This window comes from Pseudomonas sp. MDT1-17 (assembly GCF_054898105.1).
The window spans coordinates 5,718,186-5,775,856 of sequence record NZ_JBUBVM010000001.1 but is presented as its reverse complement, the minus strand read 5'-3'; the positions used below and the strand labels follow the sequence as shown (position 1 = coordinate 5,775,856).

Genomic DNA, 57,671 nt, shown 5'->3' with positions numbered 1-57,671 from the left:
GCCAATCCTCTGAACGTAATACAGGAGCTCGTTCATGAGGATCATTCGCTTAAAAGAAGTTATCGACTCGACCGGACTGGCCCGGTCGACCATCTACAAGTACATCGGGGAAGGCACCTTTCCAAAAACAGTCTCGCTCGGCGAGCGCTGCATTGGATTTGTCGAAAGTGAGGTCCAAGATTGGATCCTGGCCAGGATCGAGGAGCGTGATCTGGCCGCGAGCGCGTGACCCAGCAAACCATGGCGAGTAAGTCTTTCCATCAAGCATAAACACCATGACCAGCTTGTTGTTGGTCATGGTGTTTATGCCGACTGGTGGTCATCAGCTCTCAGCTAACTCCCGCAGACGACGGATTGGCAAATTCCCCGGCTGGCTTGGTCATGTTGATCTTCATTGCCCTGCCTGGTCGGGAGCGTTCACTTGAGTCAGAGCTGCATCTATTTATATAGCTCCTAGGTAGACATTAACCCAGTGAAATAGCCATGAAACTCACATCAACGACCTATGACTAATCTTCCTATGGTCCAGTCATCGCTGGTTATCAAGGGGGTAGGTCACCGGTTATAAATTGCACAGTCGGTATCTGGTATGTGAACAACCAACCAGGTACTCAACCATGCGCTATTGCAATCCCTACACCAGTCTCCCCCAATCCGATATCGCCATCCAGATCGAGCGACTCGTTAAGGGCATCGAGCGATACGATACTCCAGCATTCCGGCTGCCAGGCACACGCTCAAGGAGCCAGCAGATTGAATCGACCTGGTTGTCCAGGTACTTCAAGCACATCCGACAAATGATGGACCTGTTCGATGATCGCTGCGCATACCAATACAGTGAGCACCTGCAAGCGTTCTGGGACGCCTGTCAGGACATTGGGCTGGAGCGGGGTCCTACCGGGCCTGTGTGCTTGAACGAGAGCGCTACAGCCTACCTGGACCATCACCGCAGCATGAACGTACTCGTCGAGCGCATCCGTCAGCTAACAGGTGAGCTATGGTATCGCCGAGAGAAGGGGTATCGTCGCGGTCTGGCCAGCCAGCAGGCGGGCCGTGTCTGTGATTACTCAGACGCGATGCTTGCTCGCTACTCCCGTACGTTGATCATCAGGGTCGATCTGTATTACTACCAGACGGTTCAGGCTAGGCAGCGAGTCGAGCATGTGTTCGATGATCTAGATCGGCTGATTGCTCAGCATGAGCGCAATCAGATCTTTGATCAGCTCACTGGTTACATCTGTGCGGTTGAGCAGGGGGAGGATCGGGGTTACCACATCCATGCTGCCTATTTCTTCAATGGCAACCAGGTACGTGGGGACGTCTACAAGGCCCAGCAGATCGGTGAGTTGTGGGAACGCATTACTCGGGGGCATGGCTACTTCCACAGCTGCAACCACGACAAGGAAAAGTACAAGGACGAAGACAACGGAAAGGACAAATACAAGGACAAGAAAAAGCGCGGGCTGGGTATTGGCATGATCTTTAAGAACGACCAGGCGATTCGTGCCCATGTCCACTATGCGATGGTTTACTTGGTCAAGGATGCTCAGCACCTGCGGGTGAAGCCGCTCCGGAGTAAATGCCTGCGAATGGGGCTGGTAGGCAGCTAGCCAGTCACTGATAGAGCCAGGGCTGCAGTTCATCAAGGTTCGCTACCGAGATCTGCTGCGCTGTAGCTTTTGCATACACCCTGCTCGGATCGATTTGGTAGCGTTTATGAAAACATGCTCCCACTTGCTAGTTTGCCTCCTTTCCGTTGCGCCACTGAGCTGTCATTTCCTTACCGGGCCTCACCGTGCTTGCTAAACTGCCGAAATTTGGCGTGCAAAATGCGCCTGCCGTATTCACAAGGAATTTCCATGTCCGCCCTGGTCAGCCTGCTCGATAGCTACCGCAATGCTTCTGTGACTGAACGTGAGAAAGGTACCTACTTTGAGGAGCTGATCTGCACGTACCTGCGCAACGAAGCCAAATATCGTGATTTGTACGAGCAGATCTGGACATTCTCAGATTGGGCAAAGGAGCATGGTGAGGACGGCCGCGACACTGGTATCGACCTGGTTGCGAGAACTCAGGGAACCAAAGAGTTTCATGCTATCCAGTGCAAGATGTACGCACAGAGCTATCGAGTGCAGAAGGGCGATATAGATAGCTTCCTCGCGGCATCAGGTCAAAAGCCTTTCACACACAGCATTATCGTTACAACCACGAATAACTGGTCTGAGCATGCCGACAATGCTTTGTTAAATCGGCACCAGACGATCAACAAGATTGACCTGCAAGCCTTGGAGGACAGTCAGATCGACTGGGCCAAATACAAGCCCAATCAGGTAGCTGTTCTTAAGGCCAAGAAATCTCTGCGCGACCATCAGAAGCGCGCTCTGCTGTCCGTTACCAACGGCTTACAAGGTGCTGATCGTGGCAAGCTGATCATGGCGTGCGGCACCGGTAAAACCTTTACCAGCCTCAAGATCGCAGAGCAGTTAGCTGGCGCTGGCAAGCGTGTACTGTTTCTGGTGCCTAGTCTGTCATTACTGTCGCAAACCCTGACCGAGTGGACGCAAGAGAGCGAAACCCTACTCCACAGCTTTGCCGTGTGTTCTGACAGCGATGTAGGTAAGAAGCGCAAGAAAGACGATGACATCGTGCAAACCTTTGCCCACGAATTGCGCTACCCAGCCACCACTGACCCGGCGCGGCTGGCGGCAGAAATGCTTAAGCGCCACGACGACCATCACATGAGTGTGGTGTTTAGCACTTACCACTCCATTGGCGTCATCAGTGATGCCCAGCTCCTGCATGACCTGGCCGAATTCGACCTGATCGTCTGCGACGAAGCCCACCGCACCACTGGGGCCACCTTTGGCGATGATGACGAAAGCGCCTTCGTTAAAGTCCACAATGCCGATTACATCCGCAGCGCCAAGCGCCTCTACATGACCGCCACGCCCCGCATCTATGGTGAGCTGGCCAAGGCCAGCGCGGAAAAAGATGACGTCGCCTTGTGCTCCATGGACGACATCAGCCTGTACGGCAAAGAGTTGTTCGTTATCACCTTCAGCGAAGCGGTAAAGGCTGAGCTGCTGGTCGATTACAAAGTGCTGGTGCTGGCCATGGATGAAAAGCACATCAGCAGCCGTCTGCAACAACTGCTGGCCGATGATGACAACCAGATCAAGCTGGAAGACGCAGCCAAAATCATTGGCTGCTGGAAGGCTCTCAGCAAGCAAGACACCCGCGAAGACCTCGTAGATGATGGCGCCCCCATGCGCCGCGCTGTGGCCTTCTGCCAGGTGATCGAGTACCAAAAGTTCGCCAAAACGCACAAGGTTAGTTCTAAAAATATCGCCAACATGTTCGATCAAGTGGTTGAAGCGTACAAAGCCAGCAACCCGGAAAACACCGACACCGCAGCCACGCTGATCTGCGAGGCCTCTCATGTCGACGGCGGCATGACCGCCAGCCAGAAGGAGGCCGAACTCGACTGGCTGAAAGCCGAGGTGCCCGACAACACCTGTCGCATCCTCAGCAATGTGCGCTGCCTGTCTGAAGGCGTGGACGTACCCGCCTTGGATGCCGTGTTGTTCCTGACCCCGCGCAATTCACAAGTGGACGTTGTGCAATCGGTTGGCCGTGTCATGCGCAAAGCCGAAGGCAAGAAGCGTGGCTATGTAATTTTGCCGGTCGTTATTCCAGCCGGTATGGCGCCCGAGGAAGCGTTAAACGACAACAAGACCTACAAGGTCGTCTGGCAAGTGCTGCAAGCCCTGCGCTCCCACGATGACCGCTTCGACGCCATGGTCAACAAGCTCGACCTGATCGGCAGCGACCCGGCCAAGATGGAAATTATCGCCGTCACCGAAAAGATCAACAAGAAATCCGACCGCAGCAACACCGGTAAAGACAACGGCAAGAACACCTATGGTATCGGCGAAGCAGTCGGTAAATACGATCACGGCCCCGCGCCTGAGCAGTTTGGTCTGGAGTTCGAGATCGGCGAAATCGAGCGAGCCATCTATGCCAAGGTGGTGCAGAAGTGTGGCAATCGCAGCCACTGGGAAGACTGGGCCAACGACATCGCCAAGATCGCCCGCACCCATATCACCCGCATCACCAGCATCATTGAAGACGAAGCCAACACCCGTGAGCGCGAAGCGTTCTTTAGCTTTGCCGGTGAGCTACGCGACGACTTGAACGACAGCATCGGCGACGGCGAAGTGATCGAGATGCTCGCCCAGCACCTGATCACCAAGCCGGTATTCGACGCGCTGTTCGAGGGTTACAGCTTCGCCAGCAACAACCCCATGTCTTGCGCCATGCAAAACGTCCTGGACATACTGCAAGAGCACCGTTTGGACAAAGAAGCCGACACCCTCCAGCGCTTCTACGACAGCGTGAAAATGCGCGCCGATGGTATCGACAACGCCGAAGGCAAACAGAAAATCATCGTCGAGCTGTACGACAAGTTTTTCCGTAATGCCTTTCCGCGCATGACCGAGCGCCTCGGGATCGTCTACACCCCGGTGGAAGTGGTCGACTTCATCATCCACAGCGTCAACGACATCCTGCAAAGCGAGTTCGGCCAAACCCTGGGCAGCGATGGCGTGCATATCATCGACCCTTTCACCGGCACCGGAACCTTCATCACCCGCCTGCTGCAAAGCGGGCTGATCAGCAAAGAGCAGTTGCAGAGCAAATACCAAGGCCAAATCCACGCCAACGAAATTGTGCTGCTGGCCTATTACATTGCCGCCATCAATATCGAGGCCGTCTACCACAGCATTGTCGGTGGCGAGTACCAGCCCTTTGAAGGCATCTGCTTGACCGATACTTTCCAGCTCTATGAAAAAGACGACTTGGTCAGCGAGTTGCTGGTGGACAACAGCGCCCGCCGCACTCGACAGAAAGCGCTGGATATTCGCGTGATTATTGGCAATCCGCCTTATTCGGCAGGGCAAACTAGCGCTAATGATCACAATGCTAACGTCGTCTATCCGCTTCTCGATGGCCGTATTCGTGACACCTATGCCGAGCGCACCACCGCTATCAACAAAAACGCCTTATACGATTCTTACATTCGCGCCATTCGCTGGGCGTCTGATCGCGTTGGCGACAGTGGCGTAATTGGTTTTGTAACCAATGCCGGTTTTTTGGAAGCCAACACCGCCAACGGTTTGCGTAAGTGTTTGTTAGAAGAGTTCAGCAGCGTGTATGTCTTTCATTTACGAGGAAACCAACGCACATCAGGCGAGTTATCTCGCAAGGAAGGCGGCAAGATATTTGGTAGTGGCAGCCGTGCCCCGATTGCCATTTCGCTGCTGGTGAAGAACCCCGCTTCCCAGCATCACGGCCAAATTTATTGGCATGATATTGGCGACTACCTAAGCCAAGCCGAAAAGCTAGAAAAAATCAGCACATTTGCCAGCATTGCCGGCATCACTGCCGCCAACGCTTGGCAGTCCATCGCCCCCGACGAGCATGGAGACTGGATTAATCAGCGTGATGGCAGCTTTGGCGAGTTTATTGTATTGGGAGATAAAGACGGGAACCCTGCACCAAAATTGTTTGCTAACTACTCAAGCGGGGTAAAAACGCAACGAGATGCTTGGTGCTACAACTCCAGCAAGTCAGGCGTATTGTCCAACATGAGCTTGATGATTGATTTCTATAATGCGGAGGTAGCGCGGTTTGACACCGCTCATGTTGGACTTGAAAAAACGGCTCGCGAAGCCAGAGTCGAAGGTTTTATCAACACCGATCCAACGCAAATCAGCTGGACGAGGGCTCTCAAGCAAGACCTGACGAAAGGTCGGCACTTTACGCTTGATCAAAACTGCCTAACCCCGAGTCTCTACCGTCCCTTCACCAAGCAGTGGCTCTATTTTAATCGTCGCTTTAACGAAATGGTCTACCAGATGCCTCGAATCTTCCCTGATGCGGGGGCGGAGAATAGGGTGATTTGTGTGCCTGGGAAAGGTGGTAACAAAGGCTTTTCTGCCTTCATGAGCAATGCGATCCCTGACTTGAATCTGGCCCCAGGAATGGGTGGCTATCAATGCTTCCCGCTGTACCTTTACGACAGCCCCGAAGACCAAGCCAAGAACAGCACAGCAGCGCCAGGCCTGTTTGACGCACCGGCACAGTCCAGCGCCAGCACTCGCCGCGATGCTATCACCGACGAAGGTCTGGCACACTTCAGCGCCGCCTACCCTGGCGAAGCCATCGGCAAAGAAGACCTGTTCTATTACGTCTACGGCCTGCTGCATTCGCCGGAGTACCGCGTCAAGTACGCCGATAACCTCAGTAAAGAATTGCCGCGCATACCGGCGGTAAAGGCTGCTGCTGACTTCTGGGCCTACTCTAGCGCGGGCCGTGCGTTAGCTGATTTACACCTGGGTTATGAAACCGTGCCCATGTACCCCGCCAACGTGCAAAGCAGCGCCAGCAGCGAAAGCGACTACCGTGTCGAGAAGATGAAGTACGGCAAGAAGGGCCAAGACAAAGACCTCAGCACCCTGCATTACAACGCCAAGATCACCGTCACCGGCATCCCGCTGCAAGCTTACGACTACATCGTCAACGGCAAGCCCGCGCTGGATTGGGTGGTCGAGCGCCAATGCGTAAGCATCCACAAAGACAGCGGCATCACCAACGACGCCAACGACTGGGCAATTGAGACCATGGAGAATCCTAAATACCCATTGGAACTGTTCCTGCGTGTGGTGACGGTTAGTCTGGAAACTATGAAAATTGTTAAGGATTTGCCACCGCTGGATATCTAAGTTCCATTTGTGTAATTAAAGGCTCGCTTCTCTCTTCGGTGGCGAGTCGATTAAAATCGGCGTTATTTAGCGGAACACTCGCGGTGTAGGATTTTAAGGATGCTAACTAGTAATCATGGAGAGTAAATGCCCCCTTCAATCGATAAAACGATCCAGGTACTGGAAGAGCTAAGTCGCTGTGAGCCGCGCAAAGTGCGGCGCACCGGCTTGGAAGCGAAGGCGCAAGTTATCGCCAACTGGTGTTTAGGATTTTCTCTGCTTTTTCTTCTTGTTAATGGATGCTTCGTTCTTTTCTATGACACGAGACCGCCGTCTACTTATGCCAGAGTATTTGTACTACTGATGAGCGCGGTCACCATGCTGCTGGCCATATCCACATTAATTGCGCCGATGGTGGCTTCGTTTCTGCTGGCCTTTCGCTGGAAAAAACTGGCGTTTGAGGGGCTATGTGCAGATATTTGTCATGAGCAATCCTTGGCTGATCGTCTGGCTAATTACGAGCCTGCTGCTTTGAAAGACGCTCGTTTTTGGCTAGAGCGCAAAGTCAGACGTGTCAGTGCACGTACAGGGCGTTTTTTTGGAGAGAAGACCGCAGCCATAGGGCTTTTGGCAACCGCGTATTCATTTGCTGATGAGTTTGGCGGCTTTGAGTGGATTTCCCGAACGCTAGCAGCAGGCTTTCGAGTAGATAACTTAGGTAATACCGTACTGTTGGGTGCTGGTGCGTTCTTGCTTGGTATGTCTATAGGTTCAATCTTGCTGGAGCATCTTGCTGCACGTTACCGGTATCAGATTGAGCTGCTAGAGCTAGTTGATAGGTAGTAGATATTTAGATGCGTATTATATTCGCTAATTAAAGAGAAAAAATAAAGGCACGGATGTGAACCGTGCCTTTATTTTCAGTGAATTCCAACTGGTTTGTCGTTTTTGTCATAGCAAATCGGATGCTCGCAATATCCGCCTGCGTTTAATACTTCCAGCTCGTAGATCGCTGGAAGGTATTGGTTAAGCTCTTCTTTGGCCACTTTCTTTCCATTGATTGTGCACTCATCGTCTGCGCGAGGGTTGCACCAAGCTTCCTTTACCTCGACATTTTTTGTGGGTCTTGTCATGGGCGTATTTTCGGTCTGTATGGAATCATCGACTGATTGGCTGCGCCCGGTATTCGCATCTAAATTGTATGAGGCGATAGCGTCTTTTACGTTCGTATTACTGATGCCGTGGTCAAGCAAGAATTCTTGAAGTGTTGTACGGGCTTGAGCGTAGGTAACCCCTTTGGCCTTTTTGTTTGGCCCCCCATCCATGCGATAAGCGATTGGGTAACCATCTTCACTTTCATAGATGTAGTAGTAAATTGACAGACTAAAGCTGAGGTCTTGACCATACATACCATAGACGCCTGAACCATTGGATGCACGGCAGGTGCCTCGGACGCACTTGCCGCTTACTTGATTGCTGAAAGTAACGTTACGCTGCTGTTGAGCATTCCACTGGGTGATATTTCTTGGAAGAACAAACCAAGTGCAGCGGTAGAATTTCGCGCCGTGCTGATTTTTGGCTTCTGCACAGGGAATGGCATAAGGCAGATCATTCATGGTTTGTTCGTTGGGAAGCATGGGCGGATACATATACCCATAGTCAACCTCTGCTTGAGCATTGAGTGAGAGTAAAAATGCCAGGCATCCTGATGCCTTAAAGATAACGGATTTTATTGTCAATTTCTTGGGCTCTATGTTGATCTTAAGAAAGAAGCTGGCTATTGCTGCGTTAATGTTTTTTGTAGGTTATTTTTAGTTTCTTGTTGACGTAATCTTTCGTGATTTCGTAGTCGGGATTGTAAGTAGCTAGAGTATGGCCTGCACTTGCCACCGTGGCTGCTGCGGCTAAAACTGCAGCAGCAGGTAGTGAAACGGCTCCGATAAGAGTGCCCAGTAAGCCTCCTTGTGCGACAGCACCTTTGATATCAACTTTTACTCGGCACTTTAGTCCGAGTGTTTCAATGCGCGTTTCAATATATTTTATACTTGCATTGAAGTTCCCTCTTAGTCCCACAATTTCGAACGAAGACCTGCTCTTCAGCAAGTTATTGATTTGTGCTTCGTTGATGCCGATTACAATTGATTGCGTCACTGCCTGACTCTCCTGCCAGTTGTTGAGTAGTAAATATCCGTAAATCAACCTTTTAAGTAGAGTGTCGACTTTTAAGGTCCTTCATGTCAATGAGGTGATGCCCAACCATCTAGGTCGACTAGGAGGTTGTATGTCAAAAACTGATGTGAAGGATCTGGCTGGACTGGTTGGACAAGCGATAGCACGCCAGCGGAGTCGATGTGGGCTTACTCAGGAAGAGGTTGCCGAGCGGCTGGGCGTAGGCAATGAAGCGGTGTCACGCATCGAGCGGGGTATTGTGATTCCCAACATTGAGCGGCTGTTTGTGTTGGCATCGATTTTTGGCTGTGAGACGGCTGAGTTGCTGTCCGAGGCTAGCGCGCGCCCTGAGGACCAGTCACGACGTGTCTACGATTTATTGTCTCCCTTAGGTAGTGAAGATAGACGGCTCATTGTTGGGTTGGTGGAAAGTCTGGCGGAACGACTTGGTCGAACCTGACGGCATCTGAAGCGAAACTTTGGTCTGGCCGCTCTTTCACAAGCATTTCAAATAAAGTACTGCTGAGGAGGTCTTGGTAGCCTATCGATACGGATTTTCTTAACTCCTTGCCTTGCGTTGCGAACAACTGTGAATCGGTTTGTTGATTTTCTTGAGCGCCCGGCTTAGCACCCAACAGGCCAGTAGTACAGCGACCAGCAAAGGTGGACAGCGCAGCATCATAACTACTGCCAGAACTAATGCCGAAGCACTTGCCAGCACGCCGATGAACGTGAGAAGTGCAATTAGGAAGCGTATCAGCGCCACGGGGGATCTCCTTGAGTTGGGGCTATGTGGGTTCGGTTAGCGAAGCGCCTGCCATTTACAAGCAACGCCAAGGACAAAGTACGTCTACAAATACCCTCGCTCTGCCAGCGATACGCAGCCTTCATAGCCCACGATCACGTGATCCAATATCCGAGTACCAACCAGGTCAAGGTCGTTTTTGAGAGCAGTAGTTATAGTGCGATCGGCTTGGCTGGGCTCTGGGTCGCCAGATGGGTGGTTATGCACCAGGATCACTGCTGCAGCGTTGTGCTCCAAAGCTATCTTGACTACTTCTCGTGGGTACACTTGGGCACCATCCAGCGTGCCTCTGAATAGCTCTCTGAAACCAATCACTCGATGCTTGGAGTCGAGCAGCAGCAAAGCAAAGACTTCGTACTCATGGTATTGCAGGAGTGTTTGCAGGTGGCTGAAGACGTGCTTGGGCTCAGTCAATGCCCGGCCTTTAGACAGACGACTCATCGCCAGTTGTTGCGCCATCTGCAGAATGTCAGCTTCGGTGACCGGTGATTCCATGACATAGGTACCGGTCGTTTCACCGGCTATGAGCTTGTGATATTTCATGCGGGTATTCCTGTACGAATGCGTGAGAACGGAGGGGTTGAGAAACGCGGTTACTGGACGGTGGGCTTGCTGTTGAGCCGCGTGACTTGCGACTCCAACTTTTGCGCGAGAGAGGATTTGGCAGGCGCTGCCCGTTGGCCTTGGGGCTCTACAGGGCAGAGCTGATCTTGAATGGCGGGGAAGAATTCTTCTGCGATGGCCCCGCTGTCCTCCTCGCTGTCTTCAAAGGCCCCATTGTTAAAACCCTGTCGGGCCGCGTGATCCAAGGTGCTCTGGTCAAATCCCGCGGTTTGCCGGGTTTCCTCCAGTTGCTTGGCTTCCAGTAAGGCGTCTTCTAGGCTCAGTCCGCTGCGTACCGTGATGTCCACGTAGAAGATCGGCGTGCCGTGGCTCTGGCGGGTGGATTTACCGCGCAGACGCAACTCCAGCGGCAGACAGGCCAGTCGATTGCCAGAGATGGCTTGCAGGTAATGCAGACGTGCTGCCAGGGTGCGGATGCTGTTGTAACTCGTGGTACGAAAGACAAAGCTGCCCAGCGGATCGTCATCGCCAATCACCACGTTCAGCCGGCCGTAAGGCTTACAAGCATTGCCTTGGGCCAGTGAACAGCCATCCGGTGAAGGGCAGGGCAACGACTGGATGCCGTCCTTGGTCAAACGCTTGCAGGTCTCACCATTGCCGACGCACAGCGGCCGGCCGGTGTTACGGTCGAACAGGCTGTAGTCAGCCCGAAAGTTGAGGTCTGGCTCGTTGAACAGCAAACGTATCGGAACGCTGCGCAGCTTGCCGTCCTGGCCATTGCGCAGTTCCACATTGAGGGGATGCAGCAGCCAGCCGTCGCGGGTCTGAACCTGCGAAGTAATGGTGAACTGATCATCTTTCTCCGGCAGACGTTTGCCGTTCTTTTCGACGACCTTGCCGATGGAAATTCGGCCCAAAATCGGGGGAGTGATGGCTAAACCTTTCAGCATGGGAGTTCTCCTGTATCTGAAATAAAAACGCCACCGAGACTGCGCAAACGGCCAGGGTGGCGTTGGAGAGAAAGGGCATGGGAATAAGGGAAGAGCGAACGAGCGTTCAGGCCAGCAGAAAGCGCCGACTGCCGGTTTTGGTGGTCGAGTAGCGCACTTGCAGATAGGGCTTTTCTTTCAGCAGGCGGGGGATATCCAGGGCCACTCTGTCTTTGGCTTTCTTCCACGTGATGCTGCCGGTTGCGAAGGCCGCCCGACTGGCATCGCCCATGGCCTGTTGCAACGTTTGCTTGAGCTGAGCTTCCTGCTTCTCCTGCAGAGCAATCGACTCGCGTACGCTCTGCAATTCGGTAAAGGTTTTACAGATCAGGAGGTCCTGGCTGAGGTCCAGGTTTTGCCCGCTATCCTCTGGATACAAACAGCGCAAGGCTTGCTCAGCTGAGGCCGAACCGTCGGCCGGTGGCGGGGTATCGCTGACAACGTAATCCCAGAAGAGTCGCTCTAGATCGATCAGCCGAGCAATCAGCGACTCGTCCCGTTCGATGCGGTGGATCTCCAGGTGCTGGCCGCCCAGTAGAACCGCAACATCTGCAGCCTGCTTGCCGGTGACCGCCAGCTGGTGCATGACCTGTAATTGCACATACTCGGGCACGCCTTCTCTCCAGAGGCGTGCCCCATTTATGCCGGCTGTCTTGCATTCGAGGATTTGTACATCGTCTGCACCCATCACTTCGCGGTCGATGTTGGCAAGCATCCAGGGCAACTCTGGATCCGGATGCTGCAGGACGGCGTTAATCCGTCGCACTTTCTTGCCGGTGCGTTTGCTGTAATGCCAGGCCACGATGGGCTCCAGCACATTGCCCCAGTAGGCTGGGCTTTCCTCATCCTGAGGATCGATTTTCGATAACGTGGCATCCCGGCCAGTTTTTTCCAGCCACAACTCCAGCTGCGATTTGTACGGGTTGAGGCCAACCGCTGCGCCTGCGTCAGAGCTACCAATGCCTTGTTTACGCACGGCGAGCCAATCTTCTCGGGGGAGTTCCTTGGTGCCGATCAGGCGCAGGGCCGGACGGCTCTTGTAAGTGTTTTCATCTAGCGCAATCGCTTTCATATGGGGTTCCTTGCAGACACAAAAACGCCCGTTGAGCGCAGTGCTGAACGGGCGTTAGGGTTAAGGGACGGGGGCATGTCAGGCGACGAGTTGCAGGGCAGCATCCAACGCGCGCTGCTTGATTTGCGCCCCCTGACCGAACCAGGCGGAGTCCATGCGGTATTCGTTGCTGCGCGCTCTGCGCTCGTGGTCGACATATTCGGTCACGGCGTTGAGCAGCCCCCAGGCCGTGCCTTGCGCCGATTCAAGCGTTGCGCCACGACCGCGCCCCTCGTACAGGCTTTGTACTTTGCGCAGGGCGCGTTCGTTGGGAAGGACTTCAGGTAATTTGCTATTGGGTGTTACGTCACACAACACGTTCATGAAGAACCCCATAGCTTCATGCCACTGAACTTTGCGCTCGGCCAGCACGCGCATGCGATACATGAATTCGTCCCATTGCGAGACGGCCACACCCAATTGCTTTTTGACGACCTGTGGGTCGAACCGGGTGCTGTGTGGCACCTTGATGGCGCGAGTGGTGCCATCCAGTGCGATGGTTAGGGTGTTGTTGCAGACCACGCGAACGGTGGTCGGCGTGGCAGTGGTGGCGAGCGTTCCGTCGCAAGAGGTCGCCAGCAACAAATAGCCGTTGACCTGATCGTTGCCCTTCAACGCGGTGTTTTGACCAGTACGCGCCAGCGCCCAGAACTTACGACCGCCCTTGAGCACACCAGCGGTTTCCAGCTCGTAGCCGGAGACCTCGGTAAGATCTCGGTAAAACTCCATCACCTCACGCGGCTGAACAATTTGATAACGGTTGGACACCACGGACAGCGGTGCTTTGGTGTCGGAGCGGTACAGCACCTTTTGCTCCGGGAATGAGTGAATACTGCCCATGTGGCCGATAGCATCGGCTTTGAAGTGAACCGGGCTTTCCTGGATCTTCCAGTCCATGCCGGCCTCACGCTGCCAGATTTCAATAGGCTGTTTTTGCGTCAGTTGGCTGCCGAGGCCATGCCACGGGGTCGCACCAACGTAAGCCATTTGTTCGATTTGATGAGCCATGATTATGATTCCTTAGGGTGCAAGCCGGCATAAGTGCCACGCATCGCGTGGCACTGTCCGGGCGTACTAAAAGAGTGGGATAGAGGACGGTTTAAGCAGGGAGGTTGAAGCGATGCCCGCAGATCAGGCAGAGATTGTGGGCGAGTACATGGCGGTCAAGTTTGTCGCCGAGTTGAGCGCCCAATGCACAGCCGCCAGCGCCGCCGACCAGTCCGCCGAGGATGGCGCCAGAAACGGCGCCGAGGGTGACGCCGAGCGGACCGGCAATAGCTCCGACGGTGGCGCCTGCCTGACCGCCTGCCAGTACGGCACTGACGCCGCGTGCTGCACCGCCTACCGTACCGATGGCAGCCGCAATTTTCATGGCCTGGTGGAGAGAGGCAATTTTGGGTGAGTTACAGCGAGGGCACTGCAATGACATGGTTTGAAGCTCCATGGTGGGGATGTCATAGCAGTGATGTAGGCCTGTAATTTTTTTGAATCGAAAGGCTTTATGGTTAGCACATCCCGCGTGCAGCACTCTGCATTCAAGCCGAAGTAGAAATTCGGTAGCGCTTTGTGTAGCGCCATTCATCAAACCCACTTCTAGAACCTACATTCGACAGCCATTTGCAATCCACCGCCACTCTGGGCGTGGCGAATCTCGTTTATGCGAAATTGCACTCCATTTGACCACCTGATTGCATTGGTACTGACCACTCGTTTGCATTGCACTTGACCAAGCGTTTGCATTCGATCTGACCACCGATTCCATTGGTTTTTACCTGCACGTTTCGTAAACATGATCGGTGGAGAGCTGCCCATTGCTGCCGGTGGCGAAAGGCAGTCATCGGCCAAGAGCGGACATTCGTCGCGTCGCTCAGCCTCCAGCGCATCAAGCCGAAAAACCACCGTCGATGGTCAAACTTGCTCCGGTAATATACCCAGCTTCCGGCCCCGCGAGGTAAGCCACAAAGGCCGCGATCTCATCATCTTTACCATACCGATCAAGCGCCATCAGTGCTTTCAACTGATCGGCAAATTCGCCATCAGCGGGGTTCATTTCGGTGTCGATAGGACCTGGTTGAACATTGTTGACCGTAATACGGCGAGGGCCGAGATCGCGGGCCATACCTTTGACTAACCCAACCAATGCCGACTTACTCATGGCATACACCGCTCCGCCTGCAACAGGAACACGCTCTGCGTTGGTGCTACCAATGTTGATAATGCGACCTCCATCATTCATATGGCGAGCCGCTTCCTGGGAAGCGACAAAGACGCCACGAATATTGATTGCAAAGGTTCGGTCCAACTCATCCAGAGGAAATTCCTCGGTGGGAGCCCAACTCAGCACGCCAGCATTGTTTACCAAGATATCTAGCTTGCCGAAATGCTCTGCTGCCTGGCGAATCGCATGCTGCAGCGCAGCGACATCGGCGCTATCAGCGCAAATGGCAAGGCACTTACCACCGTTTGCCGTAACTTCCGCAACCAGTGCGTCAGCTCGAGCTGCAGATGAAGCGTATGTAAAGGCTACCGCTGCACCTTCACGGGCCAAACGCCTGACAATGGCTGCGCCGATGCCACGGGAGCCGCCTTGTACAATTGCAACTTTTCCTTCAAGGCTCTTTACGAACGACATAGTGTAATCCTTGCTTTCCATCGTGGGATCGCCGCAGCGAAGATGAATGTTTAATGACAAACCAAGCTACATGGCCACAAGTCTTATAGACGCAGCACACTTAAGTATCAATGAGCAGATTGTCTATTTACTGGCTGTTTTTTTGAGCTAGCCTGCTCGAAATCTACTGCCAGGTGTCTGCGCCAAAAGGAGTAACTCTTCAATGATCACGCGCATCTTCGGCTGAATGTAGGGGGTCTTGATCCAAATAGCGTGAATGGGCATATCGTCTACTGCTTGATCATCGAGCACAGAAATCAGCGCGCCTGATCGGAGGTGCTCCTCCACCAGCCATGTAGGTACCTGGGCCAAACCGCAACCCGCCAATGTTGTGGCCAAAATTGCTTCGCAATCCCCTATCTCATGACGTACGGGGATTTCATAAGCTGCAGTCATTCCCTCCTCGTTTTTGAGTAACCAGCTAGGCCGTTGGCCTAAAGGCCATCCTATGACACAGTCGTGTTGTGAGAGGTCCTTAGCTACCTGTGGCGCACCGCGGCGCGCGAGATAAGACGGGGAGCCACAGATAACTCGGCGCTGCTCGCCCAATCGACGAGCGACCAGATCTACATTGTTATCGAGCGGCCCCACACGCACCGCCAAGTCAATCCCATTGCCCATCAAATCAACGGTCTGATCGCTGAAGGTGACTGATAGCTCTAGCTGTTCGTACCGTGTCGACAGTTCTATCAGGGTGGGCAGGATATACCTGCGTCCAAATGCTGTGGGCAGTTCAATGCGTACACGACCGGCAGGTAACTGCTGCTCACTGCCCAATCGATTTTCAGCCTCGTCTAGGATGGCCATGGCGTTCTGGCAATCGGTGAGGTAGGAATCACCATCATTGGTCAAGCTCACTCGCCTGGTAGTCCTGTGCAACAGCTTGGTTCCCAAGCGTGTCTCCAGTCGCATGATGCTTTTGCTCAAAGCCGAGCCGGTCATTCCCAAAGCCTGGGCGGCCGAGGTGAAGCTGCCTGTCTGGGCAACGGTGACGAAATTCCGAATCTCAACAAATTGGTTCTTAATCATGCCAATTGATTCCGCGCAGGACCTAGAGAATTGAATTTTAGGGACTTAATCGTATCGTGTGAATAGCATAGACTAATTCAACTGTATGGAAATGTGCTTTAAACATCGTCGATGTTGTGCTGAACTTTTTCATGCTTAATTGTTAAAAGCTAATAAGCGCAAGCTTATCTTGTATAACCTCTACTGAGAATTAGCATAAATGAATGTCACGAAAAATTTTCAAGGTAAAGTTGCATTTGTACAAGGTGGTTCCCGAGGTATTGGGGCTGCCATTGTTAAACGTCTGGCTCGCGAAGGCGCAGCCGTTGCATTCACTTATCGTTCCTCGCCAGACGAAGCTAAAAAACTAGTAGACGAGATTACCCTCGCAGGAGGCAATGTTTTCGCTATTCGTGCTGACAGTGCTGATCCTGAAGCATTACAGCAAGCTGTGCGCCAAGCGGTAGAGAATTTTGGCAGACTAGATATCTTGGTAAACAATGCGGGCATTCTCCCATGGGGACCACTGGAAGAACTGACATTGGCGGAAATTGACCTTGCATTGGCTGTCAACGTAAGAGGTGTGATTATTGCCAGTCAAGAAGCCGTACGTCACATGAGTACAGGTGGCCGCATTATTAATATTGGCAGCATTAATGCCGACCGAATTCCTGTTGCCGGCGGTGCCGTGTATGCAATGACTAAAGCCTCGCTTGTTGGTTTTACCAAAGGCCTGGCGCGAGACTTGGGACCACGTTGCATTACTGTCAACAACGTTCAGCCAGGACCGGTCGATACCGATATGAATCCAGCCGACGGTGAGGCAGCCAGCCAACTGAAACAGTTAATGGCACTAGGCCGATACGGAAAAGATGAAGAAATTGCCAGCTTCGTTGCATACCTTGCTGGGCCGGAAGCCGGATTTATTACTGGCGCTAGCCTGAGCATTGATGGTGGGTTTGCAGCTTGACCGCCGAAAAGACTGAAGCAGCTGGATTTTTATAAACAGAGATGTGGAGAGAAAACAGTCCGTATCTTTTGTATTTCGTAAAGTGGGACTTATGAATAAATTTATAAAGAATATTGTGATTGCAGCCTGCGGTGTGATGAGTTCTTTCACCGTGCTGGCGACTGAGGAATTTCCTGTTCCGGCAGGATTCGAAAGAGGCTTTGAAGAAGTCAATGGCCTGAAAATGCACTATGTTGCGGGTGGAAGCGGGCCTTTAATGCTGATGGTGCATGGCTTCGGTCAATCATGGTATGAGTGGCATCAGCTCATGCCTGAACTGGCGAAAAAACACAGAGTCATCGCTGTGGATCTTCCTGGTCTAGGATTGTCTGAACCACTGAAGACCTCGTATACCGGGCAAGAGGTGTCTCCGTATATATACGCTTTTGCCAAACGCTTTAGTCCAGATGCGCCGTTTAATTTAGTGGCTCATGATATTGGTATTTGGGCAACTTATCCGATGCTGGTGCAGCATCAAAAAGATATTGCCAAGGTCGCCTATCTTGAGTCGGTCATTCCGGACGAACTGATATACACCTTTCCGGCGTTTACCCCGCAAGGTGAGTCAACAGCTTGGCACTTTAGCTTCTTTTCAGCGGATGGAGCATTACCCGAAACTTTAATTTCGGGAAAGGAAAAGGTCTTTCTCTCTCATTTCATCAAGAAACATGCTGAGAAGCAGGAGGTGTTTACTGATGAATTGCTTGGACTTTACGCTAAATCGTATTCGAAGCCTCACACCCTGCATGCTGCATTCGAATACTATCGCGCGCTTCCGCAATCTGTGCTGCAGAACAAAGAACTGTTGGCTCAAAGCAAACTGACTATGCCGCTACTGGCAGTGGCGGGTGACGGGCGAGGCAGTCTTGGTCAGACTCAAATTGATCAGATGAATAAGTACGCCACGAACGTACAAGGTCATGTGCTGCCTGGCTGTGGTCATTGGTTGATGGAGGAGTGCCCTACATTGGTCAAACCACTACTCGTCGATTTCTTCGACGGTAAATGATCAGGAAGTAGACTGCGTAGTCAAACCTCTACTTGTTAGTCACGCTTGGCATGGATTTCATCGTTCTGTACTAATAGACTTTGGAGTGATGCCGCAGTGTGCGGGCTAATGCCGTTTTTATTGCTAGCTTTTTTTTAATAAGCGTGTGCTATCTTCTCGTGGTTTTCAGGAATTAGAGTCTTCTTATGCGCCGTTTTTTTACCTTACTATTGATGTTGTTTTCAGGGTTTACCCATGCGGGAGGCAGTCTATTTGATGTTAAACCTGAGTTTCTTCCTGCAGAAAAAGCATTTGCCTTCAGTTCTCAGCGTCTTCCTTCAGGGGAAACTCAACTCTACTGGCAAGTCGCCGATGGGTATTACCTGTATCAGCAACGTTTAAAATTCGATGGTTTGGCCCAAAAAAATACTCCGCCGTTTCCTGAAGGTGAAGTTCACAGCGATGAGTTTTTCGGTACCCAGCAAGTCTATCGGCAGGGGCTGGAGTTGAAGCTTCCAGCCGAGGCCAGCGGTAAAATCAAGGTGGGCTGGCAGGGCTGCGCCGATGCCGGTTTGTGCTATCCACCGCAGTCAGTGATCGTTGACCTGGGCGGTAGCCCGTCGGCCACCACTCCTGCCGAAGCACCCGATCAAGCACTTGCCAGTGGTCTTCAGCAACGAGCACTTGGCTGGAGCCTGCTGATCTTCTTCGGTCTGGGCTTGCTGCTGGCGTTTGCCCCTTGCTCTCTTCCCATGCTGCCGATTCTTGCAGGACTGGTAGTCGGCAGTGGCGCGAGCCCGCGGCGCGGTTTTGCCCTGGCTGGTAGCTATGTGTTCTGCATGGCGTTGGTATACGCCTCCATGGGTGTGCTTGCTGCCATGCTGGGCGCCAACCTCCAGGCGTTGCTGCAACAACCGTGGGTGCTGGGTAGTTTTGCTGCGGTATTCATCCTGCTGTCGTTGCCGATGTTTGGTTTTTTCGAATTGCAGTTGCCCGCCTTCCTGCGCGATCGCCTGGAAAATGCCAGTCGCCAACGAAATGGTGGCAGCCTGGTGGGCGCCGGAGTCCTGGGCGCGTTGTCAGGACTATTGGTAGGTCCGTGCATGACAGCCCCTCTCGCTGGCGCGCTGCTATACATCGCGCAAAGCGGTAACGCACTGCACGGTGGTCTTATTCTGTTCGCCATGGGCCTGGGCATTGGTCTTCCCTTGTTGTTGCTCGTCACTGTTGGCAATCGCTTCCTGCCCAAACCAGGGGCGTGGATGAACTTGCTCAAAGGCGCCTTCGGCTTCCTGTTTCTGGGAACGGCGATCTACATGCTGAGACCAGTATTGGATGAGTCGATTTGGATCGGACTGTGGGGCACGTTGTCGCTGGCCCTGGCTTATGCTGTCTGGCATCAACGCCAACCAGCGGCCCGGACGACTCACATGTTCGGCATTGCTTCTGTTGTGTTTGGTGTCTGGGGTAGTCTGCTTGTCGTCGGCGCTGCTGGTGGCTCAGATGATCTCTGGCAACCATTGAAGGTATATAGAGCAACCACCACCAGCGCTGCATCGCAACCGTCGGGACATGATGCGTTCTCCACCATTAAGTCTGCGACTGAGTTGCAAAACGAGCTGGATTCGGCGAGGGCAAGTGGTCAGTGGGTGCTGCTGGATTACTACGCCGACTGGTGTGTGTCTTGCCGAGTGATGGAAAAGGAAGTGTTTGGCCAACCACAGGTAATGGACGCATTGAAGGGTGTGCGCCTGCTGCGCCTGGACGTCACCGCTGACAACGCTGATAGCCGTGAGTTGTTGAGCCGCTATAAGGTACCGGGGCCTCCAAGCTTTTTATGGATCGGGCCGGACGCAGAGGAGCGTCGTAGTCAGCGTATTACTGGGCAGGTTGACGCCGAGGCGTTTCTTCAGAGTTGGAACCAAGCTAAGGAAGGTAGTTGATGCTTACATTCAATATTGGCAGCTTTGTAATTTCACTGAGCCATCTGTTGCTGATCAGCGCGTTATTGGTCGCTACCCTGATTGGACGTCGAGTGGCCAAACAGGGTGGGGAACGCCTGGATTCGGTGCTGTTCTGGCTGTTGATGCTGGGACTTCTGATAGCCCGAGCGAGCTTCGTTCTCGTCTATCGAGAGCACTATGGCAGTGACCTCTGGCGCATCATCGATGTACGTGACGGCGGTTTCCTTGCCTTGCCGGGTGCAATCGCGGTGGTGATTGGGGCTCTGATCTGGGGCTGGCGAAGTGCAGCGCTGCGTCGACCACTGGCTGCGTCGGTGGTTGCCGGCATGCTCCTGTGGGGCTTGGGGACACTATCGCTGAGCGTTTACGAGCAAGGTACGCGTTTGCCGGAAATACCTGTGCGCACGACCACTGGAGAGACCGTACAACTCACGCACTATCAAGGGCGTCCACTGGTGATCAACTTGTGGGCCACCTGGTGCCCTCCCTGCCGTCGTGAAATGCCTGTGCTGCAGAAAGCTCAGGAACAGCGTCCCGATGTGAACTTTCTCTTCGTGAACCAAGGTGAAGGATCGGATATCGTCAATAAGTTTCTCTCCAGCCAAAAACTAAGCCTGAACAACATTTTATTTGACGGAGGCGGACGACTTGGCCAGATCGTTGGTTCGATGGCGTTACCAACGACCCTGTTCTACAGTGCAGACGGCAAATTAGTGAGCAGCCATCTAGGGGAGCTATCAGATGCAAGCCTGGCTCGAGCACTCGAACAATTCGAAGAGCGCTGACGGAGCTTAGCTAACGAAGGAGCTACACGCTCGTTTAGCGGCTATTTTCTCTTCGTGCTACATCGTTAACGACTCACAAAAAATCTACCCCACCCCCCTTGAGAGCAAGTAACTAACTATGGAATGGATTGCGGACCCCACCGCGTGGCTTGGTTTGCTGACACTGATCGTGTTGGAGCTAGTCCTCGGAATAGACAATCTTGTTTTTATTGCAATTCTTGCCGACAAATTGCCACCCGAGCAACGCGACCGGGCACGACTCATCGGGCTTTCGCTTGCACTTCTTATGCGGCTGGGCCTGCTTGCGGGTATTTCGTGGATGGTAACGCTGACCAAGCCATTGGTGACGGTATTTGATCATGTGTTCTCCGGCCGAGATCTGATCATGCTGTTCGGCGGTGTGTTCCTGCTGTTCAAAGCGACGATGGAGCTTCATGAGCGACTCGAAGGGCATGTAGCGCAACGTACGGGCAACGTCAGCTATGCGCTGTTCTGGCCGATCGTCTTGCAGATTGTGGTGCTTGACGCCGTCTTCTCGCTGGATGCCGTAATCACCGCCGTGGGGATGGTTGATGAACTCTCGATCATGATGATCGCTGTTATCTTCTCCATCGGTATCATGATTGTCGCCAGTAAGCCGTTGACCAACTTCGTCAACTCACACCCCACTGTGATCATGCTATGTCTGGGGTTCTTGATGATGATTGGCTTCAGTCTTACGGCTGAGGGTCTTGGCTTCCATATTCCAAAGGGCTATCTCTACGCTGCCATTGGCTTCTCCATCCTCATCGAATTGTTCAACCAGATTGCCCGCGCACGTCGCAAGAAATCCTTGCAGGGCCAGCACTCAATGCGAGTCAGAACGGCGCATGCTGTTTTGCGTTTGCTGGGAGGCAAACAACTGGAACAGGACGAGGTGGGTGAAGAAGTCGTTGATATGGTCGGGAGCGATGGCCTGGAACCTGTTTTTGATCGACGCGAGCGGGTCATGATCAGCGGAGTACTCAGGCTTGCAGAACGGAGCGTTCGGACAATCATGACCCCAGGCACTGAGATTGATCAGATCAAACTCACCAGTCCATGGACCGAACTTGAGGGCGTACTGATCAACTCCCCTCATTCCAGGCTTCCCGTCACCCGTAACGGCCGTGTAAGCGAAGCACTGGGCTTCGTCCAGAAGAAGGATGTGCTCAACGTATTGCTTGAAGGCAATCAGGCACAGATTGAAGAACTGGTACGTCCTGCGCTCAGATTGTCGGAGAGGTTGACGATTCTCAATGCACTGGAGCAATTGCGCAAAGAGTCCACGCACATCGCCTTCGTGGTCAACGAACGTGACGGGGTGATCGGGCTGTTAACCGTGACCGACATTCTTGAGTCCATCGCCGGCGAGCTGCCTGATACCAGCGACCTTGAGCGCTTATCCGTAGCGCACCAATGAAGGTTGCTTCTCCATTCTAGTCATTGATGCCACAAAGGCTGCGGTCTAAGGACGGTATCGGCGAGCGTTACTAGGGGAGGTTCCCTTCCGCCTCAAACGAAGAGGGGGAAGGCGTAGCCTCAGCTCTTCACCTCAATCAGTTTGTGATTTCTTAGACCCTCTCAAAGGCTGCTTTTGGCCGCTCTCTGCCGGTCATGGTTACGAAGCGTGCTGGTCAAGTCCGATGCAAATGGCTGGTCAAGTCAGTGCAATTACCCAGTTTAAGCTACCTCATCCTTTTTGAAGCGACTTCCTCCTTGAAATCCGTCTGCGCGATGGCACGGTGCGAATGTCGAACAAGTGTTGATCTTGTCGCTGACTCGACCATCGTGTTTACTGTGCTATCAATAGCGCCATCATGGGCTAACGCCGCTTTGACCAACATAAAGAGCCCAAGGAATCATGGCCGAGACGATAAACATCGCGAAGATGGCGGAGAGGCTGTCGAAGGGGATCTTCAACGAATTTCTCTGGGGCCGTATGGAGCACACCAACATTAATTGGCCGTGCGAGAACCAGGAGGCACATGAGGTCAAGACCCATCCCTCTGATGTCGTATTTTGGTATGACGAGCCCTACTCTCAGTCCCGCACCTATGTGAATTGCGACCTCAAGAGCTACGCGAAGGGCACCATAAAAACACAGGCTATCCGGGAGGCGATCGAGAGTCTGGCCAAGAGCCTGCGGTGCGCTGAGATCAGCCAGGAGTTTAGCGGCACCTATATTCATCCGGATGTGTCGGCGAATATCCAGGGACTGCTTTTCGTCTACAACCACGATAATGAATATGACAAGGATTTCGCCAAGATCCTTGAGAAGGTGAAGGCCGAGGACTTGGACATCCCGAAGGGTTCTAAGATCGTGGTGATGGGACCTGAAGATATTTACTGGCTGAACAATGTTCACCACGAGATCATCCACCTGCGCGGAGGTGCAGGTCTAGTGCCGGAGCGGGATTACTGCAAGTTCTACTACCCCCATTTGGTTCGCAGGAAAAATGTCCAATTGGAACACGCCAAGGCTGCGACGCTGGATATGCTGACCGCGCCTTGGATCATCCTGTCCTATGTGAACCCTAAAAATGGGAGCAAGCAGGGCTTCGTGATCTTCATGCGTAAGCGGGGATTCACGACCGATGAATTTCTGTACCTCATCGAGTACCTGATGCACTACCAGGTAATAAAGGCCGAAACTGAAGTTACCATCCGCATGGTCGACCCTCATCAGAATGCTTCGGCCAATTTCGCCAAAGCAAAAGACCAGTACATCGCCGACTATCAGGGCGGAGGTGATCTCAGGCAGATCCTAGACTCCATTGACTTCGGCAAGCTTGAACACGTACGCACCACCTTCTGTGAACTGGAGCTGTCTCGACAATGAGCAAAAATGCGCTTCAGTACTGTGCTACAGATAAAGAAATCTATGATGCCTTAATGTCAGCTAAGCAGAAAATTAACGACAAGGTTCTGCTTGAACTCGCGAAGGACAGGGGGATTTTCTACTCTGCCAAGGACAGCCGGGATGACCTGGTCAGTGCCATCTCGCTCCTCCCTCACGACTATCATGATCTGAACACACTGCTGGAGCAGCGAGAGCATTCCGGCCGACAGGAAAAACTCACCTCGGTAACGCTGCCAACTGCACTGACCGTGGAAGGAATCCGGGAGGTGCTCCGTGAATACATCGAGGAATCTCCTGAGGACGAGAAGGTCACTCAGCAGGTCAAGGACGGCAACCAAGTGGTCGCTAACATCAAGTACTCCGACGTCGACTACGGCAAGACGCGACTCGTTCAGCGTACGCCCAAAGAAGCTTTGATCGAGTTCCACGTCTCGGCGGACAAGACGGTCATTCGGATGCCTGCCAACGACCGTGTGAAGATTATTTTCTCGAAGCTTAAGGACAAGCTGGATACTAAGGCCAAAGCTGAAATTCCCACAATCCGCATCGAGCTTGGCGAGTTTCAGTCATCTGCCCTGCGCACAGAATTCTTTACCTCCCTGATCAGAGGCCTCACAGGTTTTTCTCTGAAGAACGTCACTAGCGTGAAGGTTGAGCGCTTGCCCCAGGAGCCTGAGGAAGACGAGCTCGACCTAGACGACGACCAGGAAGCTGAGGTGGCCAAAGAGGAGGCTTTGGCTCTGGTCAAGAACGTCGCACTCAAAGGCGAGACACTGCTGGCCTCTGAGGAGTACCAGAGTCTGGCCCGAAAGGGTTTCTTCATCACGTCGATAATCTGGCGCTCGGTGCTGAACAAGGCACCACAACCGATGGTGGAGTTTGAGGCCGCCTTTGAGGATCCGGTAAAAGGGAAAGGTTTCAAGTACTTCGTTCGAGGTGCCTATCGGATCGTTGAGCTTCAGTACACCAAGACAATCCGACCAGTCAGCGCTGAAGACAAAGAAACTTATCTGGGCATCATCGAAGAAACCGCGGCGAAGGTAATCAAGGAGCTGAGAGTGCAAGCTCAAGGGAGCTCCGAGCCTCAAGGAGAACCGACATGAACAGGGTGAGGTGGCTAAATTCCCAGTGGCCCTTGCCGATTCGAGCTGTTGGGAAGAGGCTCATCGAGATGCCATTCACGGATGAAAGAATGGATGGCTTCTCCATAGAGCGAATCCGGGACGATTTCATTGAGGGTCGTTACATCGAAAAGTACAATTACCAAGAGGTGATCTCGACTCCTTTTGGTAGTGAAGAGGTATTCGATCGGATCGGGTACCGGACGACAGAGTTCACCCTTTTCGATTCTCCGCCCCACATCGAACTGAGAAACTACCAGCGCAGTCTCAAGGAGCTGATCAGTCGCCTGCTTGAAGCTTGCAATTTCAACCTAGTGGTAACGCCTCCTACGGTTAACCTGATTGAGTGGATCTCGGCTCTGCAGGTTGCCGTGGATCAAGAAATCACTGTCGACTCGCTCCAGGTCTCGGGCGTAGAAATAGATGAAGGGGTGACGGGAAAAATCTTGCTCAAGGGGGTAAAAGATGTGCGCGAGGCCACTAATATCCTGCTGGCCGGCCGCAAGCACGTGCTGGAAAAAGTCCAAGTGAAATTCGCCGACCTTAACAAGACTGTCACCATTCAGCTGTCCAATAACGGCACCGCGAAGCTTCCTGCAGTACTACCAAACGATCTTCTTCGTCATTTACGAGTGTCCTTTCCACGCGGCGTCAGCTGAACACAGTTTCTCTAGGTCGCTCGTACGCTTTAGTCTGTGCTGGCATCCACACTGATAGTGTGGATGCCAGCCTGATATTCAGTTCATGCGGCCGATGGCCATGGTCAAGTGAATGCTCATCATTGGTCGAATCTTCAGCGTATGGAGACGACTTTCCGGGCCCGGTTTTCGGTCATGGCTGACACCGAGAGGTTGCCGGTGGCGGCCTCTTGGATGTGCTCGCTCCACCAAGCCATCATCGGGCGTCTGCGCTCGATATAGTCTGCACGGTTGTAAGCACTGCGAACCTCGTCCTTGTCCACGTGGGCAAGCGCTACCTCGATCAACTCAGGTTCCCATCCGTGCTCGTTGAGGGTCGTACTGGCCATAGATCGCATGCCATGGCTGACCAGGCGACCCTCAAAGCCCATGCGCTTTAGCGCCATGTTGGCGGTCTGGCTGTTGCAGTGGGTGCGAGGGTTGCGGTCGGCAGGAAACACGTATTCCCGATGCCCGCTATAGGGTTTGATCGCCTCCAAAAGCGCCAGTGCTTGATCTGTGAGCGGCACGATATGTATGCGTCGTTTCTTCATGCGCTCAGCGGGGATCGTCCAGATACGCTTTTCGAAATCGATGTCGGCCCAGCGCGTGGTAGCAGCCTCTGCTGGGCGAGTCATAGTGTTGAGCTGCCATTCGATCAGACAGCGCGTAGTTCTTTTTATGCTGGCATTGGCAATTGCCACCATGAGCTCTTTCAGCTCATCGGGAGCAAGCGCCGCCATATTCTTCTTTTTCGGTTTCTTGAAGACGGAACGAATCCCGCTAAGCGGGTTTGCGTGAATCAATCCCGAGTTGACCCCGTGAATCATGATCTCGTTGAGTCGCTGACTCAGCCGCTTGACTGTTTCCAGGCTGCCTTTGGTTTCAAGTGGTCGGAGTAAGTTGATGACCTGAGGGGCGCTGATGGCTGCAATCGGTGTGCTGGCCAAGTCCGGGAAAACGTGCAGCGTAAGGGAGCGCCAGATGTCCTCGGCGTAGGCTGGCGTCACTTCATCTTTTTTCAGTTCATGCCAAGCCGTCGCCACGTTTTGAAACGTGTGCTCTGTCGCGGCTTTTTTTACTTGGCGATCAGCATTTCGCTGCTCTTTCGGATCTAGTCCCTGGGCGACAAGTTCCCTAGCTTCAACAGTCCGTTTACGTGCTTGGGCCAGGCTGACTTCGGGAAAGGTACCTAATCCCATGTTGATCCGTTTTTTGGTCACGGGATGGATATAGTTGAAATTCCACAGTCTAGAGCCATTGATTCTCACTCGCATTTGTAGGCCGTTGCCATCCGTGAGTGTGTAGTCCTTTTCCTTAGGCTTGGCGGCTTTGACTTTCATGTCTGAAAGACGAGTGGCTTGGGCGCACATGGTGTATTCCAATACTGTTTGTGTATTCCAAAAATTACCATCTGGGGGCTTGGAATACCACTTGGAATACACGTTTGCATGGGTGTCTATGAACGCTGATGGATCTCGGTGGCGCTGAAAGCCCCGTATTTACTGGATTTAAGGCACAAAAAAAGACGTCCGTGGACGTCTTTAGATGTATGAGTGGTGGAGCCGGGGGGATTTGAACCCCCGTCCGCCAGTACTCCGCTGTCGGTACTACATGCGTAGCCGTGTCTATTAAGTTAACCCTCAGCGACCCGACGGGCAGGGTGCTTTGGGCGAGTTGTGTGAGTTTTAGCCGCTTCGTCCACAACGTACTGCACGGCGATTCTGTTCTATATGACAATCACTTTGGGTTTACAGACATCCCCTGATGATTGCTGGACCCGAAGGTACCAGGAGGGAAGGGCTAAGGCTGCTTACGCAGCGAGAGCGTATTCCCCGTAGGTTTCGTCATTGGCAACTATAGAAAGTTGCAACAGTGGATTTACGAGTTCTGTTACCAACTCGGCATGCACCTAAAGTTTCGCAACCGGCGTCGAATCCTAAACGGCCCCGAGCCCATTGCTCTGTGAATCAAAGTGAGCAACAAGCCTGCGCAGTGTACGCCAACACGCGTGAGAAGGCCAACCCGAAGGTTAGCCACCACAAATTATGGGGTGGGTTGGTTGCGCTGTTGGTCAGCGAGTGACGAGGCCTGGGTGACCTCGGTGACACATTTTTTGTCGTCCCCGGAGGCTTGGGAAGCTTCGGCGCTGGACATCAGTCTTTTGATCTCCATTGTGGTGTTGTTGGAGCTCGCCGGCAGCGAATTCACTTTACTTTTGAGCTCTTGCAGCTTGCTCGTACAAAGGTTGTTGTCCGCCGCAAATACGGGTGAGGCCAACATGGCCGCAGAGATGAACAGACCAGCGAGTGCGGTACGTTTCATGGGTATCTCCTTGAACTGATGGTCTCGGTGCTGCCGTAAAAACGGACGGCTCGGCCGAGGTCGGAACATAAGCCACTATTGATGGGGCCTACTTAAAAGACTACGGCGCTGAGCAGGAATTCGGTTTTTGCAAAAAAGGCTATGAAAAAACTGTTTGATAGAATCAATCGCAGTAAAAAGGGAGCGATTGCCTCTTTTCGCTGGTGGCCTCGCTCCTTCTGCGGAGTTAGTACGAACCCCAGATGCAACAAAACCCGCAATTGGCGGGTTTTGCTTTGCTCGTATTGGGTGGTACCAGAGGGGGCAGAAGGCCAACCCGAAGGTTGGCGTGGTTGCAGGGGCTATGGTTTGCCACCGTCACTTGTCTTCTGAATAGACTGAATAGTTTGGGTGGTCTCGGCGATGCAATCTTCAGTCCCTTTCTTAGTGCCCATTGCGTGATCGGCTTTGGCTTTTTTGACAGATGCCTCCACCTGTTCAGTCATATCTGGAGCAATCTGTGCCTTGGCATTTTCGATGGTTTGCAGGTTGGTCGCGCAGAGATCTTTTTCGGCGGCAAACGAGGTGGACGCCATCAGCGAGGCAGTAACGAACAGACCTAACAGTACAGAACGTTTCATGTGTATCTCCTTGAACTGAGGGTCCAGGCATCGCTGGCCATCAGGACGGGCTGCCGAGTTTGGGTTAAGCCCGGTAATGTCCGGGCTCATTCTGTGGACTACGGCAGCGCATCAGGGTTCTATTTTTCTTGCATGACTCTCGCCTGCGTTACCCGATCCACCAGATAGACTAGTCCGTGGTAATCAATTCCGCCGTGTTGCGTCAGGCCAATTTCACAGGTGCGACTGGTCGAAATCCCTTCGCTGCATTGCTGCACCGCATCCTTGAGCGTGCGTAACGAATGTGCGTTCAGTTCCGGTGTGGTGAAACCCTTATCCCCGGCAAAACCACAACAGTGGATGCCCTCGGGAATGACCACATTGTTGCTGCATTTTCGCGCCAGATCGATCAGTGCCTGGCTCTCGCCAAGGTGCTGGGTGCTGCAGGTAACGTGCACCGCAATTGGCGCTTCCTGCGGTGTGAAATCCAGACGATTCATCAAATGCGTACGGATGAATCGCACCGGATCGTACAGGTCCAGTCGAACATCGCCCAAATCCTGAACCAGCCGTAACGTACAAGGACTGGTGTCGCAATAGACAGGGTCGAGCCCACCACGACTGGCGTGCAACAGTGCGCCGATCAGTTCCTGGCGTTTGTGTTCGGCCTGTTCGGCATAGCCCTTGGAGGCGAACGGCTGACCACAGCAGAGGTTGTCCAGATTGTCCGGGAAGACCACTTGGTAACCGGCTTTTTCCAGCAGACCAAGGGTTTTGTCGTACAGCGACATTTGCTCTTTATCACCTGCCGCCGGGCCCATTGCCCGCGACACGCAGGCCGCCAGGTACACCACTCGAGGGCGCTCGTCCGACACGGTCGGGCTGAAACGAATGGCTTTTTCCGGTTGCGGCATGGCGTTGGTCCATTGCGGGACCTGACCTTTGGATAAACGCGTCAACGTTGCCGAAAGCTTTGCCAATCGTGGCGCCCCCAACAGCATTCGCGCGCCATTGGCCACGTGCAGGGTGAAACGCGCACCTTGCAGCGCAGTGGCGAAATTACCTTCCAGCCAATGGGCGGTTTTCGTATGAGTCGCCTTACGACTGCGGAGCTTTTTCACCAGCTCACCGGTGTTGATTCCTACAGGGCAACGTTGCGCGCAGAGGCCGGTGGCGGCGCAGGTTTCGATGCCTTGGTATTCGAAAGCGGCTTCGAGCTCGGTGGTGTCCACGCCTGCGCGTTTCTTCGCCTGAATGTCACGCCAGATCACGATGCGCTGGCGCGGGCTCAGGGTCAGGCCTTTTGACGGGCAGACCGGTTCGCAGAAACCGCACTCGATACACTTATCCACAATCTCGTCAGCGGCCGGCAACGGCTTCAGGTGCTTGAGGTGGATCTGAGGATCCTCGCTGAGCACCACGTCCGGGTTGAGAATGCCATTGGGGTCGAGCAGCCGTTTGAGCTGCCACATCAGCTGATAGGCGTCGCTGCCCCATTCCAGTTCGACAAAGGGCGCCATGTTGCGACCGGTGCCGTGTTCAGCCTTCAGCGATCCTCCGAACTCCACCGCCACCAACTGCGCCACGTCGTCCATGAACGCTTGGTAGCGTGCGACTTCTTCCGGGTTGTTGAAGCCTTGGGTGAAGACGAAATGCAGATTGCCTTCCAGGGCGTGTCCGAAAAGGATCGCTTCGTCGTAGTGATGTTTGTCGAACAACTCGATCAGCCGATTCACGCCGACGGCCAGTAGCTCCACCGGGAAGGTCACGTCTTCGATGATCACCGTGGTGCCGGTTTTGCGCACGGCGCCGACGGCGGGGAATGTGTCTTTACGGATTGCCCAGAGCCGGGCGTTTTCCACTGGGTCTTCGGTGAAGTCGACTTGCTTTTCCACCGGAAACGAAGTCAACGAGGCCATGATTTGCGCCAGTTGTTCGCGCAGTAGAGCGGTCGTTGCGGCGCGGGATTCGATCAGCAGGGCGCAGGCATTGTTCGACAGATGCTGTACGAAAGCCGGCATGCCGGGTTTGTCCTGCACCGAGCGCAGACTGCGGCGGTCCAGCAATTCTACGGCCGACACCGGTTGACTTTTCAGCACGGAAACAGCGTTGCAGCAGGTTTCCACGTCCGGGAACACGATCAACGCCGAGGCTTTGTTCGGGTGATCGATCACGGTGTCGTAAGTCACCGCGCTGATGAACCCGAGGGTACCTTCGGAGCCCACCAGCAGGTGGCTCAAGATATCCACAGGCTCGTCGAAATCCACCAGGGCGTTAAGTGACAGGCCGGTGGTATTTTTCAGGCGGTATTTGTGGCGGATTCTCCCAGCGAGTTCGGCATTGGCCCGGGTCTCGCGACCCAAGGTCGCCAGCCGTTCAAGCAGCGAAGCGTGGCTCTCACGAAACGCTGCAACACTCGCCGCATCTTCAGTGTCGAGACGGCTACCGTCGGCCAGCACCAGACGAATCCCCGCCAACGTGTGATAGGTATTTTGCGCCGTGCCGCAGCACATGCCACTGGCATTGTTAGCGACGATGCCACCGATCTTGCAGGCGTTGATCGAGGCCGGATCAGGGCCGATCTTGCGTCCGAACGGTGCCAGCCATGCGTTGGCCTGTGCGCCGATCACGCCCGGTTGAAGACGAATTTGTGTGCCTTGTCCGCGAATCTCGCGACCGTTCCAGTTATCCCCAAGGACGATCAATACCGAATCGCTGATGGCCTGACCGGACAGGCTGGTGCCGGCGGCGCGGAACGTTACCGGGACTTTATCCCGTTGCGCCAGGTTGAGCAGCGCAACCACTTCATCTTCGGACTCGACACGAATCACCAGTTTCGGAATCAGCCGGTAGAAACTGGCGTCGGTGCCGAAGGCCAGGGTCGACAGCGGATCATCGAAACGGCGCTCTGGGGGAATCAGTTGATGTGCATCTCTCAGAAAAGCCGCCGGTAGAGTCATTGGTCCTCCAGAATCAGAACCACCAGGTCTTTCGGACCGTGCGCGCCGTAAGCCAGGACTTGCTCAATGTCAGCGGTTTTCGACGGGCCGGACACCAGCAGGGCGTTGGTCGGCAGGCCTTGGGCCCACTCGAATTCCTGCTGCACCTGATAGAAGTTGTCGCGGATTTCGCTGGCCTTGAGCAGGGCGAAATGCACCGGCGGTACCAGACTCATCAGGCGCGGTTCTTCGCGCGTCGGCCAGAGAATCAGACTACCTGTCGCGGCGATTGCACCGAGGGTGGTGGTCAGGCTCGCCGGGGTGTCGTTGAACAGCTCGGCTTTCCATTCTTCAACCGGACGGTCGTAAGCTTTGAGCGTGGGCAGGTCAGGATTTTTCGCCCAATGCTGAGTGACACGTTGTCCGTGAGGTGTAGTCGGTGCGATCAACAGGCTCGGTATCTGGCGATCCCGCAGTAACTGGGCCAGCAACTCGGGCCAACCTTCGCCAGACGTCAGATGTATTTCGGTGTGCACCGCTTCCATCAGTTTGCGCAGTTGCGGGATGCGTTGCTCAGCGGTGTAGGTGTACGGCGCTGTCACCAGTTCGACGTCGAATTCGTCAGGCACCGGTGTGGTGCCGGTCAGACTGTTCCGCAACTTGGCGAGGATATTTTGCTTGGCGCTCATCAGCGATCTCCCTGTTTGGCCAGATGCTCGCGGGCCATGTCATGCAGTGAGCGGGCAGCGGGTTTCGGTGCGCTGTGGTTTTGCGTCCAGGGGCCGACGTTGCTTGGCGCGAGTGCGCGCAAGCGTGTGGCGAAAAAGCCGAACAGACGATAGAGCGTCGGCGAACTGTTGAGCCTAGCCCAGGCGTTCCAGATAAAGCGCTCCTTGCGCGAAAACTTGCTGCCCTGACCGCGCATGACTTGATGCGGGCTGTCCGGCGCTTTGACGTTTTCTTCCCGTAGGCGACGCAGCAGTGCAGGGATAGGAATTTTTACCGGGCAGACTTCGCCGCAAGCACCACACAACGACGACGCGCTCGGATGGTCCGGGACGTTCGCCAGGCCGACCATGTGCGGGGTGATGATTTTTCCGATAGGCCCAGGGTAAACCTCCCCATAGGCGTGGCCGCCGATTCGGGTGTAGACCGGGCAATGATTCATACAAGCGCCGCAGCGAATGCAGTTCAGGGTCTGGCGCAATTCGCTGTCGGCAAAGGCCTGGCTGCGACCGTTGTCGAGCAGGACCAGATGCACTTCCTGCGGGCCGTCGAGTTCGTGCTCTTTGCGTGGGCCGGAGATCATGTTGACGTAGGTGGTGATCGGTTGACCAAGGGCCGAGCGCGTCAGCAGTGACAAGAGCGGCACCACGTCGCGCAGGTTTTCCACGACTTTCTCGATGCCGGTGACGGCGATGTGCACTGGCGGCACCGTGGTGGTCATGCGGCCATTGCCTTCGTTTTCCACCAGCAGCAGGGTTCCGGTTTCGGCCACGGCAAAGTTGACGCCGGAGACGCCGATGTCCGCTTCGAAGAATTTCTGCCGCAAGACTTTGCGACCGATCTGAATGAGTTGGTCAACGTCCTTGGTGTACTCCACGCCAAGTTTGTCGTGGAACAAGGACGCGACCTGACCGGCATTCTTGTGGATCGCCGGCATAATAATGTGTGAAGGCTTTTCGTGGTCGAGCTGGACGATGTACTCGCCCATGTCCGATTCCAGGCATTCAATGCCCTGTTCAGCGAGGAAGTGGTTCATCTCCATCTCTTCGCTGACCATCGATTTGCCCTTGATCACTTGCCGCCCCTCGTGAGCGCGGATGATCGAGAGGACGATGCCATTGGCTTCGTCCACCGTTTCCGCCCAGTGCACTGTCACACCGTTGCGGGTCAGGTTCTGTTCAAGCTGCTCGAGCAGGTCAGGCAACTTGGATAACGCACGGGCGCGGACGGCATTGCCCAGCGCTCGCAAATGTTCTCTTTCGTGGGCATCGCTGAAGGACGCTGCCCGTTTTGTCATCAGTGAATCCATCGCAGTGCGAAAGTTGTTTCGCAGCTGCTTGTCACCCAATGCCTTATGAGCCCGGGTGCGAAAATCTTCTTCTACGGCAACCGTAGGAATAATCGCGGATGCGTTCATAGAACACCTCCGGTTCGCTGCCAAAGGAAACTGGCCAAGTGTTGGCCACGTAACGCTTCCTTCTGTTTCTCCAGCGAGCCGTTGATGTTCATCAGGCAACCACAGTCGGCACTCAGTACCTTGTGCGCGCCGGATTCCTTCAACGACCGGGTCTTGTCAGCCACCATCGCGCCGGAAATGTCTGGCATACGGACGCTGAAAGTCCCACCGAAGCCACAGCATTCACTTTCATGGCTGTGGTCGACTCGCTCCACGTTGCTCAGCTGCGCCAATAACTCACGGCCGTGCAAGTGCGTGTTCATCTCACGACGTGCGGAACACGAGGTGTGCAGCGCCACTTTCACAGGTGTGCCGCTGTCCTTGAGCTGCACTTTGCACACAAATAACAGGAACTCGGCCAACTCGTAGGTCCGGGCGGCCAGAGCCTGAACCTGTTTCAGCGTTTGCGGCTCATCTTTGAACAAGTCGGCATAGTGTTCGCGCAACATGCCGGCACACGATCCTGACGGCACCACCACTGGATAATCCCCGGCAAACAGCGCCAGTTGCGAGCGCGCCACAGTCCTTGCCTGCTCGGTGTAACCCGAAGTGTAGGCCGGTTGCCCGCAGCAGCTTTGCCCTTGCGGGTACTCGACACGAATGCCTTCGCGCTCCAGCAGATGAATCGCATCCATCCCGGCTTCCGGGTAGAACAAATCCACCACGCAGGTTCCGAACAGGTAGACCCGTGACGGTTTTTTGCTGGGGTATTGCCGAGGCTCGGGCAGCGGCGGGGCGACGCGGGTCGCGTTCGGCACAGCGTTATAAAATTGCTCGCTCATCAGGCGGGTCTCTCGGCCGGTTATCCGTCCGTTGAGGCTGCTGAATATAGAGAGGGAAGCTTTCAGCAGCCTTACAGACCGGGTTGTGAATAGCTGACGCCGGAATCGTGGTCCGGCGTCGGTTTTTTCGGCGTTGTCTGTAGTCCTTAGTGCACCAGCATCCCGGTGAGCCAATAGGCCTGGATGTAGGTGATCAGGCCAACGATCGTTGCAAAGAACAGGCTGTGCTTGAGGGTGAAGCGGAACAGATCCGATTCCTTGCCCACCAGCCCGGTCGCGGCACAGGCCACGGCGATCGATTGAGGCGAGATCATTTTGCCGGTGACGCCGCCGCTGGTGTTTGCCGCGACCAGCAAGGTGTCGCTGACACCGATCTGATGCGCAGTGGTCGCTTGCAACGAGCCGAACAGCGCGTTGGACGATGTATCGGAACCGGTCAGGAATACGCCCAGCCAGCCGAGGAACGGCGAGAAGAACGGGAACGCTGCGCCGGTGCCTGCCAGAACCAGGGCCATGGTCGACGACATGCCCGAGAAGTTGGTGACGAAGGCAAACGCCAACACCATGCCGATGGACAGAATCGGCCATCGCAGCTCGTAGAAGGTCTCTTTCAAAGTGGTCAGACCAATTCTGAGATTGATCTTCAGGACCAGCATCGAGATCAGCGCGGAGAAGAAAATCGCCGTGCCGGTTGCGGAAATCGGGTCGAGTTTGAACACCGCCGGAATGGCAGTCGGGGTGGCCACGATTGGTGCGACCTTGATCACCAATTGGTCCAGGTGCGGGATCGCGAAGTTAAACACCCAGCTGTACATCGACCCGCCTGCGGCAAACATTGCCTTGAAGGGTTTCAGGGTCCAGATAGTGACCAGCACGGTGAGGATCAGGAACGGCGACCAGGCCTTGAGGATTTCACCCAGGCTGTAGGGCGACGCCACGGTACTGCGCGGCTGACCGAAACCGCCAGCGCTGGCGCTCACCACGGAAGCCGAGACGGCACCGACGATGTATTGGCCTGCAGCGCGCTTTGGCTGCCAGACTTTCAGGAACAGCGTCAGGGAAACCAGGCTGGCCAAGGCCGAGGTGATGTCCGGCAATTCCGGGCCGATGAAGTTCGAGGTGAAGTACTGGGTGACGGCAAAGCTCAAACCGGCGACCAGTGCGGCCGGCCAGGTTTCCCGCACGCCGCGCAGGCCGTCCATCATGAACACCAGCCAGAACGGCACGAACAGCGACAGCAGCGGCAGTTGTCGGCCGGTCATGGCGCCGATCTTGAAAGCGTCGATGCCGGTCACTTGCCCGGCGACGATGATCGGAATCCCCAAGGCGCCGAAGGCCACCGGTGCGGTGTTGGCGATCAAGCACAGGCCGGCGGCGTATAGCGGGTTAAAGCCCAGTCCTACAAGCAGTGCGGCGGTAATTGCTACCGGCGCACCGAAACCGGCTGCACCTTCCAGGAAGGCACCGAAGCAGAAGCCGATCAGCAGCACTTGCAGGCGCTGGTCATCGGTGATTGACAGCACCGAGCTGCGGATCACTTCGAACTGACCACTCTTGACCGTCAGTTTGTAGAGGAATACGGCTGCCACGATGATCCAGGCAATCGGCCACAGACCGTAGGCGAAACCGTAGCCGGCGGCGGCGAAGGCCATGTCGACCGGCATCTGGAAGGCGAAGATTGCCACTGCAATGGACAAGGCCAGCGTGATGCTGCCGGCCACGTGTCCCTTGAGCCGGAACACAGCCAATGCCAGGAAGAAAAACACGATGGGGATAACGGCCGCGAGCGCGGACACGCCGAGACTGCCGAGCGGGGAATAGAGCTGTTGCCAGGTTTGCATATGGGGTGGCCCCTAATTGTTGTTGGTCAGGCACTGTTCAGCGTTCTTGGATAATTGGTAATACCAATTTACAATCGCTGTTGGCTAGGGTAAAAGCCTTGTAGGCGGCGTGTCAATTTGCCGTTCTAAAACTTTTGTCGAATAAGCGGTGCAGAGGTCAACTGGTCCGCTCGAAAAAATGCCGTCTGGCAGGTGCTGGTGCAGCCCTGATAGGCCAGAATAGAGAGCCCGGCGAGCCGTCGGGACCGTGGAGAATTGAGTTATGGGGTTTGATCAGATTCGTCAGCGCCGTTTGTCTGACGATATTGTCGAGCAGCTCGAGGGGATGATCCTCGAGGGCACGCTGAAGGCGGGTGAGCGCTTGCCGGCCGAACGGGCGTTGGCCGAGCAGTTCGGCGTGTCACGCCCTTCGTTGCGCGAGGCGATCCAGAAACTGGCGGCCAAGGGCTTGCTGGTCAGTCGCCAGGGTGGCGGCAATTACGTGGTGGAGTCGCTGGGGTCAACCTTCAGTGATCCGCTGCTGCATCTGCTGGAAAGCAACCCTGAAGCGCAGCGCGATCTGCTGGAATTTCGCCACACCCTGGAAGCCTCCTGCGCCTATTACGCAGCGTTGCGTGCGACGGATGTTGACCGCGAACGGCTGACCGCAGCCTTCAACGAATTGCAGGACTGTTATACGCGTCATGATGAAGTGAGCCGTGCGGAAGAGGGCGCGGCGGATGCGAAATTCCATCTGGCGATTGCTGAAGCCAGTCACAACGCGGTGTTGCTGCACACCATTCGTGGGTTGTTCGACCTGCTCAAGCGCAACGTGGTGACCAATATTGGCGGGATGTACAAGCAGCGCACCGAGACCCGCGACATGCTGATTACCCAGCATCGTGAGTTGTACCTGGCGATTATCGAAGGAAGGGCAGAACAGGCGCGAGAAGTCTCCAGCCGACACATTTTGTACGTGCAGGAAGTGCTGGAAGAAGTGCGTCAGGAAGTGCAGCGCATGGCCCGGGCGGAACGGCGCAAGGGGATGTAGGTTTGGATAACGATCATTCCCACGCTCCCGCGAGGGAATGATCGGGGCGGGGAATTATTCTTCCTTGCCCTTGTTGCGCACCGCACGCTGCAACTCGCGACCGGCGTCGCGTTCGCGTTCGGTATCACGCTTGTCGTATTCCTTCTTGCCCTTGCCCAGAGCGATCTCGCACTTGACCATGTGCTTGCTCCAGTACCAGGACAGGCATACGCAGGCATAACCTTTTTGCTGCACGGCAGTGGCCAGCTTTTCCAGTTCGCGCCGGTTGAGCAGCAATTTCCGGGTGCGGGTCGGATCAGCGATGACGTGGGTGCTGGCGGTCATCAGGGGCGTAATGTGGCTGCCGAGCAGCCAGGCTTCGCCATCCTTGAGCAGTACGTAACTGTCAACCAGTTGTAGCTTGCTTGCCCGCAGACTTTTTACTTCCCAGCCGGCCAGGACCAGACCAGCCTCGAACTTATGCTCGATGAAGTAATCGTGTCGCGCCTTTTTATTTTGCGCGATGGTCCCTGTTGGGTGTTTCTTCTGTTTAGCCATAGGGGCGGCATTATAGGGAGTTGCAAGCAAGTCGGCTACGGTGTCGCTACGTGCTTGAGCAGGTTGATTGAATCCCGGACAATGCGGCCTCTTTTTTTGAACGCTTGGGCGTGATAACGATGTCGACAGACAAGGTTTCTGTCCACGGCAGTTGGGCTAGCCGCTGGGTCTTCATACTCGCCGCGACCGGTTCGGCCGTGGGCCTGGGTAGTATCTGGAAATTCCCGTACATGGTCGGCGTCTATGGCGGCGGCGCCTTTGTGCTGATGTTCCTGGCCTGTATCGCGCTGATCGGTGTGCCGGTGATGTTGGCCGAAACCCTGATCGGCCGGCGCGCGCGACAGAGTCCGGCCAACGCCTTGAAGGTATTGGCGCTGGAAGCCGGGCATTCGGGTAAATGGTCCTGGGGCGCATTTGCCGGGATGATCACGGCATTGCTGATCCTGTCTTTCTACAGTGTGGTCGGCGGCTGGTCGCTGGATTACATCATCGACATGGGCCGTGGTGACTTTCAGGGCGTAACGCCGGATCAGGTCGGCGCGTATTTTGGCAATGTCATTGCCGATCCATGGCGCCTGACACTTTGGCACACGATTTTCATGCTGCTGTCTGCCGTTGTCATCGCCAAAGGCGTCGTTGCCGGGCTTGAACGCAGTCTGCGGATCATGATGCCGCTTCTCTTTGTGATGATTCTGGTGCTGCTGGGCTACAGCATGACCACCGGCCATTTCATGGAAGGTGTGCATTTCATGTTCGACTTCCACCCGGAAAAAGTACTCGACGGCTTGCTGCCCGCCATGGGGCACGCGTTCTTCTCCCTGAGCGTGGGTGTCGGTTCGATCATGATCTACGGCGCCTACATGCCAAAGAACTCGTCGATTTCAGGCACCATCGTCGGCGTGGCACTGCTCGATACCTTCGTTTCCCTGGTGGCCGGCCTGGCATTGTTTCCGATCGTGTTTGCCGCGGGCCTGAACCCGAGCGAAGGCCCTGGCCTGATGTTCGTCAGCCTGCCATTTGCTTTTGGTAACGTAGCGTTCGGCCAGTTGATGGGCGTAGTGTTCTTCGTGCTGGTAGCGATTGCCGCCTGGAGTTCGGCGATTTCTTTGCTCGAACCGATGGTGGCTTACCTTGTTGAGCGGACAAAAGTCAGCCGCGCCTGGGTAACGTTCTGGTTGGCGTTCACTTGCTGGTTTGTCGGGTTGGGCACGGTGTTTTCCTTCAATATCTGGAAGGAAGCCAAGTTTTTCGTGAACGAAGGTGGTTTGTTCTACCTCTATCAATGGGGGGCGGCGGGCGGTCTGGATTTCTTTGGTGTGATCGATTTCTTCACCTCGCGGATCATGTTGCCACTCGGTGGTTTGTGTTTCGTGGTGTTTGCAGGCTGGGTGATGGGCCGTGAAGCGGTACGCGACGAATTGTCGATCCGCAACCCTGCGTTGTTCGCCTTGTCCCTGTTCTTGATGCGCTATGTGGCGCCCATCGGCATTCTTGTAGTGTTTGCCGCCCAGCTGTGGAAGTGACGCTGACATGACGACACACATTCAACGTTCGGCCTTGCTGCCGTACCCGGCGCAAGCGCTGTATGACCTGGTCAACGACGTGGCGCGTTATCCGGAATTCCTGCCGTGGTGCTCGACGGCCGAAGTGCTCGAAAGCTCTTCTGAGCATATGCGCGCCAGCGTAGGCGTGGCCAAGGGGGGCCTCAGTCAGCATTTCGTGACTCGAAATACCTTGGTGCCCGGGCATTCGATCGAGATGAACCTCGAGGAAGGTCCGTTCAGCCAATTGCATGGCGTCTGGATGTTCAAGCCGTTGGGGGAAAAGGCCTGCAAGATCAGCCTGGACCTGTCGTTTGATTACGCCGGGCCGATTATTCGTGCGACTTTGGGGCCGCTGTTCAATCAGGCCGCGAATACGCTGGTGGATGCATTCTGCCAGCGCGCCAAACAGAAGCATGGTTGAGACTGTGATCGACGTTGAGGTGGTCTATGCCGCCATTGATCGTCAGGTGCTCCTGTCGGTGACTGTGCCGGCAGGAACAACCGTGCGGGCGGCTTTGCTGATGTCAGGTGTCGGCGAGGCGTTTGCGGAGCTGGATCTGGCCGATTGCCCGGTAGGGATTTTCGGCAAAGTGATCGCTGAGCCGGACAGTCGTCCTGTCCAGGCGGGTGATCGCATCGAAATATACCGGCCATTGTTGGCTGATCCGAAAGAGGTTCGCCGGTTGCGTGCTGCCAAAGCTGCCGAGGCCAAAACCCGGAATCAGTGATTCGCTCAAACGCTGGACGATAAAAAACCCGGACACGCCGGGTTTTTTATTGCGTCGCAAATTATTGCGGCGAGGTTTCCAGAGGTTCTGGAGTCGGGACTGGAACGGTTTCTACACCGTCGACGTCCTTCTGGATCTGATCCAGCAAGGAGCCTGGCTTGACCGGTTTCTCCGGTTTCGGCTGCTCGACGTTTTCTGCTGGCGCAGCAACTTCAGTGCCGCTGTCCTTGCCGAGAATGGCTTCGTCCCGGCTTACGCCTGGCATGAAATCACCAGAGAGGCTGACAAGTTGGTCATTAGGGTTGAAGATAACGCTAATGCGTTCCTGTTGGCGTTCACCACCACCGGGTTGCAGGCTATACAAGTAATCCCAGCGATCGGCATGGAACGTGTCAGTCAGCAGAGGGTTGCCCATGATAAACCGTACTTGCCGACGGGTCATTCCCGGGCGTAACTGGTCTATCATGTCCTGCGTGACGACATTGCCCTGCTGGATGTCGATTTTGTAAACCCCGGGGAATGAACAACCGGCGAGTGCGAGCAGTCCCACAAAGGTGAAACTGGTTAGCAAGAGCTTGGTGTTTTGCATCGGTGGGCGACTTCCACTATCTTGGCTGGGACAACGTAAACGCCGATCATACCCGCATTAAGAGAAGCTGCGAAGCAGCATCGCGAGAAAGCTGACCATGGTTGAAAATAGCGAACTACGCAAAGCCGGCCTCAAAGTGACCCTTCCACGGGTCAAAATTCTGCAAATGCTCGATTCCGCCGAGCAACGCCACATGAGTGCCGAGGATGTCTACAAGGCGCTGATGGAGGCTGGTGAGGACGTCGGTCTGGCCACGGTTTACCGTGTTCTGACTCAGTTCGAGGCAGCTGGCCTTGTGGTGCGGCACAACTTCGACGGGGGCCATGCGGTCTTCGAGCTGGACGACGGCAAGCATCACGACCATATGGTCAACGTCGAGACCAGTGAAGTGATCGAGTTCTTCGACGAAGAAATCGAGCGTCTGCAGAAGGCAATCGTCGACAAGTATGGCTTCGAGATGGTTGATCACAACCTTGTACTGTACGTGCGCAAGAAAAAGTAAGCATGTCGCGCGAACTTAAGGTTCGCGAAACGAGCGAAGGCGACCCCAGGGTCGCCTTCGTGCTTTCTGTCGGTCTTAAATTTTCGCAGTGATGACCATTTTTTTTGCGTGAGCCAGGGATTCCTTGGTGAGGTCGATGCCTCCCAGCATCCGCGCCACTTCTTCGACGCGATCATTCTTGCTCAGTTTGGAGACGGCTGTGTGAGTGGCATCCTCCCCGCGCACTTTGTGTACGAATAGATGCTGATGACCTTGGGCCGCAACTTGCGGCAAGTGAGTCACGGTCAGAACCTGCCCGCGCTCCCCAAGTCGACGCAGCAACTGGCCGACGATCTCGGCGGTCGGGCCACCGATGCCCACGTCCACTTCGTCGAACACCAGTGTCGGTACACGCGAAGTTTGCGCGGTGATCACTTGAATCGCCAGGCTGATCCTCGACAGCTCGCCGCCGGATGCCACTTTTGCCAGCGCTTTCAAAGGCTGTCCTGGGTTAGCACTCACCAGCAGCTCTACTTGCTCAAGTCCATTGGGCAGGAGTTCATCGCCGCTATTGGGGCGCAATTCGATGGTGAAACGACCGCCGGGCATGCCCAGTCGCTGGATTTCCTGCTCCACGGCGCTAGCCAGGCTGTTCGACGCCTGATGGCGCAAATCGCTCAGCTCGCGAGCCTTCTCCTGATAATGACGGGCATAGGAGGCCAGTTCATCGCTCAGTCGCTCGATGGATTCGTCGTTGGCGTTCAGGGTTTCAATTTCATCCAGCAAGCGCTGCTGCATCTCGGCCACTTCGGTCGGCTGGATACGGTGTTTGCGCGCCATGGTGTAGATCGCATCAAGGCGTTCCTCCAGATACTGAAGACGCGCTGGATCGGCGTCGAAGTTATCAAGGAAGCGGTTCAGTTCCCCCACGGCTTCTTCGACCTGGATCTGCGCACTGGTCAGCAGGCTACTGGCTTCTCCCAGGGCCCCAATCGAGTTGTTGACGCTCGAAAGGCGATTGAGGCTGGCGGTGAGGGCGTTCAGCACATTGCCCGAATCACTTTCGCTGCATTGCTCGACCACTTGCCGGCAAATGCCCAGCAAGGTTTCGGCGTTGGTCAGGTTCTTGTGTTCCTGTTCCAGTTGCTCCAGCTCGTTTTCGCCAAGGCCGAGGTTTTCCAGCTCTTCGAGTTGATAGCTGAGCAATTGATGGCGGGCGCGCTGTTCGTCGCCGGAATTGGAGAGGCGTTCGAGTTCCTGGCGGGTCTGGCGCCAGCGTTGGGCGGCCAGGTGTACCTGGCGGGCAAGGTCCGTTGCCCCGGCGTACTCGTCGAGCAGACGGCGGTGCGTGTCGGTCTTGAGCAGGGATTGGTGTTCATGCTGGCTGTGGATGTCGATCAGCAACTCGCCCAGGGCCTTGAGATCGCCGAGGGGGCAAGGTGTGCCGTTGATGTAGCCACGCGAGCGTCCTTCGGCGGTGATCACCCGACGCAGGATGCAAGGGCCGTCACTCTCCAGATCGCGCTCGGCCAGCCAGGCGCTGGCTTCCGGAATATCGACCAGGTCGAAGGTTGCCAGGATATCGGCCTTGTCTGCGCCGGGACGGACCACGCCGCTGTCGGCGCGATCGCCCAGGGTCAGGCCCAGGGCGTCGAGCATGATCGACTTGCCGGCGCCGGTCTCCCCTGTGATCACACTCATCCCGCGATCGAGTTCGAGATCGAGATGTTCAACGATGGCGTAGTTATGTACGGACAGGTGCACCAGCATAAAGGCCGCTCCCAGGCTTTAGGTCTGGTTATTTATACAGTGTTTTGTTTCTGGCTGACAATGCCCTGCCTTAGCTAGATTTACTTGATCCGACGAAATCCTTAGTGCGCCCGGGAATGACAATGCAGCTGTTTTTTGTAGGGTTAATCAATAAGCGCCCCTTGAAGCTGAATTTTGCGGCCCCATATAGCTGGGCAGAAGCGCGAGTTGAGCTCGCGGACGATATTGAAAGGAGAAATCTATGGCTGACGAACAGACAGTGGATACGCAAAATCTAGACGCCGATCAGGCTGCCCAGGATTCGGGTAATGAACTGGCGGCTCGTGTTCAAGTGCTCGAAGAGCAATTGGCTGGCGCTCATGATCAGGCTTTGCGTGTAGCAGCTGATCTGCAGAACGTCCGCCGCCGCGCCGAACAGGATGTCGAAAAGGCTCACAAGTTTGCGCTGGAAAAATTCGCCGGTGACTTGTTGCCGATCATCGACAGCCTGGAGCGTGGTCTGGAGTTGTCCAATCCGGATGACGAAAGCATCCGTCCAATGCGCGAAGGCATCGAGCTGACCCTGAAAATGTTCCAGGACACCCTGAAGCGTTACCAGCTGGAAGCGATCGATCCGCATGGCGAACCGTTCAACGCCGTTCAGCATCAGGCAATGGCCATGCAGGAAAGCGCCGACGTCGAGCCGAACAGCGTGCTCAAGGTGTTCCAGAAGGGCTATCAGCTCAACGGTCGCCTGCTGCGCCCGGCCATGGTCGTGGTCAGCAAGGCCCCTGCGCCGGTTTCGCCTTCGATTGACGAGCAGGCTTGAAATTAGCCGCAAGGCCCCCATTTAGAAGTCAAGCGTTTAAGTGCTACCGCAGTTAGCCACCACTGCTGCGGCATCCAAATCCAAAGTTTCGGGAGAGTGAATATGGGCAAGATTATCGGTATCGACCTGGGGACTACCAACTCCTGCGTCTCCGTGATGGAAAACGGCGTAGCCAAAGTTATTGAAAACGCCGAAGGCACGCGTACCACGCCGTCGATCATCGCTTACGCCAACGATGGTGAGATCCTCGTTGGTCAATCGGCCAAGCGTCAGGCAGTGACCAATCCGCACAACACCCTGTATGCGGTGAAGCGTTTGATCGGTCGCAAGTTCGACGAAGAAGTCGTACAGAAAGACATCAAGATGGTCCCGTACAAAATCGCCAAGGCTGATAACGGCGACGCTTGGGTTGAAGTGAACGGCCAGAAAATGTCGCCGCCACAAATCTCGGCTGAAATTCTGAAGAAAATGAAGAAGACCGCCGAAGACTACCTCGGCGAGCCAGTGACTGAGGCGGTGATCACCGTTCCGGCCTACTTCAACGACAGCCAGCGTCAGGCGACCAAAGACGCCGGCCGCATCGCGGGCCTGGACGTAAAACGCATCATCAACGAACCAACCGCAGCCGCTCTGGCTTACGGTATGGACAAGGCCAAGGGCGATCACACCGTGATCGTTTATGACTTGGGTGGCGGTACTTTCGACGTTTCCGTGATCGAAATCGCTGAAGTCGATGGTGAGCACCAGTTCGAAGTGTTGGCCACTAACGGCGACACGTTCCTGGGCGGTGAAGACTTTGACATTCGTCTGATCGACTACCTCGTCGACGAATTCAAGAAAGAAAGCGGCATGAACCTTAAAGGTGACCCGCTGGCCATGCAGCGCCTGAAAGAAGCCGCTGAAAAAGCCAAGATCGAACTGTCTTCGAGCAATTCGACCGACGTGAACCTGCCGTACATCACTGCAGACGCCACCGGTCCTAAGCACTTGAACGTGAAAATCTCCCGCGCCAAGCTCGAAGCGCTGGTAGAGGACCTGGTTCAACGCACCATCGAACCTTGCCGCATCGCTCTGAAAGACTCCGGCATCGACATTGGCGCAATCAATGACGTGATCCTGGTCGGCGGTCAGACCCGTATGCCACTGGTTCAGAAGCTGGTGACCGAATTCTTCGGTAAAGAAGCACGTAAAGACGTGAACCCGGACGAAGCCGTTGCCATGGGTGCTGCTATCCAGGGCGCCGTATTGGCTGGTGACGTGAAAGACGTTCTGCTGCTCGACGTCAGCCCGCTGACCCTGGGTATCGAAACCATGGGTGGCGTGATGACCGCGCTGATCGAGAAAAACACCACGATTCCTACCAAGAAATCGCAAGTGTTCTCGACTGCCGACGACAACCAGGGCGCTGTGACCATTCACGTGCTGCAAGGTGAACGTAAGCAAGCCGCTCAGAACAAGTCCTTGGGCAAGTTCGACCTGGCCGAGATTCCACCAGCACCACGTGGCGTGCCACAAATTGAAGTGACCTTCGACATCGACGCCAACGGCATTCTGCACGTAGGCGCCAAAGACAAGGCTACCGGCAAGACTCAGTCGATCGTGATCAAGGCTAACTCCGGTCTGTCCGAGGAAGAGATTCAGCAGATGATTCGCGATGCTGAAGCCAACGTCGACGCAGATCGCCAGTTCGAAGAGCTGGCCGCTGCCCGTAACCAGGGCGATGCGCTGGTTCACTCGACGCGCAAAATGGTCGCTGACGCTGGCGACAAAGTGACCGCTGAAGAGAAGACTGCAATCGAAGCCGCAGTAGTTGCCCTGGAAGCCGCCGTCAAAGGCGACGACAAGGCTGCAATCGACGCCAAGGTTGAAGAGCTGTCGAAAGTCTCCGCTCCTGTGGCGCAGAAGATGTACGCCGAACAGGCTCAGCCTGCTGAAGGCGCTGCACCGCAAGGCGAATCGGCTGAGAAGGCTGACGACGTTGTCGACGCTGAGTTCGAAGAAGTCAAAGACCACAAGTAAGTTGTTGGTCGCCCGGTTGACTGCCTTCAGGCGGTGACTGGTAGGATGTCGCCGCGCGGGAGCTTGCTCCCGCGTTGGCGTGTCTGGAGTTAGCGAATTTTTACAGCATGCGACAAGGCTCGTGTGTTGGCGGTATGGCCGGGAATGCTCCTGCTTTTCGAGCTGAAAGTACCGCGTTGAATCAAAGACCAGGATCGTTGAATTGACGTGAGTTGGGTCCGGGCCTGTATTGGGGCTCAACGAGTTTGGCGAGGCTCAGGAGAGGTTTGCCGAACGTCCTTAAGAGTGCAAAGACTTATGGCAAAGCGTGACTATTACGAAGTATTGGGTGTTGAGCGTGGCTCAAGCGAAGCAGACCTGAAAAAGGCCTACCGTCGCCTGGCGATGAAGCACCACCCGGACCGTAATCCCGATGACAAAGCATCGGAAGACATGTTCAAAGAGGCCAACGAGGCCTACGAAGTACTGTCCGATTCCAGCAAGCGCGCGGCCTACGACCAGTATGGTCATGCCGGTGTCGACCCGAGCATGGGCGGCGGCGGTGCCGGGTTTGGAGGTCAGAACTTCTCCGATATCTTTGGTGATGTCTTCAGTGACTTCTTCGGTGGCGGTGGCGGTCGCGGCGGTGCTCAGCGCGGCAGCGACCTGCGTTACACCCTGGAACTGAATCTGGAAGAAGCGGTGCGCGGTACGACCGTGAATATCCGCGTTCCGACACTGGTCAACTGCAAGCCGTGCGACGGTTCGGGTGCCAAGAAAGGCTCTGCGCCGATCACTTGCCCGACTTGCGGCGGTATCGGCCAGGTGCGCATGCAGCAAGGCTTCTTCTCGGTGCAGCAAACCTGCCCGCGCTGCCATGGTCAGGGCAAGATCATTTCCGATCCGTGCGATTCCTGCCAAGGCCAGGGCCGTGTCGAAGAGTACAAAACCCTCTCGGTGAAGGTGCCGGCCGGTGTCGATACCGGTGATCGCATTCGTCTGTCCGGCGAAGGTGAGGCGGGTGCTCAGGGTGGTCCGACTGGCGACCTGTACGTGGTGATCAATGTGCGCGAGCACGCGATCTTCCAGCGCGACGGCAAGCATCTGTTCTGCGAAGTGCCGATCAGTTTTGTCGATGCTGCGCTGGGTGGCGAGCTGGAGATTCCGACCCTCGATGGTCGAGTCAAACTGAAAATCCCTGAAGGGACTCAGACCGGCAAGCAGTTCCGCGTTCGCGGCAAGGGCGTTGCGCCAGTGCGCGGTGGCGGTGCAGGTGACTTGATGTGCCGTGTGGCGGTCGAAACCCCGGTCAACCTGGGTCGTCGTCAGCGCGAGTTGCTGGAAGAATTCCGCAGCTCCCTGGCGGATGACAACAGCCATTCGCCGAAAACCACCGGTTGGTTCGAAGGCGTGAGGCGCTTCTTTGGCGATTTGTAAGGAGTCGGCATGCGACGTATAGCTGTGATGGGCGCTGCCGGGCGCATGGGCAAGATCCTGGTCGAGGCGGTGCTGCAGCGCGCGCCGCTGACCGGTCTGACGGCAGCCGTCGTACGCCCCGGCAGCACGCTGATTGGCGTGGATGCTGGTGAGTTGGCCTCGCTGGGGCGTATCGGTGTGCCGCTGTCCGGTAATCTGGACTCGGTGGCTGATGAGTTCGACGTGTTGATCGACTTCACGCTCCCAGAGGTCATGTTGAAAAACCTGGCGTTCTGCCGTGAGGCGGGCAAGGCCATGGTGATCGGCACCACGGGATTGGACGCCACGCAGAAGCAGTTGCTGGTCGAGGCGGGCAAGGACATTCCCATTGTGTTCGCGGCCAATTTCAGCGTTGGTGTGAACCTGTCGCTGAAGCTGCTCGATATGGCGGCTCGTGTGTTGGGCGATGAGGCGGATATTGAAATCATCGAGGCTCATCATCGGCACAAGATTGATGCACCTTCAGGTACGGCCCTGCGCATGGGCGAGGTCATTGCAAGCGCCCTGGATCGTGATCTGCAGAAGGTTGCGGTCTATGGTCGTGAAGGCCATACCGGCGCTCGCGAGCGTGAAGCGATAGGCTTTGCCACTGTTCGCGGCGGTGATGTGGTGGGCGATCATACGGTGCTGTTCGCCTGTGAGGGTGAGCGACTGGAGATCACGCATAAAGCCTCTAGTCGCATGACCTTCGCCAAGGGCGCGGTACGTGCTGCGTTGTGGCTGGAGGGTCGTGAGCCAGGTCTTTACGACATGCAAGACGTGCTCGACTTGCGTTAAGATGCACCCGAAACCGGGTTCAAACACAGTGTTTGGGCCCGGTTTTATTACGCCAAGCGACGTCCTGTCGCATTCCCCGGCCTTTAAGGCTCATTGGCGGTAGACCAAAAATGCCTTTTTCTGTAAGCTACAGCTTTAGTGTGTCCACTAAAAGCGCGCAGAATTATTCGGTGAAGAAGCGGGGTGACGTGTCCATACGTCACTCCGCTTTTTTACAACCTGCGATCGCCCTTTCAGGCTTTATTTACGGGAGGTCTTCTTGACTAAGCCAGCCATACTCGCCCTTGCTGATGGCAGCATTTTTCGCGGCGAAGCCATTGGAGCCGACGGTCAAACCGTTGGTGAGGTGGTGTTCAACACCGCCATGACCGGCTATCAGGAAATCCTTACCGATCCTTCCTACGCCCAACAGATCGTTACCCTGACCTACCCGCACATCGGTAACACCGGTACTACTCCGGAAGATGCCGAGTCCGACCGCGTCTGGTCCGCTGGCCTGGTCATCCGTGACCTGCCACTGGTTGCGAGCAACTGGCGTAACACGATGTCTCTGTCCGATTACCTGAAAGCCAACAATGTTGTGGCAATCGCCGGTATCGACACTCGCCGCCTGACGCGCATCCTGCGTGAAAAGGGCGCGCAGAACGGCTGCATCATGGCCGGTGACAATATTTCCGAAGAGGCCGCCATCGCCGCTGCTCAGGGTTTCCCTGGCCTCAAAGGCATGGACCTGGCGAAAGTCGTCAGCACCAAAGAGAAGTACGAGTGGCGCTCGACTGTCTGGGATCTGAAAACCGACAGCCACGCGACTATCGAAGCCTCCGAGCTGCCATACCACGTGGTTGCCTACGACTACGGCGTCAAGCTGAACATCCTGCGCATGCTGGTCGAGCGCGGTTGCCGCGTCACCGTAGTGCCGGCGCAGACCCCGGCCGCTGACGTTCTGGCGATGAAGCCAGACGGCGTGTTCCTGTCCAACGGTCCGGGTGATCCGGAGCCTTGCGACTACGCGATCCAGGCGATCAAGGACGTGCTGGAAACCGAGATTCCGGTCTTCGGTATCTGCCTTGGTCACCAGTTGCTGGCCCTGGCCTCCGGCGCCAAGACCCTGAAAATGGGTCACGGCCATCACGGTGCCAACCACCCGGTCCAGGATCTGGACACCGGCGTTGTGATGATCACCAGCCAGAACCACGGTTTTGCGGTAGACGAAGCGACCTTGCCAGCCAACGTTCGCGCGATTCACAAATCGCTGTTCGACGGCACCCTCCAAGGCATCGAGCGCACCGACAAGAGCGCCTTCAGCTTCCAGGGTCACCCTGAAGCCAGCCCTGGCCCGAACGACGTAGCGCCTCTGTTTGATCGCTTCATCAACGAAATGGCCAAGCGACGCTAATCGCTAGCACTGATGCAGCAAAGCTTGAGGGTGGTCCCGACACCGGCGGCCCCCTCAAGACTTCACAGATTGAACAAGACGGCTTGCCGACTGACCTGCGGATTTGAGTGACAAACCCATGCCAAAACGTACAGACATAAAAAGCATCCTGATTCTCGGCGCTGGCCCGATCGTGATCGGCCAGGCCTGCGAATTCGACTACTCCGGCGCCCAGGCCTGCAAAGCCCTGCGCGAGGAGGGTTACCGCGTCATCCTGGTGAACTCCAACCCAGCGACCATCATGACCGACCCGGACATGGCTGACGCCACGTACATCGAGCCGATCAAGTGGCAGACCGTTGCCAAGATCATCGAGAAAGAGCGTCCGGACGCGCTGCTGCCGACCATGGGCGGCCAGACCGCTCTGAACTGCGCACTGGACCTGGAGCGCGAAGGCGTTCTGGAGAAGTTCGGCGTAGAGATGATCGGCGCCAATGCTGACACCATCGACAAGGCAGAAGACCGTTCGCGCTTCGACAAGGCGATGAAATCCATCGGTCTGGACTGCCCGCGTTCGGGTATCGCCCACAGCATGGAAGAGGCCAACGTAGTCCTCGAGAAGCTTGGCTTCCCGTGCATCATCCGTCCGTCCTTCACCATGGGCGGCACCGGTGGCGGTATCGCTTACAACCGTGAAGAGTTCGAAGAAATCTGCGCCCGCGGCCTCGACCTGTCGCCGACCAAAGAACTGCTGATCGACGAATCCCTGATCGGCTGGAAAGAGTACGAGATGGAGGTTGTCCGCGATAAGAAGGACAACTGCATCATCGTCTGCTCCATCGAAAACTTTGACCCGATGGGCGTGCACACCGGTGACTCGATCACTGTTGCGCCAGCACAGACCCTGACGGACAAGGAATACCAGATCATGCGTAACGCCTCTTTGGCGGTACTGCGTGAGATCGGCGTGGAAACCGGCGGCTCCAACGTTCAGTTTGGCATCTGCCCGGACACTGGCCGTATGGTCGTGATCGAGATGAACCCGCGTGTATCCCGCTCTTCGGCACTGGCCTCGAAAGCCACTGGTTTCCCGATTGCGCGTATCGCTGCCAAGCTGGCGATCGGGTACACCCTGGACGAGCTGCAGAACGAAATCACCGGCGGCGCTACTCCTGCATCCTTCGAGCCGTCCATCGACTACGTCGTGACCAAGCTGCCACGCTTCGCCTTCGAGAAATTCCCGAAAGCCGACGCGCGCCTGACCACTCAAATGAAGTCGGTTGGTGAAGTCATGGCCATCGGCCGGACCTTCCAGGAATCCCTGCAGAAAGCCCTGCGTGGTCTGGAAGTGGGCGTTTGCGGCCTGGACGAGAAGCTCGACCTGAGCAATCCGGAAAGCATGAGCATTCTCAAGCGTGAACTGACCGTGCCGGGTGCCGAGCGTATCTGGTACGTGGCTGACGCGTTCCGCGCCGGTCTGTCGGTCGAAGACATCTTCGGCATGAACATGATCGACCCGTGGTTCTTGGTGCAGATCGAAGATCTGATCAAGGAAGAAGAGAAGGTCAAGACCCTGGGTCTGGCCAGCATCGACCGCAACTTGATGTTCCGTCTCAAGCGCAAAGGCTTCTCCGACATGCGTCTGGCCAAGCTGCTGGGCGTGACCGAGAAGGCTCTGCGTCGCCACCGTCACAAGCTGGAGATCTTCCCGGTCTACAAGCGCGTTGACACCTGCGCGGCCGAGTTTGCCACCGACACCGCTTACCTCTACTCGACGTACGAGGAAGAGTGCGAAGCTGCGCCGTCGGGCCGCGACAAGATCATGATCCTCGGCGGCGGTCCTAACCGTATCGGCCAAGGCATCGAGTTCGACTACTGCTGCGTACACGCAGCACTGGCCCTGCGCGCCGACGGTTACGAGACCATCATGGTCAACTGCAACCCGGAAACCGTTTCCACCGACTACGACACCTCCGATCGCCTGTACTTCGAACCAGTGACCCTGGAAGACGTGCTGGAAATCGTCCGCGTCGAGAAGCCGAAAGGCGTGATCGTCCAGTACGGCGGCCAAACCCCGCTGAAACTGGCGCGTGCCCTGGAAGAAGCTGGCGTGCCGATCATCGGCACCAGTCCTGACGCTATCGACCGTGCCGAAGACCGTGAGCGTTTCCAGCAGATGGTTGAACGCCTGAACCTGCGTCAGCCGCCAAACGCCACTGTGCGCAGCGAAGACGAAGCGATTCGTGCCGCCAGCAAGATCGGTTACCCGCTGGTGGTTCGCCCGTCCTACGTGTTGGGCGGTCGTGCGATGGAAATCGTCTACGAAGAAGAAGAACTCAAGCGCTACCTGCGTGATGCAGTGAAAGTGTCCAACGACAGCCCGGTGCTGCTCGACCACTTCCTCAACTGCGCCATCGAAATGGACGTGGATGCAGTTTGCGACGGCACCGACGTGGTGATCGGCGCGATCATGCAGCACATCGAACAGGCCGGCGTTCACTCCGGTGACTCCGCCTGCTCCCTGCCGCCGTACTCGCTGCCTGCACACATCCAGGACGAGATGCGCGAACAGGTCAAGAAAATGGCCCTGGAGCTGGGTGTTGTCGGCCTGATGAACGTTCAGTTGGCGCTGCAAGGCGAAGACATCTACGTCATCGAAGTGAACCCGCGCGCTTCCCGTACCGTACCGTTCGTGTCCAAGTGCATTGGCGTTTCGCTGGCGATGATCGCGGCTCGCGTGATGGCCGGTAAAACACTGAAGGAAATCGGCTTCACCAAAGAAATCATTCCGAACTTCTACAGCGTGAAAGAGGCGGTATTCCCATTCGCCAAATTCCCTGGTGTGGACCCGATCCTGGGCCCAGAGATGAAGTCCACCGGTGAAGTGATGGGCGTGGGTGACACCTTCGGCGAAGCGTTTGCCAAAGCGCAAATGGGCGCCAGCGAAGTGCTGCCGACTGGCGGTACCGCGTTCATCAGCGTGCGTGATGACGACAAGCCACTGGTTGCAGGCGTGGCCCGTGATTTGATCAACTTGGGCTTCGAAGTGGTCGCCACTGCCGGTACTGCCAAGCTGATCGAGGCCGCAGGCCTGAAAGTGCGTCGCGTGAACAAGGTGACCGAAGGTCGTCCGCACGTGGTCGACATGATCAAGAATGACGAAGTCACCCTGATCATCAACACCACCGAAGGTCGTCAGTCGATCGCTGATTCGTATTCCATTCGTCGTAATGCCTTGCAGCACAAGATCTACTGCACCACCACCATTGCTGCTGGCGAAGCCATCTGCGAAGCGCTGAAGTTCGGTCCCGAGAAGACCGTGCGCCGCTTGCAGGATCTACACGCAGGATTGAAGGCATGATCAAATACCCAATGACCGTGAAGGGCGCAAAAGCCCTGGAAGAAGAACACGCTCACCTGACCAAAGTCGTCCGTCCGAAGCTCAGCCAGGACATCGGTACGGCCCGCGAGTTGGGCGACTTGAAAGAAAACGCCGAATACCACGCTGCTCGCGAGCAGCAAGGTATGGTCGAGGCACGGATCCGCGACATCGAAGGCCGCATGCAGAACGCGGTGATCATTGATGTCACGACCATTCCTCACACCGGCAAAGTGATCTTCGGCACCACCGTTGAAATCGCCAACGTCGAGACTGATGAAAGCGTCACTTACCACATCGTTGGTGAGGATGAGGCTGACTTCAAACTCGGCAAGATTTCGGTGGGTTCGCCACTGGCCCGCGCCTTGATTGCCAAGGAAGAGGGTGATGTGGTTGCCGTGAAAACGCCAGGTGGCGTTATCGAGTACGAGATTGTCGAAGTTCGCCACATCTAAACGCAGGCGCCCGCTCCGTGCGGGCGCCATGCTTTGGCAGCTGACTCAGATGTTGTGGGTTGGCGGCCTGTGGCTGTTACACATCGGGCTGCTGCCGGCGCTGGGCCAGATAGGTCTGGCGCCGCTGCTGATCGACGAAATTGCAGGCATGCTGAATACGCTGATGGTGGGTTTCGCCACAGCGTGTGTGATTTTTCAGGCTTTGGTGCTGATTCAGGCCGAGGGCCTTGCCAGTCTATGGCGCGATATTCGCGGGCAACTGCTGATGATGGCGCTGTATGCGTGTGCGATGTATGGCGCGGTGCGTATCGGCTGGCCGGATGCGGTGCGTTGGCAGGCGTTCAGCTATCTTGTTCTGGGCTTTTCCGGGCTGGTGCTGGTGTTGCAGTCTGTACCGGGATGGAGTGGCAGGGTGCGCGAAGCACACCCTTGACCCTTGCCATCACTTGAAGCGATGGACGTTCGACAGCTGCTTGTTGACGCTGAAGTTCTTGCGGTAAATCAGTGCCATCTTGCCGATGACTTGAACCAGATCCGCTTTACCGACCTTGCAGAGTTCTGCAACGGTCGCCAGGCGCGATTCGCGATCGAGGATGTTGAGCTTGATTTTGATCAGCTCGTGATCCGCCAAAGCGCGTTCAAGTTCGGCTAACACACCTTCAGTCAAACCGTTGTCAGCCACAGTCAAAACTGGTTTCAGATGGTGGCCAATGGATTTGTACTGTTTCTTCTGCTCTTGAGTGAGCGGCATAATCTGACCCTTTCGTCTGGATTCTGTAAAATGGCGGCCATTTTACCCGAGGGTTCGTGGATCCGCCCAATTAATCACGACCCTTATCATCGAGGTGCCCAATGGCGCGTTCCAAGACAAGCCTTGGTTGGCTGAAAAGACATGTCAATGATCCCTATGTGAAACAGGCGCAGAAGGATGGTTACCGCTCGCGTGCGAGTTACAAGCTTCTGGAGGTCCAGGAAAAATACAAGCTGATCCGTCCGGGTATGAGCGTTGTCGACCTGGGTGCGGCGCCCGGCGGCTGGTCGCAGGTCACTAGTCGGCTGATCGGTGGCCAGGGGCGTCTGATCGCCTCGGACATCCTGGAAATGGACAGCATTCCGGACGTGACTTTCATCCAGGGTGACTTCACTCAGGACGAGGTGCTCGCTCAGATCCTTGAAGCCGTGGGTAATTCGCAGGTGGACCTTGTGATTTCCGATATGGCCCCCAATATGAGTGGTACGCCTGAGGTGGACATGCCAAAAGCCATGTTTCTATGTGAGCTGGCTCTTGATCTGGCGGCTCGGATACTCAAGCCGGGTGGTAATTTCGTGATCAAGGTGTTTCAGGGCGAAGGGTTTGATGCTTACGTGAAGGACGCTCGTCAGAAATTCGACAAGGTCCAGATGATCAAGCCGGACTCTTCCCGTGGCAGTTCCCGCGAGCAGTACATGCTGGCTTGGGGCTACCGCGGCCGTAGTGAGTAAATCGAGGTTTTTTTGCGGGTCGATAGGATTTTCGTATTTCGCCCCGTGGGCTTTAGCGAATATTGTGTAGAGAGTGTTTCACAAAGGGTTACAGACGGCGCCTGCCAGAGCCGTAGGTAATGTAGTAAGTTAGACCGGTGAATATCATGCGAAGCGCGCGCCATTAGCGGAGCTTGCTTCAGAGGGTAGTTAATTGAACGATATGGCAAAGAATCTGATCCTGTGGTTGATCATCGCGGCTGTCCTGGTGACAGTGATGAACAACTTCTCCAGCCCTAATGAGCCGCAGACCCTCAACTATTCCGACTTCATCCAGCAGGTCAAGGATGGCAAGGTCGAGCGCGTAGCAGTTGATGGCTATGTAATTACCGGCAAACGCAACGATGGCGACAGCTTCAAGACCATTCGTCCTGCAATTCAGGACAACGGTCTGATCGGCGACCTCGTGGACAACCACGTCGTAGTCGAAGGCAAGCAGCCAGAACAGCAAAGCATCTGGACTCAACTCCTGGTCGCAAGCTTCCCGATCCTGGTGATCATCGCCGTGTTCATGTTCTTCATGCGGCAGATGCAGGGTGGTGCCGGCGGCAAGGGCGGGCCGATGAGCTTCGGCAAGAGCAAGGCACGCCTGCTCTCCGAAGATCAGGTGAAAACCACCTTGGGTGACGTTGCCGGTTGCGACGAAGCCAAGGAAGAAGTCGGTGAACTGGTCGAGTTCCTGCGTGATCCGGGCAAGTTCCAGCGTCTGGGCGGCCGCATTCCACGTGGCGTGCTGATGGTGGGTCCTCCGGGTACCGGTAAAACCTTGCTGGCCAAGGCGATTGCCGGCGAAGCGAAAGTGCCGTTCTTCACCATTTCCGGTTCCGATTTCGTCGAGATGTTCGTCGGTGTCGGTGCCAGTCGTGTTCGTGACATGTTTGAACAGGCCAAGAAACACGCTCCATGCATCATCTTCATCGATGAAATCGACGCCGTCGGTCGTCATCGTGGCGCTGGCATGGGGGGCGGTCACGACGAACGCGAGCAGACGCTCAACCAATTGCTGGTTGAGATGGACGGCTTTGAAATGAATGACGGCATCATCGTCATCGCCGCAACCAACCGTCCCGACGTACTGGACCCGGCATTACTGCGTCCGGGCCGTTTCGACCGTCAGGTTGTCGTCGGTCTGCCGGATATCCGTGGTCGCGAGCAGATTCTCAAAGTTCACATGCGCAAAGTGCCAATGGGTGACGACGTCGCTCCGGCCGTGATCGCTCGTGGTACTCCTGGTTTCTCCGGTGCCGACCTGGCCAACCTGGTGAACGAGGCGTCGTTGTTCGCAGCCCGTACCGGCAAGCGCATCGTCGAAATGAAAGAGTTCGAATTGGCCAAAGACAAGATCATGATGGGTGCCGAGCGCAAATCCATGGTCATGTCCGAGAAAGAGAAGCAGAACACTGCTTACCACGAAGCAGGCCACGCTATTGTTGGCCGCGTGGTGCCTGAGCATGATCCGGTCTACAAGGTGTCGATCATCCCGCGCGGTCGTGCGCTGGGTGTGACGATGTTCCTGCCGGAAGAAGATCGCTACAGCCTGTCCAAGCGTGCGTTGATCAGCCAGATCTGCTCGTTGTACGGCGGCCGTATTGCCGAAGAAATGACCTTGGGCTTCGACGGCGTCACAACCGGTGCGTCAAACGACATCATGCGTGCCAGCCAGATTGCACGGAACATGGTGACCAAGTGGGGCTTGTCGGAAAAACTCGGCCCGTTGATGTACGCCGAAGAAGAGGGCGAAGTGTTCCTCGGTCGCGGCGGTGGTGGTCAGGGTGCAAGCTTCTCCGGTGAGACAGCCAAGCTGATCGATTCCGAAGTGCGCAGCATCATTGATCAGTGCTACGGCACGGCCAAGCAGATCCTTACGGATAACCGTGACAAGCTCGACGCTATGGCTGATGCCTTGATGAAGTACGAAACGATCGATGCCGATCAGATCGACGACATCATGGCGGGTCGTACACCTCGAGAGCCTCGCGACTGGTCAGGAGACAGCACCGGTACTTCCGGAACACCTCCGGCGGCGCAGGGTGAGCGTCCGGAGACACCTATCGGCGGTCCGGCTGCTGACGTTTAAGGTTTGAAATGACTTCTGTTCTGTCCTCGACCCGGTTGCCTTGCGGCAACCGGGTTCTTGATTTGTCCCGGACGCATGTCATGGGCATTCTCAATGTCACTCCCGATTCCTTCTCTGATGGCGGCCAATACCGCCAGCTCGAAGCGGCCTTGCGTCATGCTGAGGCTATGGTGGCGGCGGGCGCGACTCTTATCGACGTCGGTGGCGAATCGACCCGGCCTGGCGCCAGGACGGTTTCACCGCTGGAAGAGCTGGAGCGCGTAGCGCCCATCGTCGAGCGAATTCATCGTGAACTGGATGTGATTATCTCGGTCGATACATCCACGCCAGCCGTCATGCGCGAAACCGCACGACTTGGGGCTGGATTGATCAATGACGTGCGCTCGTTGCGGCGCGATGGCGCTCTGGATGCGGCTGCGGCCACGGGTCTGCCGGTCTGTCTGATGCATATGCTCGGTGAGCCAGGCGACATGCAGGACGATCCACAGTATCAGGACGTCACGCAAGAGGTGGGCGAGTTTCTCGCCGAACGGATGGCACAGTGTGCGTCGGTGGGGATCCCGGCTGAGCGGATCATTCTTGATCCGGGTTTCGGCTTCGCGAAAACCTTGCAGCACAATCTAAGCTTATTCAAACATATGGAGGCCCTGCATGCCTTGGGGCGGCCTCTGTTGGTCGGGGTTTCGCGAAAAAGCATGATAGGTCAGGCCTTGATTCGTCCGGTTGGAGAGCGTCTGTATGGTGGTTTGGCGCTTGCGGCGCTGGCTTCGGTCAAGGGTGCGCGTATATTGCGCGTCCATGATGTGGCTGAAACTGTCGATGTGGTGCGAATGATCACCGCAGTGGAATCAGCCGAATAAACGATGGAGTACTTATGACTAAAAAATACTTTGGCACCGACGGCATTCGTGGTCGGGTCGGTGAGTACCCGATTACTCCTGACTTTATGCTCAAG

51 protein-coding genes, 1 other RNA gene and 2 pseudogenes (1 of these 54 only partly in view) are annotated in these 57,671 nt (G+C 55.6%); 30 read left to right on the top strand and 24 right to left on the bottom strand.

All coding sequences use genetic code 11. The annotated features are described in order from the left end of the window. Positions 1–34 precede the first annotated feature (34 nt). Both ACYZTX_RS26705 and ACYZTX_RS26700 read left to right on the top strand, forming a co-directional pair. Positions 35–229: a helix-turn-helix transcriptional regulator gene (locus ACYZTX_RS26705; RefSeq protein ID WP_170043643.1), complete on the top strand. Its 195-nt coding sequence runs from the start codon at positions 35–37 to the stop codon at positions 227–229. 388 nt (positions 230–617) lie between these two features. Beyond that, positions 618–1,610: a YagK/YfjJ domain-containing protein gene (locus ACYZTX_RS26700; protein WP_462036538.1), complete on the top strand. Its 993-nt coding sequence runs from the start codon at positions 618–620 to the stop codon at positions 1,608–1,610. 4 nt (positions 1,611–1,614) lie between these two features. On the opposite strand, the pseudogene ACYZTX_RS26695 reads toward ACYZTX_RS26700, so the two are convergent. Next, a pseudogene (locus tag ACYZTX_RS26695) lies at positions 1,615–1,716 on the bottom strand (WYL domain-containing protein); the annotation flags it as partial. A 143-nt stretch (positions 1,717–1,859) separates the two neighbouring features. Here ACYZTX_RS26695 and ACYZTX_RS26690 point away from each other — a divergent pair. Together ACYZTX_RS26690 and ACYZTX_RS26685 are read left to right on the top strand one after the other, a co-directional pair. Next, positions 1,860–6,782: a DEAD/DEAH box helicase gene (locus ACYZTX_RS26690; protein ID WP_462036537.1), complete on the top strand. Its 4,923-nt coding sequence runs from the start codon at positions 1,860–1,862 to the stop codon at positions 6,780–6,782. A 126-nt stretch (positions 6,783–6,908) separates the two neighbouring features. Then, a complete protein-coding gene (locus ACYZTX_RS26685; RefSeq protein WP_462036536.1) occupies positions 6,909–7,604 on the top strand; it encodes a hypothetical protein in 696 nt (231 codons plus the stop codon). Positions 7,605–7,681: 77 nt separating this feature from the next. Here the strand turns inward: ACYZTX_RS26685 and ACYZTX_RS26680 are convergent, their stop codons facing one another. Next, positions 7,682–8,377: a hypothetical protein gene (locus tag ACYZTX_RS26680; RefSeq protein WP_462036535.1), complete on the bottom strand. Its 696-nt coding sequence runs from the start codon at positions 8,375–8,377 to the stop codon at positions 7,682–7,684. 172 nt (positions 8,378–8,549) lie between these two features. Then, positions 8,550–8,912, bottom strand: a complete 363-nt coding sequence (locus ACYZTX_RS26675) for a hypothetical protein (RefSeq protein ID WP_462036534.1) — start codon at positions 8,910–8,912, stop codon at positions 8,550–8,552. Positions 8,913–9,042: 130 nt separating this feature from the next. Here ACYZTX_RS26675 and ACYZTX_RS26670 point away from each other — a divergent pair, with 130 nt between their 5' ends. Beyond that, positions 9,043–9,390 carry a helix-turn-helix domain-containing protein gene (locus ACYZTX_RS26670; RefSeq protein ID WP_462036533.1) on the top strand — a complete coding sequence of 116 codons (348 nt, stop codon included), beginning with the start codon at positions 9,043–9,045 and terminating at the stop codon, positions 9,388–9,390. Positions 9,391–9,489: 99 nt separating this feature from the next. On the opposite strand, the gene ACYZTX_RS26665 is transcribed toward ACYZTX_RS26670, so the two are convergent. From ACYZTX_RS26665 to ACYZTX_RS26630, 8 genes are all read right to left on the bottom strand, one after another. Then, positions 9,490–9,696, bottom strand: coding sequence for a hypothetical protein (locus tag ACYZTX_RS26665; RefSeq protein ID WP_462036532.1), 207 nt, complete (start codon positions 9,694–9,696; stop codon positions 9,490–9,492). Positions 9,697–9,780: 84 nt separating this feature from the next. Then, on the bottom strand, positions 9,781–10,278 hold the full coding sequence (gene radC, locus ACYZTX_RS26660) for a RadC family protein (RefSeq protein WP_462036531.1): 498 nt from the start codon (positions 10,276–10,278) through the stop codon (positions 9,781–9,783). A gap of 50 nt (positions 10,279–10,328) precedes the next feature. Then, positions 10,329–11,249 (bottom strand): recombination directionality factor, encoded by a 921-nt coding sequence (locus tag ACYZTX_RS26655; protein WP_462036530.1) that lies wholly within the window; start codon positions 11,247–11,249, stop codon positions 10,329–10,331. A 106-nt stretch (positions 11,250–11,355) separates the two neighbouring features. Further along, entirely contained in the window at positions 11,356–12,360 is a 1,005-nt protein-coding gene (locus ACYZTX_RS26650; RefSeq protein ID WP_462036529.1) for a YqaJ viral recombinase family nuclease, read from the bottom strand. A 78-nt stretch (positions 12,361–12,438) separates the two neighbouring features. Beyond that, positions 12,439–13,407 (bottom strand): DUF932 domain-containing protein, encoded by a 969-nt coding sequence (locus ACYZTX_RS26645; protein WP_462036528.1) that lies wholly within the window; start codon positions 13,405–13,407, stop codon positions 12,439–12,441. Positions 13,408–13,498: 91 nt separating this feature from the next. Then, a complete protein-coding gene (locus ACYZTX_RS26640; protein ID WP_462037115.1) occupies positions 13,499–13,771 on the bottom strand; it encodes a hypothetical protein in 273 nt (90 codons plus the stop codon). Positions 13,772–14,281: 510 nt separating this feature from the next. After that, positions 14,282–15,031: a 3-oxoacyl-ACP reductase family protein gene (locus tag ACYZTX_RS26635; protein ID WP_462036527.1), complete on the bottom strand. Its 750-nt coding sequence runs from the start codon at positions 15,029–15,031 to the stop codon at positions 14,282–14,284. A gap of 147 nt (positions 15,032–15,178) precedes the next feature. Next, positions 15,179–16,099: a LysR family transcriptional regulator gene (locus ACYZTX_RS26630; protein ID WP_462036526.1), complete on the bottom strand. Its 921-nt coding sequence runs from the start codon at positions 16,097–16,099 to the stop codon at positions 15,179–15,181. A gap of 199 nt (positions 16,100–16,298) precedes the next feature. Between ACYZTX_RS26630 and ACYZTX_RS26625 the strand changes: the two genes are divergently transcribed. From ACYZTX_RS26625 to ACYZTX_RS26590, 8 genes and pseudogenes are all read left to right on the top strand, one after another. Further along, positions 16,299–17,048: a 3-oxoacyl-ACP reductase family protein gene (locus ACYZTX_RS26625; protein ID WP_462036525.1), complete on the top strand. Its 750-nt coding sequence runs from the start codon at positions 16,299–16,301 to the stop codon at positions 17,046–17,048. Positions 17,049–17,139: 91 nt separating this feature from the next. Further along, entirely contained in the window at positions 17,140–18,096 is a 957-nt protein-coding gene (locus tag ACYZTX_RS26620; protein ID WP_462036524.1) for an alpha/beta fold hydrolase, read from the top strand. 185 nt (positions 18,097–18,281) lie between these two features. Continuing rightward, a complete protein-coding gene (gene dsbD, locus ACYZTX_RS26615) occupies positions 18,282–20,018 on the top strand; it encodes a protein-disulfide reductase DsbD (protein ID WP_462036523.1) in 1,737 nt (578 codons plus the stop codon). Further along, positions 20,018–20,824 carry a prolipoprotein diacylglyceryl transferase family protein gene (locus ACYZTX_RS26610; RefSeq protein ID WP_403141956.1) on the top strand — a complete coding sequence of 269 codons (807 nt, stop codon included), beginning with the start codon at positions 20,018–20,020 and terminating at the stop codon, positions 20,822–20,824. Before dsbD ends, ACYZTX_RS26610 begins: the two co-directional genes overlap by 1 nt. 118 nt (positions 20,825–20,942) lie before the next feature. Beyond that, positions 20,943–22,241: pseudogene (locus tag ACYZTX_RS26605) on the top strand (TerC family protein); the annotation flags it as partial. Positions 22,242–22,706: 465 nt separating this feature from the next. Then, positions 22,707–23,684: a hypothetical protein gene (locus ACYZTX_RS26600; protein ID WP_462036522.1), complete on the top strand. Its 978-nt coding sequence runs from the start codon at positions 22,707–22,709 to the stop codon at positions 23,682–23,684. Then, positions 23,681–24,808: a hypothetical protein gene (locus tag ACYZTX_RS26595; RefSeq protein WP_462036521.1), complete on the top strand. Its 1,128-nt coding sequence runs from the start codon at positions 23,681–23,683 to the stop codon at positions 24,806–24,808. The genes ACYZTX_RS26600 and ACYZTX_RS26595 overlap by 4 nt, the downstream gene beginning before the upstream one ends. A gap of 89 nt (positions 24,809–24,897) precedes the next feature. Continuing rightward, complete coding sequence (locus tag ACYZTX_RS26590) at positions 24,898–25,485, top strand: hypothetical protein (RefSeq protein WP_462036520.1); 588 nt, start codon at positions 24,898–24,900, stop codon at positions 25,483–25,485. A 134-nt stretch (positions 25,486–25,619) separates the two neighbouring features. On the opposite strand, the gene ACYZTX_RS26585 is transcribed toward ACYZTX_RS26590, so the two are convergent. From ACYZTX_RS26585 to ACYZTX_RS26545, 9 genes are all read right to left on the bottom strand, one after another. Further along, positions 25,620–26,876, bottom strand: coding sequence for an integrase domain-containing protein (locus ACYZTX_RS26585; RefSeq protein WP_462036519.1), 1,257 nt, complete (start codon positions 26,874–26,876; stop codon positions 25,620–25,622). 184 nt (positions 26,877–27,060) lie between these two features. Continuing rightward, positions 27,061–27,454, bottom strand: a transfer-messenger RNA (tmRNA) gene (ssrA, locus tag ACYZTX_RS26580). 95 nt (positions 27,455–27,549) lie between these two features. Continuing rightward, positions 27,550–27,828, bottom strand: a complete 279-nt coding sequence (locus ACYZTX_RS26575; protein WP_462036518.1) for a hypothetical protein — start codon at positions 27,826–27,828, stop codon at positions 27,550–27,552. A 341-nt stretch (positions 27,829–28,169) separates the two neighbouring features. Then, a complete protein-coding gene (locus ACYZTX_RS26570; protein ID WP_462036517.1) occupies positions 28,170–28,448 on the bottom strand; it encodes a hypothetical protein in 279 nt (92 codons plus the stop codon). A gap of 119 nt (positions 28,449–28,567) precedes the next feature. Continuing rightward, the gene (locus ACYZTX_RS26565; protein WP_462036516.1) at positions 28,568–31,387 is read right to left on the bottom strand and encodes an FAD-binding and (Fe-S)-binding domain-containing protein; all 2,820 of its coding nucleotides are present in this window, start codon (positions 31,385–31,387) and stop codon (positions 28,568–28,570) included. Next, positions 31,384–32,055: a LutC/YkgG family protein gene (locus ACYZTX_RS26560; RefSeq protein WP_462036515.1), complete on the bottom strand. Its 672-nt coding sequence runs from the start codon at positions 32,053–32,055 to the stop codon at positions 31,384–31,386. Before ACYZTX_RS26560 ends, ACYZTX_RS26565 begins: the two co-directional genes overlap by 4 nt. Further along, entirely contained in the window at positions 32,055–33,509 is a 1,455-nt protein-coding gene (locus tag ACYZTX_RS26555) for a LutB/LldF family L-lactate oxidation iron-sulfur protein (protein WP_462036514.1), read from the bottom strand. The genes ACYZTX_RS26560 and ACYZTX_RS26555 overlap by 1 nt, the downstream gene beginning before the upstream one ends. Further along, on the bottom strand, positions 33,506–34,330 hold the full coding sequence (locus ACYZTX_RS26550; protein WP_462036513.1) for a (Fe-S)-binding protein: 825 nt from the start codon (positions 34,328–34,330) through the stop codon (positions 33,506–33,508). Before ACYZTX_RS26550 ends, ACYZTX_RS26555 begins: the two co-directional genes overlap by 4 nt. A gap of 146 nt (positions 34,331–34,476) precedes the next feature. Beyond that, a complete protein-coding gene (locus ACYZTX_RS26545; protein WP_462036512.1) occupies positions 34,477–36,171 on the bottom strand; it encodes a lactate permease LctP family transporter in 1,695 nt (564 codons plus the stop codon). A 262-nt stretch (positions 36,172–36,433) separates the two neighbouring features. Here ACYZTX_RS26545 and ACYZTX_RS26540 point away from each other — a divergent pair, with 262 nt between their 5' ends. Continuing rightward, positions 36,434–37,201, top strand: coding sequence for a GntR family transcriptional regulator (locus ACYZTX_RS26540; RefSeq protein ID WP_149630764.1), 768 nt, complete (start codon positions 36,434–36,436; stop codon positions 37,199–37,201). A gap of 54 nt (positions 37,202–37,255) precedes the next feature. On the opposite strand, the gene smpB is transcribed toward ACYZTX_RS26540, so the two are convergent. After that, positions 37,256–37,738 (bottom strand): SsrA-binding protein SmpB, encoded by a 483-nt coding sequence (gene smpB, locus ACYZTX_RS26535; RefSeq protein ID WP_076028704.1) that lies wholly within the window; start codon positions 37,736–37,738, stop codon positions 37,256–37,258. A gap of 119 nt (positions 37,739–37,857) precedes the next feature. Between smpB and ACYZTX_RS26530 the strand changes: the two genes are divergently transcribed. The 3 genes from ACYZTX_RS26530 to ACYZTX_RS26520 are packed head-to-tail and all read left to right on the top strand — an operon-like array spanning position 37,858 to position 40,010. Further along, complete coding sequence (locus ACYZTX_RS26530; RefSeq protein WP_462036511.1) at positions 37,858–39,261, top strand: sodium-dependent transporter; 1,404 nt, start codon at positions 37,858–37,860, stop codon at positions 39,259–39,261. A 7-nt stretch (positions 39,262–39,268) separates the two neighbouring features. Further along, positions 39,269–39,703, top strand: coding sequence for a type II toxin-antitoxin system RatA family toxin (locus ACYZTX_RS26525; RefSeq protein ID WP_462036510.1), 435 nt, complete (start codon positions 39,269–39,271; stop codon positions 39,701–39,703). Then, the gene (locus tag ACYZTX_RS26520; RefSeq protein WP_462036509.1) at positions 39,696–40,010 is read left to right on the top strand and encodes an RnfH family protein; all 315 of its coding nucleotides are present in this window, start codon (positions 39,696–39,698) and stop codon (positions 40,008–40,010) included. Before ACYZTX_RS26525 ends, ACYZTX_RS26520 begins: the two co-directional genes overlap by 8 nt. 61 nt (positions 40,011–40,071) lie before the next feature. Here ACYZTX_RS26520 and ACYZTX_RS26515 read toward each other — a convergent pair whose 3' ends face one another. Further along, complete coding sequence (locus tag ACYZTX_RS26515; RefSeq protein WP_462036508.1) at positions 40,072–40,599, bottom strand: outer membrane protein assembly factor BamE; 528 nt, start codon at positions 40,597–40,599, stop codon at positions 40,072–40,074. Positions 40,600–40,696: 97 nt separating this feature from the next. On the opposite strand from ACYZTX_RS26515, the gene fur reads away from it, so the two are divergent. After that, a complete protein-coding gene (gene fur / locus ACYZTX_RS26510; protein ID WP_003197684.1) occupies positions 40,697–41,101 on the top strand; it encodes a ferric iron uptake transcriptional regulator in 405 nt (134 codons plus the stop codon). A 75-nt stretch (positions 41,102–41,176) separates the two neighbouring features. Here the strand turns inward: fur and recN are convergent, their stop codons facing one another. Further along, positions 41,177–42,850: a DNA repair protein RecN gene (gene recN / locus ACYZTX_RS26505; protein WP_462036507.1), complete on the bottom strand. Its 1,674-nt coding sequence runs from the start codon at positions 42,848–42,850 to the stop codon at positions 41,177–41,179. Positions 42,851–43,091: 241 nt separating this feature from the next. Here recN and grpE point away from each other — a divergent pair, with 241 nt between their 5' ends. The 8 genes from grpE to ACYZTX_RS26465 all read left to right on the top strand — a co-directional run bounded on the left by grpE (position 43,092) and on the right by ACYZTX_RS26465 (position 53,551). Further along, positions 43,092–43,658, top strand: coding sequence for a nucleotide exchange factor GrpE (gene grpE / locus ACYZTX_RS26500; protein WP_131060792.1), 567 nt, complete (start codon positions 43,092–43,094; stop codon positions 43,656–43,658). 102 nt (positions 43,659–43,760) lie between these two features. Next, positions 43,761–45,677 (top strand): molecular chaperone DnaK, encoded by a 1,917-nt coding sequence (dnaK, locus tag ACYZTX_RS26495; protein ID WP_462036506.1) that lies wholly within the window; start codon positions 43,761–43,763, stop codon positions 45,675–45,677. A gap of 297 nt (positions 45,678–45,974) precedes the next feature. Next, positions 45,975–47,093: a molecular chaperone DnaJ gene (dnaJ, locus tag ACYZTX_RS26490; protein ID WP_462036505.1), complete on the top strand. Its 1,119-nt coding sequence runs from the start codon at positions 45,975–45,977 to the stop codon at positions 47,091–47,093. A gap of 9 nt (positions 47,094–47,102) precedes the next feature. After that, positions 47,103–47,909, top strand: coding sequence for a 4-hydroxy-tetrahydrodipicolinate reductase (gene dapB, locus ACYZTX_RS26485; RefSeq protein ID WP_462036504.1), 807 nt, complete (start codon positions 47,103–47,105; stop codon positions 47,907–47,909). 259 nt (positions 47,910–48,168) lie between these two features. Next, on the top strand, positions 48,169–49,305 hold the full coding sequence (gene carA, locus ACYZTX_RS26480) for a glutamine-hydrolyzing carbamoyl-phosphate synthase small subunit (protein WP_462036503.1): 1,137 nt from the start codon (positions 48,169–48,171) through the stop codon (positions 49,303–49,305). 118 nt (positions 49,306–49,423) lie between these two features. After that, positions 49,424–52,645 (top strand): carbamoyl-phosphate synthase large subunit, encoded by a 3,222-nt coding sequence (gene carB, locus ACYZTX_RS26475; protein WP_462036502.1) that lies wholly within the window; start codon positions 49,424–49,426, stop codon positions 52,643–52,645. Next, positions 52,642–53,118, top strand: a complete 477-nt coding sequence (gene greA, locus ACYZTX_RS26470) for a transcription elongation factor GreA (RefSeq protein WP_046045786.1) — start codon at positions 52,642–52,644, stop codon at positions 53,116–53,118. Before carB ends, greA begins: the two co-directional genes overlap by 4 nt. Positions 53,119–53,146: 28 nt before the next feature. Beyond that, a complete protein-coding gene (locus ACYZTX_RS26465; RefSeq protein ID WP_462037114.1) occupies positions 53,147–53,551 on the top strand; it encodes an MFS transporter in 405 nt (134 codons plus the stop codon). Positions 53,552–53,560: 9 nt separating this feature from the next. Here the strand turns inward: ACYZTX_RS26465 and ACYZTX_RS26460 are convergent, their stop codons facing one another. Next, positions 53,561–53,869 carry a YhbY family RNA-binding protein gene (locus ACYZTX_RS26460; protein WP_462036501.1) on the bottom strand — a complete coding sequence of 103 codons (309 nt, stop codon included), beginning with the start codon at positions 53,867–53,869 and terminating at the stop codon, positions 53,561–53,563. Positions 53,870–53,970: 101 nt separating this feature from the next. Between ACYZTX_RS26460 and rlmE the strand changes: the two genes are divergently transcribed. From rlmE to glmM, 4 genes are all read left to right on the top strand, one after another. After that, positions 53,971–54,600, top strand: a complete 630-nt coding sequence (rlmE, locus tag ACYZTX_RS26455; protein WP_007900501.1) for a 23S rRNA (uridine(2552)-2'-O)-methyltransferase RlmE — start codon at positions 53,971–53,973, stop codon at positions 54,598–54,600. Positions 54,601–54,802: 202 nt separating this feature from the next. Then, positions 54,803–56,716, top strand: coding sequence for an ATP-dependent zinc metalloprotease FtsH (gene ftsH / locus ACYZTX_RS26450; RefSeq protein WP_462036500.1), 1,914 nt, complete (start codon positions 54,803–54,805; stop codon positions 56,714–56,716). Between the two features lie 8 nt (positions 56,717–56,724). Then, the gene (gene folP / locus ACYZTX_RS26445; RefSeq protein WP_462036499.1) at positions 56,725–57,576 is read left to right on the top strand and encodes a dihydropteroate synthase; all 852 of its coding nucleotides are present in this window, start codon (positions 56,725–56,727) and stop codon (positions 57,574–57,576) included. 14 nt (positions 57,577–57,590) lie between these two features. Beyond that, positions 57,591–57,671, top strand: the beginning of a protein-coding gene (gene glmM / locus ACYZTX_RS26440) for a phosphoglucosamine mutase (RefSeq protein WP_462036498.1). The gene runs 1,257 nt beyond the window's last position; only the first 81 of its 1,338 coding nucleotides appear in the window; its start codon is at positions 57,591–57,593; the stop codon falls past the right edge of the window.

Coding starts and splice junctions, on each gene's coding strand:
- ACYZTX_RS26685 (WP_462036536.1), top strand. CDS start 6,909: ATGCCCCCTTCAATCGATAAAACGATCCAGGTACTGGAAGAGCTAAGT.
- ACYZTX_RS26705 (WP_170043643.1), top strand. CDS start 35: ATGAGGATCATTCGCTTAAAAGAAGTTATCGACTCGACCGGACTGGCC.
- recN (WP_462036507.1), bottom strand. CDS start 42,850: ATGCTGGTGCACCTGTCCGTACATAACTACGCCATCGTTGAACATCTC.
- ACYZTX_RS26560 (WP_462036515.1), bottom strand. CDS start 32,055: ATGAGCGCCAAGCAAAATATCCTCGCCAAGTTGCGGAACAGTCTGACC.
- ACYZTX_RS26530 (WP_462036511.1), top strand. CDS start 37,858: ATGTCGACAGACAAGGTTTCTGTCCACGGCAGTTGGGCTAGCCGCTGG.
- ACYZTX_RS26670 (WP_462036533.1), top strand. CDS start 9,043: ATGTCAAAAACTGATGTGAAGGATCTGGCTGGACTGGTTGGACAAGCG.
- ACYZTX_RS26600 (WP_462036522.1), top strand. CDS start 22,707: ATGGCCGAGACGATAAACATCGCGAAGATGGCGGAGAGGCTGTCGAAG.
- greA (WP_046045786.1), top strand. CDS start 52,642: ATGATCAAATACCCAATGACCGTGAAGGGCGCAAAAGCCCTGGAAGAA.
- rlmE (WP_007900501.1), top strand. CDS start 53,971: ATGGCGCGTTCCAAGACAAGCCTTGGTTGGCTGAAAAGACATGTCAAT.
- dnaJ (WP_462036505.1), top strand. CDS start 45,975: ATGGCAAAGCGTGACTATTACGAAGTATTGGGTGTTGAGCGTGGCTCA.
- ACYZTX_RS26565 (WP_462036516.1), bottom strand. CDS start 31,387: ATGACTCTACCGGCGGCTTTTCTGAGAGATGCACATCAACTGATTCCC.
- ACYZTX_RS26650 (WP_462036529.1), bottom strand. CDS start 12,360: ATGAAAGCGATTGCGCTAGATGAAAACACTTACAAGAGCCGTCCGGCC.
- ACYZTX_RS26640 (WP_462037115.1), bottom strand. CDS start 13,771: ATGAAAATTGCGGCTGCCATCGGTACGGTAGGCGGTGCAGCACGCGGC.
- ACYZTX_RS26690 (WP_462036537.1), top strand. CDS start 1,860: ATGTCCGCCCTGGTCAGCCTGCTCGATAGCTACCGCAATGCTTCTGTG.
- dnaK (WP_462036506.1), top strand. CDS start 43,761: ATGGGCAAGATTATCGGTATCGACCTGGGGACTACCAACTCCTGCGTC.
- ACYZTX_RS26520 (WP_462036509.1), top strand. CDS start 39,696: ATGGTTGAGACTGTGATCGACGTTGAGGTGGTCTATGCCGCCATTGAT.
- ACYZTX_RS26610 (WP_403141956.1), top strand. CDS start 20,018: ATGCTTACATTCAATATTGGCAGCTTTGTAATTTCACTGAGCCATCTG.
- carB (WP_462036502.1), top strand. CDS start 49,424: ATGCCAAAACGTACAGACATAAAAAGCATCCTGATTCTCGGCGCTGGC.
- ACYZTX_RS26545 (WP_462036512.1), bottom strand. CDS start 36,171: ATGCAAACCTGGCAACAGCTCTATTCCCCGCTCGGCAGTCTCGGCGTG.
- ACYZTX_RS26540 (WP_149630764.1), top strand. CDS start 36,434: ATGGGGTTTGATCAGATTCGTCAGCGCCGTTTGTCTGACGATATTGTC.
- ACYZTX_RS26460 (WP_462036501.1), bottom strand. CDS start 53,869: ATGCCGCTCACTCAAGAGCAGAAGAAACAGTACAAATCCATTGGCCAC.
- dsbD (WP_462036523.1), top strand. CDS start 18,282: ATGCGCCGTTTTTTTACCTTACTATTGATGTTGTTTTCAGGGTTTACC.
- ACYZTX_RS26630 (WP_462036526.1), bottom strand. CDS start 16,099: ATGATTAAGAACCAATTTGTTGAGATTCGGAATTTCGTCACCGTTGCC.
- ACYZTX_RS26655 (WP_462036530.1), bottom strand. CDS start 11,249: ATGCTGAAAGGTTTAGCCATCACTCCCCCGATTTTGGGCCGAATTTCC.
- ACYZTX_RS26625 (WP_462036525.1), top strand. CDS start 16,299: ATGAATGTCACGAAAAATTTTCAAGGTAAAGTTGCATTTGTACAAGGT.
- ACYZTX_RS26700 (WP_462036538.1), top strand. CDS start 618: ATGCGCTATTGCAATCCCTACACCAGTCTCCCCCAATCCGATATCGCC.
- ACYZTX_RS26555 (WP_462036514.1), bottom strand. CDS start 33,509: ATGAACGCATCCGCGATTATTCCTACGGTTGCCGTAGAAGAAGATTTT.
- smpB (WP_076028704.1), bottom strand. CDS start 37,738: ATGGCTAAACAGAAGAAACACCCAACAGGGACCATCGCGCAAAATAAA.
- grpE (WP_131060792.1), top strand. CDS start 43,092: ATGGCTGACGAACAGACAGTGGATACGCAAAATCTAGACGCCGATCAG.
- ACYZTX_RS26550 (WP_462036513.1), bottom strand. CDS start 34,330: ATGAGCGAGCAATTTTATAACGCTGTGCCGAACGCGACCCGCGTCGCC.
- ACYZTX_RS26635 (WP_462036527.1), bottom strand. CDS start 15,031: ATGTCGTTCGTAAAGAGCCTTGAAGGAAAAGTTGCAATTGTACAAGGC.
- ACYZTX_RS26680 (WP_462036535.1), bottom strand. CDS start 8,377: ATGAATGATCTGCCTTATGCCATTCCCTGTGCAGAAGCCAAAAATCAG.
- ftsH (WP_462036500.1), top strand. CDS start 54,803: ATGGCAAAGAATCTGATCCTGTGGTTGATCATCGCGGCTGTCCTGGTG.
- ACYZTX_RS26595 (WP_462036521.1), top strand. CDS start 23,681: ATGAGCAAAAATGCGCTTCAGTACTGTGCTACAGATAAAGAAATCTAT.
- ACYZTX_RS26570 (WP_462036517.1), bottom strand. CDS start 28,448: ATGAAACGTTCTGTACTGTTAGGTCTGTTCGTTACTGCCTCGCTGATG.
- dapB (WP_462036504.1), top strand. CDS start 47,103: ATGCGACGTATAGCTGTGATGGGCGCTGCCGGGCGCATGGGCAAGATC.
- ACYZTX_RS26590 (WP_462036520.1), top strand. CDS start 24,898: ATGGATGGCTTCTCCATAGAGCGAATCCGGGACGATTTCATTGAGGGT.
- ACYZTX_RS26515 (WP_462036508.1), bottom strand. CDS start 40,599: ATGCAAAACACCAAGCTCTTGCTAACCAGTTTCACCTTTGTGGGACTG.
- ACYZTX_RS26645 (WP_462036528.1), bottom strand. CDS start 13,407: ATGGCTCATCAAATCGAACAAATGGCTTACGTTGGTGCGACCCCGTGG.
- ACYZTX_RS26620 (WP_462036524.1), top strand. CDS start 17,140: ATGAATAAATTTATAAAGAATATTGTGATTGCAGCCTGCGGTGTGATG.
- folP (WP_462036499.1), top strand. CDS start 56,725: ATGACTTCTGTTCTGTCCTCGACCCGGTTGCCTTGCGGCAACCGGGTT.
- ACYZTX_RS26575 (WP_462036518.1), bottom strand. CDS start 27,828: ATGAAACGTACCGCACTCGCTGGTCTGTTCATCTCTGCGGCCATGTTG.
- ACYZTX_RS26585 (WP_462036519.1), bottom strand. CDS start 26,876: ATGTGCGCCCAAGCCACTCGTCTTTCAGACATGAAAGTCAAAGCCGCC.
- ACYZTX_RS26525 (WP_462036510.1), top strand. CDS start 39,269: ATGACGACACACATTCAACGTTCGGCCTTGCTGCCGTACCCGGCGCAA.
- radC (WP_462036531.1), bottom strand. CDS start 10,278: ATGAAATATCACAAGCTCATAGCCGGTGAAACGACCGGTACCTATGTC.
- fur (WP_003197684.1), top strand. CDS start 40,697: ATGGTTGAAAATAGCGAACTACGCAAAGCCGGCCTCAAAGTGACCCTT.
- ACYZTX_RS26465 (WP_462037114.1), top strand. CDS start 53,147: ATGCTTTGGCAGCTGACTCAGATGTTGTGGGTTGGCGGCCTGTGGCTG.